At 59.6% G+C, this 57,671-nt stretch carries 51 protein-coding genes, 2 tRNA genes and 1 other RNA gene (2 of these 54 running past the window's edge); 30 read left to right on the top strand and 24 right to left on the bottom strand.

Features of this window, described 5'->3' with window-relative positions; translation table 11 throughout:
- The 4 genes in view from argB to xerC are tightly spaced (at most 54 nt apart) and all read right to left on the bottom strand, a layout consistent with a single transcriptional unit that may run on beyond the window.
- Nucleotides 1–173, bottom strand: partial view of an acetylglutamate kinase gene (argB, locus tag N3C12_09745; GenBank protein ID MCX8072719.1) — the start only. 766 nt of this gene lie to the left of the window's left edge; only the first 173 of its 939 coding nucleotides appear in the window; it begins with the start codon at nucleotides 171–173; the stop codon falls past the left edge of the window.
- A 12-nt stretch (nucleotides 174–185) separates the two neighbouring features.
- On the bottom strand, nucleotides 186–1,499 hold the full coding sequence (gene hslU, locus N3C12_09740) for an ATP-dependent protease ATPase subunit HslU (GenBank protein ID MCX8072718.1): 1,314 nt from the start codon (nucleotides 1,497–1,499) through the stop codon (nucleotides 186–188).
- 54 nt (nucleotides 1,500–1,553) lie between these two features.
- A complete protein-coding gene (hslV, locus tag N3C12_09735) occupies nucleotides 1,554–2,087 on the bottom strand; it encodes an ATP-dependent protease subunit HslV (GenBank protein MCX8072717.1) in 534 nt (177 codons plus the stop codon).
- 21 nt (nucleotides 2,088–2,108) lie between these two features.
- On the bottom strand, nucleotides 2,109–3,026 hold the full coding sequence (xerC, locus tag N3C12_09730) for a tyrosine recombinase XerC (protein MCX8072716.1): 918 nt from the start codon (nucleotides 3,024–3,026) through the stop codon (nucleotides 2,109–2,111).
- Nucleotides 3,027–4,005: 979 nt separating this feature from the next.
- Between xerC and N3C12_09725 the strand changes: the two genes are divergently transcribed.
- The 9 genes from N3C12_09725 (at nucleotide 4,006) to N3C12_09685 (ending at nucleotide 11,675) form a co-directional block, all read left to right on the top strand.
- Nucleotides 4,006–4,239, top strand: coding sequence for a hypothetical protein (locus tag N3C12_09725; protein ID MCX8072715.1), 234 nt, complete (start codon nucleotides 4,006–4,008; stop codon nucleotides 4,237–4,239).
- A 959-nt stretch (nucleotides 4,240–5,198) separates the two neighbouring features.
- The gene (locus N3C12_09720; GenBank protein MCX8072714.1) at nucleotides 5,199–5,732 is read left to right on the top strand and encodes a pyridoxamine 5'-phosphate oxidase family protein; all 534 of its coding nucleotides are present in this window, start codon (nucleotides 5,199–5,201) and stop codon (nucleotides 5,730–5,732) included.
- Between the two features lie 31 nt (nucleotides 5,733–5,763).
- Entirely contained in the window at nucleotides 5,764–6,855 is a 1,092-nt protein-coding gene (locus tag N3C12_09715; GenBank protein ID MCX8072713.1) for a phosphotransferase family protein, read from the top strand.
- Nucleotides 6,856–6,877: 22 nt separating this feature from the next.
- A complete protein-coding gene (locus N3C12_09710; GenBank protein ID MCX8072712.1) occupies nucleotides 6,878–7,576 on the top strand; it encodes a glutathione S-transferase family protein in 699 nt (232 codons plus the stop codon).
- Nucleotides 7,577–7,591: 15 nt separating this feature from the next.
- On the top strand, nucleotides 7,592–7,879 hold the full coding sequence (locus N3C12_09705) for a cupin domain-containing protein (GenBank protein MCX8072711.1): 288 nt from the start codon (nucleotides 7,592–7,594) through the stop codon (nucleotides 7,877–7,879).
- 74 nt (nucleotides 7,880–7,953) lie between these two features.
- Complete coding sequence (locus N3C12_09700; protein MCX8072710.1) at nucleotides 7,954–8,505, top strand: carboxymuconolactone decarboxylase family protein; 552 nt, start codon at nucleotides 7,954–7,956, stop codon at nucleotides 8,503–8,505.
- 5 nt (nucleotides 8,506–8,510) lie between these two features.
- The gene (locus tag N3C12_09695) at nucleotides 8,511–9,497 is read left to right on the top strand and encodes an alanine racemase (GenBank protein ID MCX8072709.1); all 987 of its coding nucleotides are present in this window, start codon (nucleotides 8,511–8,513) and stop codon (nucleotides 9,495–9,497) included.
- A 120-nt stretch (nucleotides 9,498–9,617) separates the two neighbouring features.
- Nucleotides 9,618–10,442 (top strand): enoyl-CoA hydratase-related protein, encoded by an 825-nt coding sequence (locus N3C12_09690; protein ID MCX8072708.1) that lies wholly within the window; start codon nucleotides 9,618–9,620, stop codon nucleotides 10,440–10,442.
- 27 nt (nucleotides 10,443–10,469) lie between these two features.
- A complete protein-coding gene (locus N3C12_09685) occupies nucleotides 10,470–11,675 on the top strand; it encodes a rhomboid family intramembrane serine protease (protein MCX8072707.1) in 1,206 nt (401 codons plus the stop codon).
- A 194-nt stretch (nucleotides 11,676–11,869) separates the two neighbouring features.
- Here N3C12_09685 and N3C12_09680 read toward each other — a convergent pair whose 3' ends face one another.
- Together N3C12_09680 and N3C12_09675 are read right to left on the bottom strand one after the other, a co-directional pair.
- A complete protein-coding gene (locus N3C12_09680) occupies nucleotides 11,870–13,132 on the bottom strand; it encodes an LLM class flavin-dependent oxidoreductase (protein ID MCX8072706.1) in 1,263 nt (420 codons plus the stop codon).
- A 3-nt stretch (nucleotides 13,133–13,135) separates the two neighbouring features.
- Entirely contained in the window at nucleotides 13,136–13,837 is a 702-nt protein-coding gene (locus N3C12_09675; protein MCX8072705.1) for a TetR/AcrR family transcriptional regulator, read from the bottom strand.
- 331 nt (nucleotides 13,838–14,168) lie between these two features.
- On the opposite strand from N3C12_09675, the gene N3C12_09670 reads away from it, so the two are divergent.
- Complete coding sequence (locus N3C12_09670; GenBank protein MCX8072704.1) at nucleotides 14,169–15,101, top strand: TIGR03560 family F420-dependent LLM class oxidoreductase; 933 nt, start codon at nucleotides 14,169–14,171, stop codon at nucleotides 15,099–15,101.
- A gap of 46 nt (nucleotides 15,102–15,147) precedes the next feature.
- Nucleotides 15,148–16,500, top strand: a complete 1,353-nt coding sequence (locus N3C12_09665; protein ID MCX8072703.1) for a nicotinate phosphoribosyltransferase — start codon at nucleotides 15,148–15,150, stop codon at nucleotides 16,498–16,500.
- Nucleotides 16,501–16,518: 18 nt separating this feature from the next.
- Here the strand turns inward: N3C12_09665 and N3C12_09660 are convergent, their stop codons facing one another.
- From N3C12_09660 to lon, 4 genes are all read right to left on the bottom strand, one after another.
- Nucleotides 16,519–17,493, bottom strand: a complete 975-nt coding sequence (locus N3C12_09660; GenBank protein ID MCX8072702.1) for an NADPH:quinone oxidoreductase family protein — start codon at nucleotides 17,491–17,493, stop codon at nucleotides 16,519–16,521.
- Between the two features lie 114 nt (nucleotides 17,494–17,607).
- Nucleotides 17,608–18,018 carry a c-type cytochrome gene (locus N3C12_09655; GenBank protein ID MCX8072701.1) on the bottom strand — a complete coding sequence of 137 codons (411 nt, stop codon included), beginning with the start codon at nucleotides 18,016–18,018 and terminating at the stop codon, nucleotides 17,608–17,610.
- Nucleotides 18,019–18,187: 169 nt separating this feature from the next.
- Nucleotides 18,188–19,648: a glycogen synthase GlgA gene (glgA, locus tag N3C12_09650; GenBank protein ID MCX8072700.1), complete on the bottom strand. Its 1,461-nt coding sequence runs from the start codon at nucleotides 19,646–19,648 to the stop codon at nucleotides 18,188–18,190.
- Nucleotides 19,649–19,712: 64 nt separating this feature from the next.
- The gene (lon, locus tag N3C12_09645) at nucleotides 19,713–22,127 is read right to left on the bottom strand and encodes an endopeptidase La (GenBank protein MCX8072699.1); all 2,415 of its coding nucleotides are present in this window, start codon (nucleotides 22,125–22,127) and stop codon (nucleotides 19,713–19,715) included.
- A 123-nt stretch (nucleotides 22,128–22,250) separates the two neighbouring features.
- On the opposite strand from lon, the gene N3C12_09640 reads away from it, so the two are divergent.
- From N3C12_09640 to N3C12_09605, 8 genes are all read left to right on the top strand, one after another.
- Nucleotides 22,251–22,673, top strand: a complete 423-nt coding sequence (locus N3C12_09640; GenBank protein ID MCX8072698.1) for a DUF2203 domain-containing protein — start codon at nucleotides 22,251–22,253, stop codon at nucleotides 22,671–22,673.
- A gap of 18 nt (nucleotides 22,674–22,691) precedes the next feature.
- Nucleotides 22,692–23,150 carry a DUF4149 domain-containing protein gene (locus tag N3C12_09635; GenBank protein ID MCX8072697.1) on the top strand — a complete coding sequence of 153 codons (459 nt, stop codon included), beginning with the start codon at nucleotides 22,692–22,694 and terminating at the stop codon, nucleotides 23,148–23,150.
- 9 nt (nucleotides 23,151–23,159) lie between these two features.
- A complete protein-coding gene (locus N3C12_09630) occupies nucleotides 23,160–23,945 on the top strand; it encodes an HAD family hydrolase (GenBank protein ID MCX8072696.1) in 786 nt (261 codons plus the stop codon).
- 8 nt (nucleotides 23,946–23,953) lie between these two features.
- A tRNA-Ser gene (locus tag N3C12_09625) sits at nucleotides 23,954–24,038 on the top strand.
- Nucleotides 24,039–24,477: 439 nt separating this feature from the next.
- Nucleotides 24,478–25,314, top strand: a complete 837-nt coding sequence (locus tag N3C12_09620; GenBank protein MCX8072695.1) for a glycerophosphodiester phosphodiesterase — start codon at nucleotides 24,478–24,480, stop codon at nucleotides 25,312–25,314.
- Between the two features lie 38 nt (nucleotides 25,315–25,352).
- Complete coding sequence (gene glgB / locus N3C12_09615) at nucleotides 25,353–27,266, top strand: 1,4-alpha-glucan branching protein GlgB (protein ID MCX8072694.1); 1,914 nt, start codon at nucleotides 25,353–25,355, stop codon at nucleotides 27,264–27,266.
- On the top strand, nucleotides 27,263–28,162 hold the full coding sequence (locus N3C12_09610; protein ID MCX8072693.1) for a hypothetical protein: 900 nt from the start codon (nucleotides 27,263–27,265) through the stop codon (nucleotides 28,160–28,162). Before glgB ends, N3C12_09610 begins: the two co-directional genes overlap by 4 nt.
- Nucleotides 28,159–28,959: an AAC(3) family N-acetyltransferase gene (locus tag N3C12_09605; GenBank protein ID MCX8072692.1), complete on the top strand. Its 801-nt coding sequence runs from the start codon at nucleotides 28,159–28,161 to the stop codon at nucleotides 28,957–28,959. Before N3C12_09610 ends, N3C12_09605 begins: the two co-directional genes overlap by 4 nt.
- Before the next feature lie 22 nt (nucleotides 28,960–28,981).
- Here N3C12_09605 and larA read toward each other — a convergent pair whose 3' ends face one another.
- The 6 genes from larA to N3C12_09575 form a co-directional block, all read right to left on the bottom strand.
- Nucleotides 28,982–30,292: a nickel-dependent lactate racemase gene (larA, locus tag N3C12_09600; protein MCX8072691.1), complete on the bottom strand. Its 1,311-nt coding sequence runs from the start codon at nucleotides 30,290–30,292 to the stop codon at nucleotides 28,982–28,984.
- 37 nt (nucleotides 30,293–30,329) lie between these two features.
- The gene (gene recR / locus N3C12_09595) at nucleotides 30,330–30,929 is read right to left on the bottom strand and encodes a recombination mediator RecR (GenBank protein ID MCX8072690.1); all 600 of its coding nucleotides are present in this window, start codon (nucleotides 30,927–30,929) and stop codon (nucleotides 30,330–30,332) included.
- A 37-nt stretch (nucleotides 30,930–30,966) separates the two neighbouring features.
- A complete protein-coding gene (locus tag N3C12_09590; protein MCX8072689.1) occupies nucleotides 30,967–31,293 on the bottom strand; it encodes a YbaB/EbfC family nucleoid-associated protein in 327 nt (108 codons plus the stop codon).
- Nucleotides 31,293–33,029, bottom strand: a complete 1,737-nt coding sequence (dnaX, locus tag N3C12_09585) for a DNA polymerase III subunit gamma/tau (protein MCX8072688.1) — start codon at nucleotides 33,027–33,029, stop codon at nucleotides 31,293–31,295. The genes N3C12_09590 and dnaX overlap by 1 nt, the downstream gene beginning before the upstream one ends.
- Nucleotides 33,030–33,115: 86 nt before the next feature.
- Nucleotides 33,116–33,215: signal recognition particle sRNA small type (ffs, locus tag N3C12_09580), an RNA gene on the bottom strand.
- A 132-nt stretch (nucleotides 33,216–33,347) separates the two neighbouring features.
- Nucleotides 33,348–33,433: transfer RNA gene (locus tag N3C12_09575), tRNA-Ser, on the bottom strand.
- A gap of 1,116 nt (nucleotides 33,434–34,549) precedes the next feature.
- Here N3C12_09575 and N3C12_09570 point away from each other — a divergent pair.
- The 8 genes from N3C12_09570 to N3C12_09535 all read left to right on the top strand — a co-directional run bounded on the left by N3C12_09570 (nucleotide 34,550) and on the right by N3C12_09535 (nucleotide 44,854).
- The gene (locus N3C12_09570; GenBank protein ID MCX8072687.1) at nucleotides 34,550–35,704 is read left to right on the top strand and encodes a lysophospholipase; all 1,155 of its coding nucleotides are present in this window, start codon (nucleotides 34,550–34,552) and stop codon (nucleotides 35,702–35,704) included.
- 141 nt (nucleotides 35,705–35,845) lie between these two features.
- Nucleotides 35,846–37,957: an ATP-binding domain-containing protein gene (locus N3C12_09565; GenBank protein ID MCX8072686.1), complete on the top strand. Its 2,112-nt coding sequence runs from the start codon at nucleotides 35,846–35,848 to the stop codon at nucleotides 37,955–37,957.
- Nucleotides 37,958–38,069: 112 nt separating this feature from the next.
- Nucleotides 38,070–39,326, top strand: a complete 1,257-nt coding sequence (locus N3C12_09560) for a glucose-1-phosphate adenylyltransferase (protein MCX8072685.1) — start codon at nucleotides 38,070–38,072, stop codon at nucleotides 39,324–39,326.
- A gap of 75 nt (nucleotides 39,327–39,401) precedes the next feature.
- A complete protein-coding gene (locus tag N3C12_09555; GenBank protein ID MCX8072684.1) occupies nucleotides 39,402–39,947 on the top strand; it encodes an NUDIX hydrolase in 546 nt (181 codons plus the stop codon).
- Nucleotides 39,948–39,980: 33 nt separating this feature from the next.
- Nucleotides 39,981–41,504, top strand: coding sequence for a carboxypeptidase M32 (locus N3C12_09550; protein MCX8072683.1), 1,524 nt, complete (start codon nucleotides 39,981–39,983; stop codon nucleotides 41,502–41,504).
- Nucleotides 41,505–41,587: 83 nt separating this feature from the next.
- Entirely contained in the window at nucleotides 41,588–42,967 is a 1,380-nt protein-coding gene (locus tag N3C12_09545) for a sensor histidine kinase (GenBank protein MCX8072682.1), read from the top strand.
- The gene (locus N3C12_09540) at nucleotides 42,927–43,586 is read left to right on the top strand and encodes a response regulator transcription factor (GenBank protein ID MCX8072681.1); all 660 of its coding nucleotides are present in this window, start codon (nucleotides 42,927–42,929) and stop codon (nucleotides 43,584–43,586) included. Before N3C12_09545 ends, N3C12_09540 begins: the two co-directional genes overlap by 41 nt.
- A gap of 797 nt (nucleotides 43,587–44,383) precedes the next feature.
- The gene (locus N3C12_09535; GenBank protein MCX8072680.1) at nucleotides 44,384–44,854 is read left to right on the top strand and encodes a hypothetical protein; all 471 of its coding nucleotides are present in this window, start codon (nucleotides 44,384–44,386) and stop codon (nucleotides 44,852–44,854) included.
- 51 nt (nucleotides 44,855–44,905) lie between these two features.
- Here N3C12_09535 and N3C12_09530 read toward each other — a convergent pair whose 3' ends face one another.
- Nucleotides 44,906–45,619, bottom strand: coding sequence for a serine/threonine protein phosphatase (locus N3C12_09530; GenBank protein ID MCX8072679.1), 714 nt, complete (start codon nucleotides 45,617–45,619; stop codon nucleotides 44,906–44,908).
- A gap of 14 nt (nucleotides 45,620–45,633) precedes the next feature.
- Nucleotides 45,634–46,596, bottom strand: a complete 963-nt coding sequence (meaB, locus tag N3C12_09525) for a methylmalonyl Co-A mutase-associated GTPase MeaB (protein MCX8072678.1) — start codon at nucleotides 46,594–46,596, stop codon at nucleotides 45,634–45,636.
- A 112-nt stretch (nucleotides 46,597–46,708) separates the two neighbouring features.
- Between meaB and N3C12_09520 the strand changes: the two genes are divergently transcribed.
- Nucleotides 46,709–47,104 carry a hypothetical protein gene (locus tag N3C12_09520; protein MCX8072677.1) on the top strand — a complete coding sequence of 132 codons (396 nt, stop codon included), beginning with the start codon at nucleotides 46,709–46,711 and terminating at the stop codon, nucleotides 47,102–47,104.
- A 27-nt stretch (nucleotides 47,105–47,131) separates the two neighbouring features.
- Here N3C12_09520 and N3C12_09515 read toward each other — a convergent pair whose 3' ends face one another.
- From N3C12_09515 to N3C12_09505, 3 genes are all read right to left on the bottom strand, one after another.
- Nucleotides 47,132–47,479, bottom strand: coding sequence for a hypothetical protein (locus N3C12_09515; GenBank protein ID MCX8072676.1), 348 nt, complete (start codon nucleotides 47,477–47,479; stop codon nucleotides 47,132–47,134).
- A 2-nt stretch (nucleotides 47,480–47,481) separates the two neighbouring features.
- Nucleotides 47,482–49,131: a nitrite/sulfite reductase gene (locus tag N3C12_09510; protein MCX8072675.1), complete on the bottom strand. Its 1,650-nt coding sequence runs from the start codon at nucleotides 49,129–49,131 to the stop codon at nucleotides 47,482–47,484.
- 115 nt (nucleotides 49,132–49,246) lie between these two features.
- Complete coding sequence (locus N3C12_09505) at nucleotides 49,247–49,567, bottom strand: cupin domain-containing protein (protein ID MCX8072674.1); 321 nt, start codon at nucleotides 49,565–49,567, stop codon at nucleotides 49,247–49,249.
- Nucleotides 49,568–49,707: 140 nt separating this feature from the next.
- Here N3C12_09505 and efp point away from each other — a divergent pair, with 140 nt between their 5' ends.
- Nucleotides 49,708–50,274, top strand: coding sequence for an elongation factor P (gene efp / locus N3C12_09500; protein MCX8072673.1), 567 nt, complete (start codon nucleotides 49,708–49,710; stop codon nucleotides 50,272–50,274).
- Nucleotides 50,275–50,335: 61 nt separating this feature from the next.
- Here the strand turns inward: efp and N3C12_09495 are convergent, their stop codons facing one another.
- Nucleotides 50,336–51,694 (bottom strand): MFS transporter, encoded by a 1,359-nt coding sequence (locus tag N3C12_09495; GenBank protein MCX8072672.1) that lies wholly within the window; start codon nucleotides 51,692–51,694, stop codon nucleotides 50,336–50,338.
- Between the two features lie 54 nt (nucleotides 51,695–51,748).
- Between N3C12_09495 and N3C12_09490 the strand changes: the two genes are divergently transcribed.
- A complete protein-coding gene (locus tag N3C12_09490; protein ID MCX8072671.1) occupies nucleotides 51,749–52,519 on the top strand; it encodes a hypothetical protein in 771 nt (256 codons plus the stop codon).
- Here N3C12_09490 and N3C12_09485 read toward each other — a convergent pair.
- Nucleotides 52,511–55,618: a hypothetical protein gene (locus tag N3C12_09485; protein ID MCX8072670.1), complete on the bottom strand. Its 3,108-nt coding sequence runs from the start codon at nucleotides 55,616–55,618 to the stop codon at nucleotides 52,511–52,513. The genes N3C12_09490 and N3C12_09485 overlap by 9 nt on opposite strands.
- A 5-nt stretch (nucleotides 55,619–55,623) precedes the next feature.
- Nucleotides 55,624–57,671, bottom strand: the 3' portion of a protein-coding gene (locus N3C12_09480) for a hypothetical protein (GenBank protein MCX8072669.1). 409 nt of this gene lie beyond the right edge of the window; the window shows 2,048 of its 2,457 coding nt (coding positions 410–2,457); its start codon lies beyond the right edge, outside the window; it ends in the stop codon at nucleotides 55,624–55,626.

Genomic DNA, 57,671 nt, shown 5'->3' with positions numbered 1-57,671 from the left:
AGCAGCACGATATCCTGCGCGAAGCTCTGGCGGAGGCTCTCCTCCGTCATCGCGTGCCCACCATACTTCACCACCATCGTGGAGCCCGCATAGCGGCGAATGTACGGGAGTGCCTCCAGCAAAACTTCGGCTCGCGCGACCAATTCTTTTACCGTATCCGCACGCTCAGCCATGATCACGCTCTGTCAGAGGATGTAGCGCGACAGATCCTCATTCTTCACAATCTCCCCCAGCATTTCCCGCACATAGGCGGCATCGATCACCACCTCGCGCCCGCTCATTTCCGGAGCATCGAACGACAAATTCTCCAACAAGCGCTCCACAACCGTGTGCAAGCGGCGCGCTCCGATATCTTCCGTCGAGCGATTGACCTCCGCAGCAATGGCGGCGATTTCCTCAACCGCGTCCGGGGTAAACGACAGGCGGACATTCTCCGTGGCCAGCAAGGCAACGTATTGCTTGAGCAGGGCATTTTGCGGCTCGGTGAGGATGCGCACAAAGTCCTCTTTCGTCAGCGGGTCGAGCTCGACGCGAATCGGGAAACGCCCTTGAAACTCCGGAATGAGGTCCGACGGCTTCGCGATATGAAAGGCCCCGGAGGCGATAAACAAAATGTGGTCGGTGCGCACCATTCCGTACTTGGTGCTCACCGTGCTTCCTTCGATGAGCGGTAACAAATCGCGCTGCACACCTTGGCGCGATACATCGGGCGCGCCACCGGTTTCGCGGCCAGCAATCTTGTCGATTTCGTCAATGAAAACGATGCCGGTTTCCTCTACACGGCGAATCGCCTCCTTCGTGACCCACTCCATGTCGATGAGCTTGCTCGCCTCTTCGTTTGTGAGGTAGTCGAGGGCATCGTCGATACGCATCCGCTCCTTGGTCGTCTGCTTCGGGGCCACCGAAGAAAACAGCTCCTTCAACTGAGATTCCATCCCCTCCATGCCCTGCGGCGCGAAGACTTCGACCATCGGAAAAGCGGACTTAGTGACTTCGATCTCGACCACGCGGTCGTCGAGCTGGCCGCTGCGCAGCATCTTGCGAAATTTCTCGCGCGTCGCTTGCTGTGCTTCGTCGTCGCGCGAACCGGGCAGGAGCAAATCCAGAATACGCTCTTCAGCGAGCTCCTCGGCCCGGATGCGAACCTTTTCCTCCTCTTCGTCTTTGACCATCTTCACCGCCAGGTCGGTTAAATCGCGGATGATCGATTCCACGTCCCGCCCGACATAGCCGACCTCGGTAAACTTCGAAGCTTCGACCTTAATAAACGGGGCCTGAGCGAGCTTAGCCAAGCGGCGGGAAATTTCGGTTTTGCCCACTCCCGTGGGGCCAATCATAATGATATTCTTCGGAGTGATTTCATCCCGCAGCTCTTCCGGCACCTGCAAGCGCCGCCAGCGGTTCCGCAGCGCTACCGCTACCGCCCGCTTGGCTTTGCGCTGCCCGACGATGTAGCGGTCGAGCTCAGAAACGATTTCCCGCGGCGTCATGAAACTCATGGCTTTCATTTGGTACCACGCGCTCCCCGCAGCGCAATGCCACAGAGGCAGTCTTCAAAGCTGCTCCAACACAACGTTGTCGTTCGTGTACACGCAAATGCTAGCCGCAATGCGCATGGCTTCGCGGGCGATCTCGGCAGCGTCCAGTTGGCTGTGGCGCATGAGCGCCCGCGCGGCAGCTACAGCGTAGTTACCGCCAGAGCCTATGCCAACCACGGGCTCGTCAGGCTCGATCACATCGCCGCTACCCGAGAGCATCAACAAACTCTCCCGATCGGCCACTAGGAGTAATGCTTCCAAGCGGCGCAAGAGCCTATCGGTGCGCCAGTCTTTAGCCAGCTCCACTGCGGCGCGCCGCAGATTCCCTTGGAACTGATCGAGTTGCCGCTCGAAGCGTTCGAACAAGGTGAAGGCGTCGGCTGTCGCTCCGGCAAAACCGGCAAGGATCGAGTCGCGGTATAAGCGGCGAACTTTGCGGGCCTGCGCCTTGACCACTGTGGGACCGAGACTCACTTGCCCGTCGCCGGCCATAACGGTCACGCCGCGGTGTCGGAGTGCCAGAATCGTTGTGCCGTGGAAGTGCTGCATGCGCTTCTCCTCCTGTTTCGCTTAGCCCTTTCCCGCTCGCGGGTGTGCTTTGTCGTACACTTGCATCAAGTAATCCAAGTTCACATGCGTGTAACGTTGCGTCGTCGAAAGGCTTGCATGGCCAAGGAGCTCCTGGATCGCGCGCAAATCTGCTCCGGCGTTGAGCAAGTGGGTTGCGAAGCTGTGGCGGATCGCGTGCGGGCTGACTTTGGTCAGCAGACCCGCAGCTCGCACGTAGTAATCCAGGCGCCGCGCCACCGAGCGCGTGGTAATCCGCCGGCCGGAGCGGTTGAGGAACACTGCACGTGCGTCCTTCACACCGCGACGGCAAAGCTTAGGGATGTGCTCGCGATAGCGCCACAGGGCGGCAAGCGCCTTTTGGCCAATGGGCACAAGCCGTTCCTTCGCGCCCTTGCCCCGCACGCGGAGCAGTTGGAGGTTCGAATCGAGATCCTCCCAATCCAGGCTCACGAGTTCGCTCACGCGCAAGCCGCAGGAATACAGCACTTCCAACATTGCGGCATCACGCAGGCGGATGGGCTCGTCACCCGCAACCGCGTCGAGCAACCGAAAGGCATCGTCCACGGTCAAGTGATTCGGGAGTTGTTGCTCCTTGCGCGGGGCCTGCACCGCGGCCACGGGATCGTGATCGAGCCACCGCTGCGCCCGCGCGAAGCGGAAGAACGCGCGCACCGAGGAAAGCTTGCGTGCCACCGAGCTTTTGCGGTGCTGCTCCAGAAGCGCGGCTAAAAAGCCCCGTACATGCTCGCGGGTCACCTCCCGCACCTCGACTCCCTTTCCCGCACGGGCCAGCATCCCTTGCATGAAGGTTAGAAACTGCTGCAGGTCCGCGTCGTACGCCCTGACCGTGTGCGGAGACGCATTGCGCTCGACCCTGAGTGCACGGATAAATTCTTGAACGGCACGCTCCAGTTCCACCTGCGCCACCTCCACGTCATCACCATCGTGGCAGCATGCTATCAAGTCTGCCCGCTCTCGGTAAAGCAAATTGCACGTTGCCTCGGCGTCTGAGCAAGTACGCCACCCGCCACGAACGGCCGCAGGGAGTGGCCGAGAAGACACCACCCCAAATCACGACATCCGCACCGCCTGCCGGGGGCGCCCTCTGCGATCCCGCCACGCAATTCTTCGTGCAGGAGCTGTCGGTTTCTGCTCCCACCGCGTTAACCCAGCTCGACCACGCGGCGCCGCACGGCATCTCGCTGCAGTCCAATGCCACGCAAGACCAGGCGACGGGCTGCGAATCGAGAGGTTCAAAGCGGGGGAACGGAGCTGGACGCCCAGAGGATTGCTAAAAGTCGGCGCAGCCGGTGGATGCCGCGCAGGATCATCTGTTGCAAAGGGTCAGCACGCTACCGACCGCCTTGGTGCGCGAGCAGAGCCGCCTATACGGGCCGGCGGGATGTCTTGGCTCGATCCAAACCACAGAGCCGATCCGGCCGAGGAGCTCTCGATCGAGTCGATGCAGGAGCTCCAAGATGCAGGGTGGAGGATTCTGCGCTCTTGAGTGCCTCACACGAGGCTGAGCAAGATAACCTGATCTTTGGAAGCGGGAGCGGACGTGGAGCAAGCGCCTGGCGTCTACAACGTGAAGACAACTAACAACACCGAGCTCGAAATCCGCTCCGTACCCGCCGACCGCTGGGCTCAAAAAACTGATCTTCGCATTGTATTGCGCGGAAGAGTTTTTGCATCTGCTCGGAGACTATGCCGGCTTCCGGAAATCGCCTTACCAAGATCGACAACCTCGACGGGCGTGACATAGATCCAATCAAAGTCCAGTGACTGCGCTCGAACCTGCACGTCGAGGCGCTGCGCAAAAAAGCCTGCGCGGCGCAGGAGCAAGTCATTAGCCGACAAGTGATTTCAAACTCCGCACGACACAGCGGGAGACCCGATGCATCCAAGCACGAAAGCGTTGCTTGCTGAGATTGCAGTCATGCGCGTGGTTCTCACGACGCTGGGTTTTGCCGGCTACCCTTTGTTCTTGCCTTACCAATGGCACAAACTGCTCCATGTCTTTGGATCAGTGATCTTCTTATTAGGGAACGCGATTGTTACTGGCGTATGGATGGTTCTCGCTGAACGGAACAAAAAAAGCGGACCCCGCACTTTGCCTCAAAAGCTGTGAATTAGGCAGATGTGTTCTTCACCGGTCCGGGTGTGCTGTTGCTCGTTGCCAACGGGCTTATCATGGCCATGCATAGCTGGGGCGGGCTTGTTGAACACCAGTCGGGTTTCTCTTGCCTTGGGAGCGTTCACGCTCTTGGGTTATGGTATGGATACGGTTGTTGTTGAGGTATCAAAACCAGCTCATTCAGTTACCGTCGAGCGCTGCTGCACCTAGAGAACAACTACCGGAAGCGTTCTTCCAAGTTCTGCATCGATGGTATTTCGCCGGCATCCTGGCAACCGTTTTGTCTCTCGCTTCCCTGATCATAATGGCCAAACCCCGATTCTGGTGACAGGCCCGAACGGATCGTTGCGCTTTGAAAGAAACGTTTTGGCGCCTACGACAGGCGGCAAATCACTCGCTGCCGCCGTGCTCTGGCGAGGTCCTGCAGCCGACCATACCGCTGAGCCGCAAAGCAAGAAAACGCAAGGTGGAGGAAGGAACAAACCACTTCGACAGCTATCACCTCGAGGCGGACAACTGGCGACCCTCCCGCGTGGGGCATTGGGCATCGTGGATAGAAGCCGGCTCTTGGCGAACATTCCCCGCGGCGGCACCGGAAACATGGCGTGCCCATTATCCCGCTGCCGCTGATGGTGAGTACTAGCCGGCGAGTGCGCCAGTCTCTCCGGCCGCCCACAGCCAGGTGCCCGTGTCTGGCGGCGACCGCCAGATGGAACAATCGCAATGTCTTGGGTGAGAGACGAGCATTCTCTCCGTGACACAGCAGCAGCAATAGCCGATTCGGCGACTCCGGTGTGCTGAAGGGAGCCGGCGCTGGCGGCTCCATAGGGCCCGGCAATTCACTCCCGATTTGCCCACAGCCGGCTCGGAAGCGCTGAGAACGGTGCCCCCTCGGGCAACGCGGTGAGTTGGTGCTACATGGATACATTCCGTGCAGTGAGGAGCGCGCTCGTATGGGTACACAATCGATGCAAAAGCAACCGATTCTTCGCGGAGCAACCGAGGAGGAACGCAACCCTCGCTACTGGCCCGACTCTCTTTTGGAACCGATCGATCGGCTGTTGCAGTCGAGCTTGTCGCGAGCCGGGAAAGCCTTGCGGGAAACGTTCGGTCGTGCCGAGCGACAGATGAATGCCCGCGAATTTGTGGAATTCTGGAACAATTGCCGCCTCAAGGCGATGGCCACCACTGGCGCGCACGGGGCACCGCACATCGCTCCCGTGCACGCTGAATTCGTCAATGGCATCTTGTACTCGACGATTTACGTCGACGCACAGCGCCGGCGCGATTTAGACCACAACCCGCGCGTAGCCTTGACGACGTGGGGCGCTGACGGTGCGGTGGCCATCGTGTACGGCCGGGCGGCGGTCGTTCCCGGTAGCGAACGCGAGAGCCGCCCTGGTGCGAGCGGCCAACCACGGCGCACGGTGCTCCTGCAGATTGACATCCAGCGCATTTACGCCATGAAGGGCCGCAGCACCGCTTGAATCTAAAGGCGACAACGAGGAAACACACAGCATGACGGACACAAAGCTTGTCGATCCACCCGAAACCATTCCCATCCGGCCCGACGAGGACTTCGATCACGAGCGACTTGCTGCGTATCTCCGCGGCAAATTGCCTGGCTCCGACGGCCCGCTCGAGATCGTGCAGTTCGCGGGCGGCCATGCCAATCTCACCTACCTCCTTCGCTACCCGAGTGTGGAGTACGTGCTCAGGCGACCGCCCCTCGGGCCGGTCGCCCCGGGCTCGCACGACATGGCTCGCGAGTACCGCTGCTTATCCGTGCTGTACCAAGCCTACCCGTTAGCGCCCCGCGCATTCCTCTTTTGTGACGACAGCAGCGTGATTGGGGCGCCGTTTTTTGTCATGGAGCGTCGTTACGGTACGGTGGTGCGGCGCGTGATTCCGGAGAAGTGGGGAGGCGGGAGAGATCCCGTGGCAAACCGCAAGATCAGCGAAGTTCTCATCGATGCCCTAGCCGATCTGCACGCGGTGGACCCAGCCAGCGTGGGTCTCGACAAAATCGGTAAACCCGAGGGCTTCCTTTTGCGGCAGGTGGACGGCTGGATGGCTCGCTTCGAGCGCGCCAAAACCAGCGAAGTTCCGCTCGCCGGAGAATTGCATCGCTGGCTACGCGAGCATATGCCAGCTTCGCCTCGCCCTACCCTGCTGCACAACGACTGGAGGCTCGACAACATGATGTTGGCGGATGACGATCCAGGCCGATGTGTGGCGGTTTTCGACTGGGACATGTGTACGGTCGGCGACCCGCTTTGCGACCTTGGGACGCTTCTCACAGCTTGGATCGAAGAGCGAGAGGCGCCGGCGGGCACGTTAGGAGGGCCGGTTGGAATGCCTTCGAATACGCCAGGGTTCATGACACGCGCCGAAGCTGTGGTGCGCTACGGCAAGCGGCATAATGTGGACGTGAGCAACGTGCCCTACTACTACGTGTTCGGGCTCTTCAAGATGGCGGTCGTCCTGCAACAGATTTACTACCGTTACCACGTGGGGCAGACGAAAGACGAACGGTTCCGAACCTTTGGGCAAGCTGCAGAGTTTTTGTTCCACCGCGCCCACGAGGCCGCGCAATGTGGCACGGTGTGACACCGAGCGAGGAGAGGAGACGATGCCGAACGTGACCTTGTACCAGTTTGCCATTTCGCCGTTTTGCGACAAGGTGCGGCGGGTCCTCGCTTACAAAAACGTTCCCTTCGATATCTACGAGTGGCCGTTGGCGGAGGTGCCGCGCATCCAAGAACGCAACCCCACTGGCAAACTGCCATTCATCGAGTGGGACGGAGAGGTCATCGCCGACTCCACCGACATCGCTTTGGCTGTCGAGGAGCGGGTTCCTGAGCCGCGGCTCATCCCCCAAGATCCTCGAGAACGGGCGCTCGTATTGGCGCTGGAAGATTGGGCAGACGAGTCGCTGTACTTTTACGAGATGTGCCTGCGCTTCGGCGAGGAGGACTTCGAGCACACCTTTGCCAAGCTGGCTGCCGGCATCCCCGAGGAAATGCGCTCGACGATGGCGCCGCTGATTCGCGAAAACTTCCGCCAGGTCACGTCGACCCAAGGGGTGGGTCGTAAATCCCAGGGGCAGCTTGCTCAGGACGTGGAACGCTTGTTCACAGCGATTGAGGCCTTGCAAGAGTCCACCGGATTTGTCGTTGGAAACAATCTCACCCTCGCGGACATTGCCATCGTTTGCCAAGCGGAGTGCATTGCCGATTCCCGACTCGGTGCCGCGACCTTGGCGCGCCACCCTCGATTGGCGGAATATTTCGCCCGGGTCGACAACCTTACCCGCGCGCAGCGCGTTTGAGGAGCCGGAACTCCCATGGCAACCACGAGTGTCGACATCGAGCAGGTTCGGCGTCGCTGGGCTGAGCGTGGTTTCAGTTGCGACGTGTGGATCGATGCGCCTGGCCAAGAGTGGCGCGACTTTCTGCACGCAACGGAAGAGCTCGTGATGCCCATCGAGGGACAGATCGAACTCGAGTTCGGAGGCCAGACCTTTCGCCCGCAAGTTGGCGAAGAAATCCTGATCCCCGCCCGCACGCGGCACACGGTACGGAATATCGGCCGCACCCTTGCCCGCTGGCTTTACGGATACAAGGTTCAGTAAGGCTCGCTTTACAGGCTCGTTCCGCAGAAAAGCGTGCGGCCCGGGACGACAAAAACCACACGGAGGATACTCGCATGGCGCGGCTCCCGTATCCGAAAATCGAAGAACTTCCCGAAGATGTCCGAACCACCCTGGCGCAACTTCCCGTGCAACTCAACGTCTTTCGCATGCTCGCGCACGCGACGTCCTGCTTTCGCCCGTGGCTGCGGCTAGGGACGGCGTTATTGAACGAACTCGAGCTCGCCCCCCGCTTGCGAGAGCTGGTGATTTTGACGGTCGCGCGGGAGTGCGGCTGCGCTTACGAGTGGGCGCAGCATGAGGCGCTCGCGCGAATCGTCGGTGTGCCGCAGGAACAAGTGCGTGCGATCGAGCGAGGCGAGCTGAGCCCTGCTGCATTTTCAGAAACCGAGTTGCTGGTTCTGGCAGTAACGAAGGCCCTGCTTGCAGCTCCTCGCATTGATGACGAGCTGTGGCACCGCCTCGTGGCGAACTTTTCTCCGCGGCAAATTGTGGAGCTCTGCCTGGTTGTTGGGTTTTACGCCATGCTCGCGCGTGTTCTCGAAACGACCGGCGTGGACCTCGATACCCCCTTTGCTGAGGCGCTGGAGAAAACAAACCCTTCGTGACCACGATGTATCTGCACGACGTCGCCACGCCGGCGCTGGTCATCGACGCGGCCGCCTTAGAACACAACCTGCGGACCATGGCTGAACGCCTCCCGGGCCAGCGTTTGCGGCCGCATGTGAAAGCGCACAAGTGTACGGCGCTGGCCAAGTTACAACAACGCCACGGCCATCCTGCCTTCTGCTGTGCCACGGTTCGCGAGGCGGAAGGGCTGGCTCTGGCGGGTTTAGGGGAGGATCTTTTGCTTGCGAACGAAGTGCTCGATGTGGAGCGCTTAGCGAGGCTGAGGTATTGGCCCGTTATCGTGGCGGTGGACTCGTCGGCCACCATTGCTGCTGCCGCCAAGGCAGGGATCCGCCGCGTGATTATCGATGTCAACGTCGGCCTACCGCGCTGCGGTTGTGCGCCCGAGCGTGCGGGAGCACTAGCCGAGGAGGCTCGGCGTGCGGGGTTGGAAGTCGTGGGTGTGATGGGGTACGAGGGCCACGCCGTCGGCATCGACGATCGCGCATTGCGGGAGTCGTTGTGTGCGGCGGCGATGAAGCTTCTTCTGGCTGCACACCGCGAGGTTGGCGGCGACATCGTATCCGCCGGCGGAACGGGCACCTTCGACCTGAACCAGTGGGCCACAGAAATTCAAGCAGGTTCTTATGCGTTGATGGACACGCAGTACGCAAAACTCGGCCTACCGTTTCGCCAAGCTCTGTTCGTGTGGGCGACGGTCATTTCCGTGAGCGACCACTATGCAGTGGCCGACTGCGGGCTCAAATCCCTTGGCATGGACCACGGGAATCCTGCCATCGACGATGCCCAAGTATTATTCTGCTCCGACGAGCATGTCACCTTTGTTCCCACACGTCGGGTGGCGGTAGGAGAAAAAATCAAGGTCTGGCCCGCGCACGTTGACCCAACGGTGGCTTACCACGAGCGGATGTTGGTGACTGACGGGGAGCGTGTTATCGAGTCCTGGCCTGTGGATCTGCGCGGATGGTGATTTTTGCCTCGACGGCCGCACCCCGCTTTCGCCCTGCCGACCGTACGACTCCTGCCCCTCCGAGCGGGGTGGTTGCTTGAGCTGTGTGCGCGCGCTAGCGCCGAGCGCGGGAGTAGCCAAATGCCATACGAGCAAATTCTGTATGCGGTAGAAGGACCAGTGGCGACCATCACGTTAAATCGGCCGGACAAGCTCAACGCATGGACCCTGCGCATGGGCTTCGAGGTTCGCCATGCCATGTGGCGTGCCGAGAACGACCCGAAGGTGCGGGTCATTGTCGTGACTGGCGCTGGCCGCGGCTACTGTGCGGGCGCGGACATGGACTTTTTGCGCGAAGTGCAGTCGGGTGCGGCCTCGCCGGAAACGACGCCACCCGAGCTCGCGGTAGAGTTTGATCCCAGCCTGCCGCCGTTACTGCGTGGGGAGTACACGTATCCCATGGGGCTCACCAAGCCCGTGATCGGCGCCATTAACGGAGTGGCTGCCGGGCTCGGTGCCACCTACCCGCTATTTTACGACCTGCGGGTCGCCTCCTCGGCAGCGCGCATTTCGTATTTGTTCGCGCGGAGGGGGCTCATCGCGGAACACGGCTCGGCATGGCTGCTCCCACGCATCGTGGGTCATGCACGCGCGGTCGACTTGCTGTTTACAGGCCGCTTTATCGACGCCGACGAGGCACTAGCCATTGGGTTAGTCAGTCGGGTATTTCCCCACGATGTATTCCTCACACAAGTGTTTGCCCTGGCGCACGAACTGGCCATGCAGTGCTCGCCCCGGTCGCTTCGGATTATGAAACAACAACTCTGGCAAGACCAATTTGGCGACCTCGCCACGGCAGTGTCCAAGGCTGATCGCGAGATGGTCGCGTGCTTCACGACCAATGATTTTCGCGAGGGCGTCGCTGCCTTTCTGGAACGCCGCAGCCCGAATTTCACAGGAAGCTAACGCGGCCGGACACCGGGGGCATCGGACATGATCCTACCGCTGAGCGACGCGCCCAACCCGCGCGGCATCCCCTGGATGACGTATGCCATCATCGCCGCGAATGTGGCCGTTTACATTCTCATTACGGTACCGCTGAGCGGCGTTCCGGCAAATTGGGCAGATCCGAGGTTGCAAGAATACCTCGACGTTCTGCAGCGGCAGTTCAGTCACAAGTTACCGGTGCGGCAAATCCTGCAGCATGTTTCCCAATACGACCTGTTCATCTTCGAGCACGGATTTCGTCCCGCGTCGCCCGAACTCGTCGACCTCTTTTCCTCCATGTTCCTCCATGCCGGTTTTCTCCACTTGTTCGGAAACATGCTCTTCTTGTGGATTTACGGCGACAATGTGGAGCACCGACTCGGCCGCTTGCGCTTCTTAGGCTGGTACCTGGCGACGGGAGCCGCGGCGACGTTGTTTCATGCGGTGATTTTCTCCTCATCTGAGATTCCGCTCATCGGTGCCTCGGGGGCGATTTCCGGGGTGCTCGGCTTTTACTTCCGTTGGTTCCCGTACAACCAAGTGCGGCTGTTGTTGGTGTTATTTCCGTTTTTCATGCGGGTTGTGTTTTTGCCTGCACGACTGGTGCTTGGATTCTATCTCGTGCTGGATAACATTTTGCCTTTCTTGTTCACGTTCGGTTCGGAAGGTAGCGGAGTCGCCTTTGGCGCCCACATCGGAGGTTTTTTTGCCGGTCTGCTCGGAGCCTGGTGGATCGACCGCCGGGAGCTGCAAGTGGCCACGCGAAAGGAACTTCCGCGGGTCCAAATGTCACGCGCGGATGCCCAAGCAGTGCGCGCCGCTTTACAAGCCGGTCGAATGGAGGAGGCGGCTCGCCTTTACTTGAGCCTGGATCCCAAGGCGCCCGTCAGGGGCATCGACCCCGAAGACTTGCTGGACCTTGCCGAGTGGTTGCGGATGCACGGCTCGCCTCGTTCTGCGCTTGCGGTGTATCTGCGATTGATCCGCCAGCATCCTACGGATCCGGCGGTTGCAGCCGCGCATTTGGGTGCGGGCCGTGTTCTTCTCTACGATCTCGACGAACCCGCGCTCGCCTATCAGCACTTCATGGATGCACTGCGCAGCGCTCCAAATGCGGAGTTTGCTGCTGAAGTTCGCCGCGCGCTGCGGGATGTAGCCGCGCGCCAGAAAATGGCCATCGGGCGTCCTCTTCGTAAGCAGCCCGATTTTTAAGCCTCGATCAGTGATTTACGGGATGGGGTCAGGCCTAAACAGGAGCCTAAGGCCTCGGTACAGGAGTTCGGCACCCGAACGAGATACGACGGCCCTCGCCCGTGCACGAACAGTTCGTTTCCACACTTCGTTCCGGTGCCAGCGCCGACCTACCCTACCCGTGTGCTTCCGCACGCCTGGCTTAGAGCAGCGCATCACGAAACAGCGCCCGTCACCGAATTCGCAAGTTTCTTGCCGATCGTGGCGTCGGTGACTTCCACACCGAGCTTTTGCAGCAGGACTGGGTAGGATTCGACCGGCGGTACTGGGTCGAGTTTCGCAATGGGCGGCACCTTTTCCATCGCCCGTGCGATGTAAGGCGCAAGCTCCTCCGCCTTGCGCTTGGCTCGCTGCTCATGCCGCTCTTTGAAGTCCGGCAGGACACGGGCAGCAAACAGTTCGAGCGACTCGCAAATGTGCTCGTGACGATTGCGGCCACCTTGTTGGATGAAAATCACCTGATCCACGCCCATCTCCTCGAACTTCTCGAGATTGGCACGAACTTCATCAGGATTGCCAATGCCTCCTGTCGGACCGCCCCAGGTATCGGGCGTGGAGTTCTTCTTAAAGTCCTCCCAGATGTTGAAACGCCCAGGGACGTGAGTGCCGGTGATGTAGTAATGCATGAGCGCGTACCCAAAGAATCGAAACCCTTCCATGCCGCGCGCCAAGGCGACCTCGCTGCTTTCGTGGCACATAAAGCCGGTCACCATCGCGACATTCGGGTTCACTGCCTGACCGATCGGCTCGCACTCCTGTTTGAAGGTGTTGTAGTACTCATCGACCCAGTATTTCGCCTCGCTTGGGTCCACAAAGGCAAAGGTAAGCGCACCCATTCCCAAGCGCGCTGCCAACCGAATCGTCTCCCGGTTTGAGCAAGCCAGCCAAAGCGGAGGGTGAGGTTTCTGCAGGGGCTTCGGCACCACGTTGCGGTGCGGCATGGTAAAATACTGGCCTTGGTATCCGGGGTAGGGCTCAGCCACCATCATCTTTGCCGCCTCGCGAACCGCCTCCAGCCACATGTCGCGCTTCTGCATGTAGTCGATGTTGAACCCTTCTAACTCAATGCGGGAGCTGGACTCGCCGGTGCCCCAATCCACTCGGCCGTTGCTCACGAGGTCGAGCGTTGCAATCCGCTCGGCAACTCTCGCTGGATGATTGTAGTTCGGCGGCATCAACACAATGCCGTGGCCGAGGCGAATCCGCTTGGTCCGTTGGCTACAAGCGGCGAGGAACACTTCGGGAGCCGAGGAGTGCGAGTACTCCTCGAGAAAATGGTGCTCCACTTCCCACGCGTAGTCGATCCCGAGCCGGTCTGCGAGTTCGACCTGCTCCAGCGCTTCTTGCAACAGCCGGTGTTCGTCGTCCTCGCCCCAAGGGCGCGGCAACTGGTGCTCGTAGAAGATACCAAATTGCATCGCTCAAACCTCCTCAATGTCCGATTGTGGCTCTGATTCGTAAGTGTGCGCCTGGCCGAGAAGAGCCGCCATACCCCCGAGGCAAAAGGCCACGAGGTCATCGATCCAGTCTACGCGGCGCCGTTGTCGTTCTTCCGGGGTCCAACTGGAGTACCGGAGCACCGCTCCCCAAGTGAACGTTAGGACCAACTCGGCCATGCGGCTGGCCAAAACGTGATTCTTCGACGGGATTAAATTGTTTCGCAGGTAGTCCTCGGCCAAACTCTCTATCCACGCTCGATCGTTACGCCGTAGGTAGGCGCGCACCCGCACGTCATGGCTTTCTCGCTCGCGGGCCATCATGCGCAGGAGGTCTTCGTGCTCTTCGACCATGTCCAAGACTGCAGCAAACGACTGCCAAGCGACTTCTTGCGCCGGGCGCCGCGCGGCTAACGCGTGCACTGCCCGAAGGAGTTTGCGGAACGACTCTTCGTGCTCGGCTAGGATTGCCAGGAAGAGCTCCGTCTTGTCCCGGAACTGATGGTAAAAGGAACCGACGGAAACTCCCGACGGCTCCAAAATATCGGTGCGAAGATTGGTTGCCGCCAACCCTTTCTCGGCAAAGACGCGGCGGGCTACAGCAAATAGACGCTCACGCGTGCGTGCCCTCGCCTCGGCCCGCGCTCCCGACCCTGAAGATTCTTTCTTCACCAAACGCACGCGCACGCGAATAAAGGTTCTAGAAACAAGAATCTAGAACTCCTGTTCGAACGGATGAACTAGGCTGCCGAACTGCTGCGTGCGTTGCGGTAACGGTCACGACGGTCTCGTGAGATGGGGCAGGCCCATCGGATCAGCCCCTTGTGACTTGTTACCGCGCTCGGACCGTCTGTGCCCCGATAGCTTGCCCCCACGAGTGGTGACAGGACGATGGTCCTAAGGTAGCATCGGCGAGCTACGGATCACGCAGCGAAAACGCTAGGAGCAAAGTTCACTGCACGCAAGGTTGTCGGATTGGTCCGTTTCACGTACTAGGCCTTGCTCCGGAGGAGGGAAGATGAAGCCACTTCGATTCGGCTTATTCCTGCCGCAAGTTGGCCAAACCTGGGAGGGGATTCGCGAGCGCGTCGTTACCGCCGACCGGTTGGGTTTCGACTCGGTTTGGTTTGTCGATCATATGTGGATGCGAGGCTTGCCCGACCTCGACCACTTGGAGGCGTGGACACTCATGTCTGCCGCCGCCAGCATCACCGAACGGATTCGCATTGGCACTTTGGTGCTCTGCAATTCGTACCGAAACCCTGCCTTTTTGGCGAAGATGGCAAGCTCGCTCGACCAGGTGAGCGGTGGGCGTTTTGTCCTTGGAATTGGAGCGGGATGGATGGAGGAGGAGTACCACGCTTATGGCTACCCTTTCCCGCCCGCGCGGGTGCGCATTGAGCAACTGGAAGAAGCGATCCACGTGATCAAGCGACTGTTCACCCAAGACCGTGCCACTTTCCAGGGAAAGTACTACAGCGTCGCGGAAGCGGTAAACCGGCCTAAACCGAAGCAGCAACCACACCCACCGATTCTCATTGGCGGTGCCGGAGAGAGGCGCCTCCTTCGCGTTGTGGCCGAACATGCCAATATCTGGAACTGCCCAAACAATGTTGCCGCTCAACTACCGCAAAAGCTCGCCGTTTTGCGCCGCCATTGCGAAGCCGTGGGGCGGCCATTCGAGGAGATCGAGATTTCGGAGCAGTGTGTGTTCATTACTGGCAAGACTCCGGCCGAAGTGGAAGAAAAGACCACCGCTGCACGAGCCCTGCTAGGTTCCGTTTGGGACTTAGATCGGGCCTACCGGGGTACGCCGGAGCAACTGGTGGAAATTTTCCGGCAACGAGAGCAGCAAGGAGTGACGTTTTTCATCGGGCTCTTCGGTGACCTAAATCAACGAGAAAGTTTGGAGCTGTTTGCCAAAGAAGTGATCCCAGCGTGCCGCTCGTAATGCTCGCTTCTGAAAACACCTTCGCGTACCGGCTCAAGGCCCTAACATGAAGCCGCGATCCTTAGCCCTCGCCACGGACTTGTACGAACTCACCATGGCCGCGGCCTACTTTTGCAACGATATCCGCAGCATCGCCACCTTCGAGCTCTTTGTTCGCGAACTCCCGCCCCATCGGCGCTTTTTACTCGTTGCAGGTGTTGAACAGGCACTCGAATACCTCGAAGAGCTCCAGTTCTCGGCCGAAGACATCGATTACCTTCGCCAACACCCCACGTTTCGTTCGGTTCCCGAGCCCTTTTTCGAATACCTCCGTGCGTTTCGGTTCGAGGGAGAAGTATGGGCGATGCCGGAAGGCACTGTAGCCTTTGCTCCAGAGCCACTCTTGCGGGTAACGGCACCGATAGTACAGGCCCAACTTGTCGAAACCTTCCTACTAACCACCATCAATTTCCAAACGATGATCGCCTCCAAGGCGGCGCGCGTGGTTACAGCCGCGGAGGGGCGTCCGGTGATTGAATTCGGCTCGCGCCGCGCCCACGGCAGTGAAGCAGCCATGTACGCCGCCCGAGCGGCCTACATCGGCGGCTGCATCGGCACATCTAACGTGGAGGCGGGTCTAAGATTCGGTGTACCGACGTATGGCACAATCGCCCACTCCTGGGTGATGTCCTTCGACGACGAACTCACGGCATTTCAACAGTACATGCACCTGTTCCCAGCCACGGCGACGTTGCTGATCGATACGTACGACACGGTGGAAGCGGCAAAGAAAATTGTCGCTGCCGGGCTCAAACCCCAGGCCGTTAGACTCGACAGCGGCGATCTTGAACTGTTGAGTCGTGAAGTCCGCCGCGTCCTCGATAGCGGCGGGCTCACAGCCACGCGCATCTTCGCTAGCGGTGACCTCGACGAGTATCGGATTGCGGAGATTGTTCGTCACGGGGCACCCGTGGATGCATTCGGGGTCGGGACCCGGTTATCCACCTCCGCAGATGCGCCAAGCCTGGGTGGAGTGTACAAGCTCGTTGAAGTCGTTGCCGACCATGAGAAGAAAGCCAAGGTCAAGACCAGTCCCGGAAAAGCCACTTTACCGGGGAGTAAGCAGGTGTGGAGAGTTGCAAGAGAAGATGGCGTGTACCTCGAAGATTGGATTGCTCTCGCCGATGAAGATCCGCCTACGCCCAACGCTCGTCCGCTTTTGCAGCCCGTGATGAAAGCCGGCCGTCGGCTGCAGCCGTCTACCGACACAAAGGATGCTCGAGAACGTGCTCTGCGCAGCCTGACGGAGTTGCCGTTTGAACTTCGCAGCCTCGAGCAAGGACCTGGCCTGCCCGTGCGGGTTACCCAGCGGCTTCTAGCCGAACAGCAGCGGGCAGCTGCCAAACGAACCGGACGTTGAGCCGCGGGGAGTCCCCCCTTAGGGAACCAGCACGATCTTGCCCACGGTCTTACCCTGGCGAAGAGATGCCAATGCCTCGTTCGCTCGCTCGAGCGAGATCTGCGCTGAGATTTCCGGGCGTAATAAACCGCGCTCAAACAGGCCAAAGAGCTCTTGCAGAGACTGAATCAAAGTCTCCGGCTCGTACTGTTTGTACGCCCCGAGGTTGAGCCCGATCACGGAGATGTTTTTGAGTAAGATGCGATTCGCCGCCACTGTGGGGATTCTCCCCGAGGCAAAGCCGATCACGAGCAAACGGCCGCACCACGCAATACACTTCAACGACCTGTCGAATGTGTCGCCGCCGACCGGATCGTAAATCACGTCTGCACCACGTTCATTCGTTGCCGCCTTCACACTGTCGACCCAATCGTGCGAGACAGATGAAAAGCATGCCTCCGCGCCGTGCCGCTTGGCGAGCTCGCATTTCTCTGCAGTTCCAGCAGTTCCCAACACGCGAGCACCCAAAGCGCGTCCCACTTGCACTGCAGCCAGGCCTACTCCACCTGCTGCAGCGTGGACCAGCAACGTCTCCCGTGGCCGTAACGCAGCCCGCCGCGTGAGTGCTAGATAGGCGGTTTGATACGCCACACCAAACGCGGCACCAATCTCGAAGGGCATGGAATCGGGGATGGGGACAACAAATCCCGCCGGAACACGCACCACACTGGCATACCCACCCCAATCGAGCAGCGCCATCACGCGCTGCCCCGGGTGCAGGTTTCGCACACCCTCGCCAACCGTTCGCACGATTCCGGCTACTTCGCTGCCGGGCGAAAACGGCGGGGATGGTTTCAACTGATATTTGCCCTCCACAATAAGCGTGTCGGCGAAGTTACAGCCAATCGCCTTCACGTCGATCAACACACACCCCGGCGCCACCTCGGGGTCCGGCAACTCTACTCTCTCGAGGATTACCGACTCCCCGTAGTGGCGAACAACCATCGCGTACATTGTTAAGGCCGATGCTGGCTGTAAAGGGCGCCCACAACGAAGCAGAGCACCGTGGCCCGCGCCTGGCGAACGAGAACCAGCGAACCCTGCTCCGCGCGCCCGAGCGGCGAACCGTTACTTTCCTTTGAGATCCCGAACAAGCTTGGTCAGGGCGCGGACCACTTCTGGCTTGCCTGCAAGGTCGGGATTCGCCGCCATTAACGGACTTTTCCCCACGGCCTGGCCCCCACCCACAATGACTTTCTCGATGTGCTCGTCGGTCACGGACTTTTGCCATTGATCCGAAGTTAAGTCTTGAGGCTTCGGGTTCAGAGCCATCCCTGCGGGCCCATCTCCCTTTCCGTTCGGCCCATGGCACGTGCTGCAGCGGGTTTGCCAAATCTCCTTGGCCTCCTTCATTGCTGCTTCCGACACCTGGTCCCCCGCATAAGCGGAACATTGCAACAAGAAACCCAGGGCAAAAACCAAAGTCACTGAGGTACCAACAAGGCTCGGCCTCAACATCCACACATTCTTTCTTCGCATCGCTCCCACTCCTTGTTCCTTGTTCGCACGATGTCGCCGCGTGGCGACGCGGTTCTAAGGAGGGGGCTAAGCAAAGCACGCAAGAAACCAAGACGCAACGACACCAAAACGCGCGTGCTGTCGCTTTTCTCGTCTCACCAGTGAAAGGCTCCTCGCACCCATACTTCAACTAGTGGGAAGCAAGCGGCCAAAATGGGTCTGACGTGCGCGCGTTGGCGTAAACGTTCTGGTAAGCGGCGGCCGCACGACCCCATGAAAAGTCGGCGCGCATGGCGCGCTCCACCAAAGCACGCCAGAGCGGCGGCTGCGCATACCACTGCAATGCCCGGTCGACTGCACTCACTAGGGCGGCAGAAGTAAACGGACTGAAGTGGAATCCTGTAGCGTGTTCAGGATCCACCTGGACATCGATGACCGAATCGAGGAGCCCACCCGTCGCGTGAACCACAGGAATGCTCCCGTACCTCATGGCATACATTTGCGACAACCCACAGGGCTCGAACTGCGATGGCATGAGAAAGATGTCCGTTCCACCATAAATCTGCCTCGCCAGCCGTTCATCAAACGCTAGGTTGACGCTGACGGCTCCCTTGTACCGCTGGCCGATCTCCTGCCATCGTCTCTCCAAAGTCACATCCCCCTGGCCGAGGAGAACAAGCTGTACGCCCGTTTCGAGCAACGCGGGCATCGTATCTGCAAGCAGAGCCATGCCCTTCTCTGCCACCAATCGCGAAACTACTCCAATCAGGGGTTGGTGGGGATTCACGGGCAGTCCAAGCCGCTGCTGCAGATGAGCCTTACATCCAGCTTTGCCTCTTAAATCCTTGAGGGAAAAGTTCGCGGGGAGGTTCGGATCTGTGGCCGGATCCCATTCGTCGTAGTCGACGCCGTTCAAAATCCCGGTCAGCCGCTCGGCTCGATAGCGCAAGGTGCCATCCAAACCACAGCCATACTCTGGGGTTTGGATTTCCCGAGCATATGTAGGGCTCACGGTTGTGATCCAATCGGCGAACGAGATACCGCCCTTCAAGTAGTTGATGTTGCCCCAGGCTTCGAGCGCATCGAAACTAAAAAAGCGTGGATCGAGGTTTAGGATGTACCAGTCATGCGCCCAGAAACTGCCTTGGTACGCGAGGTTGTGGATGGTGAGCACGGTTCGCACTTGCTGCGACCATGGGTAACGGGCAGCATCCGCGCGGAGGAACGCGGATGCAAGCGCTGCATGCCAATCATGGACGTGGATCACGTCCGGGATTCCGAGTGTTCCGGCCAAGTCCAACACAGCGCGGCTAAAAAAGGCAAAACGTTCCGCGTTGTCGGGATACGGTTTTCCACCTTCACCGTACAATGCGGGACGGTCGAAATACTCATCCGCTGCAATCGCATACACGGGGACCTCGTCTCCCATGGTTGTTCGGAGAACCGGCGCTCGGACAAAGCGCGACGACACTGGAGCTTGGACTTCGAAGTCCGTTCCCTCCCACCCGAACTGCGGCACCCGGGTGCAGCGGTAGCCAGGAAGGACCACGGCCACATCCACGCCGCACCGCTTTAAAAACCGTGGCAGCGCCCCCAATACGTCACCCAGACCGCCAGTGCGGGCGAAGGGCGCAACCTCGGCTGCCGCCATTAAGACGAACATCGGCCCTGAAGACCAGGATCCGCGAGCTCAGTTGCAGACCTGCACGGCGTGCTTACAGGGCCGCCGCCCGCTTCTGAGCGGCTGAGGCGGGTTCCAGGGCGACCCGCAGAACTTCATCGATGGTTTCCACGAAGATGAAATTCATCTCCTTCCGCACTGCCTCGGGGACTTCCTCCAAGTCCTTTTCGTTACGCTTCGGCAAAATCACCGTCTTGATGCCCGCGCGCCGGGCCCCGAGAACCTTCTCCTTGATCCCACCCACGGGCAACACCTTCCCGCGCAGGGTGATTTCGCCGGTCATCGCCACATCGTGGCGGACCAAGCGACCGGTCAGCAACGACGCCAGCGAAGTGGCCAGCGCAATTCCTGCAGAGGGGCCATCCTTCGGCACAGCGCCCGCCGGAACGTGGATGTGGATGTCCAAGTTTTCAAAGAAATCCGGGGCGATGCCCAAGCTCGACGCATGGGCTCGGATGTAGCTCAAGGCCGCCTGTGCCGACTCCTTCATCACCTCACCAAGCTGGCCCGTGAGGATGAGGTTCTTCTTCCCGACCATCTTGGTCGATTCGATGAAGATGATGTCGCCACCATTCGGCGTCCAAGCGAGGCCCACTGCCACGCCGGGCTCTTGCGTACGATCCGCGACTTCGGAGAAGAATCGTTCGGGCCCCAACATTTCGCGGACTTTTGCGGGATCAACGGTGACTGGCTCGGTGCGCCCTTCCGTGATCGCCCGGGCCACCTTGCGACAAATGCTGCCAATCTCGCGCTCGAGATTCCGCAGCCCTGCCTCACGCGTATAGTAGCGAATGATGTGGAGAATCCCTTCGTCGGTAAACGAGATCTGTCCTTCCTGGAGGCCGTTCTCCCGCATTTGCTTGGGAATCAGATGCCGCCGCGCGATGACGAGCTTTTCCTCTTCCGTGTACCCAGCAAGCTCGATCACCTCCATTCGATCCCGCAACGGGGCAGGAATCGGGTCGAGCAAATTCGCCGTGGTCACGAACATGACGCGCGAGAGATCGAAGGGCACGTCCAGGTAATGGTCGACAAATGAGTTGTTTTGCTCAGGGTCGAGGACTTCGAGCAGCGCAGACGCCGGATCCCCGCGAAAGTCTGCCCCGAGCTTGTCAATCTCATCGAGCATCAAGAGCGGGTTATTGGAACCGGCGTTGCGGATGCTCTGAATAATCCGCCCCGGCAGCGCACCGATATAGGTGCGCCGGTGCCCGCGAATTTCGGCTTCGTCCCGCACCCCACCTAGAGACAGGCGAACGAATTTACGGCCTAGGGCTCGGGCAATCGAACGTCCGAGCGAGGTCTTTCCCGTTCCCGGGGGTCCGACAAAGCAAAGGATTGGTCCCTTCGAGTCCTGTTTCAGCTTGCGCACCGCCAAGAACTCCAGGATGCGGTCCTTGATTTTCTCGAGGTCGTAGTGGTCCTCATCCAGCACCTGTCGTGCATGAGCGATATCTAGGTTGTCCTCGGTCGATACCGACCACGGCAAATTCACCAGCCACTCAAGGTAGGTCCGCACAACCGTGTGCTCGGCCGATTCGGGGGGAATGATCTTCAGGCGCTCGAGCTCTTGCTCGGCAGCCTTCCGGGCCTCCGGAGGTAGCTTGGCCTCCTCCATTTTTTTTCGCAGTTCCTCAATCTCAGCCGCACGCGGATCGGATTCACCCAACTCCTTTTGGATCGCCCGCATCTGCTGCCGGAGGTAGAACTCTTTCTGGTTCTTCGTGAGCTCCGACTGTACCTGCGCTTGAATCTTATGGCCAAGCTCCAGCAGCTCGATCTCGCGTTTCAGAATCATGAGCAGGCGCTCCATGCGCTGCTTCACATCGAGCGTGCTGAGAAGCTCCTGCTTTTCCTCGAGGGCAACGTTCAAGTTTGAAGCGATGAGATCCGTAACCTTCCCCGGATCGCGGATGTTATTGACGACCACCTGGAGCTCGTCCGGCAGATAGGGGATCATGGAAACGTACTTGGAAAATTGATTGACGAGCTGGGCCTGAATTGCCGCGAGTGCAGGCGATTCCGGCTTCACGTCGGAGAGCTGCCGTACACGCGCCCGGAAGTACGGAGCCGCCTGCACGAACTCCACAATTTCGATCCGCCGCAACCCCTGAACCAGAATGCGCACACTCCCGTCCGGGTACTTGAGCATCTTCAAGATGCGCCCCGCCGTCCCGCGAGAGAACAGGCCTTCGGTCGTCGGGCTTTCTTCCTCAGGATTTTTCTGGCTGACCAAGCCGATCAGGCGATCGCCGGTTAGCGCCTCTTCAATCAGTCGTAGCGAGGAAGCACGTGAAATTAGTAACGGAACGATGGCCGCGGGAAAGATGACGACACCGCGGAGCGGCAAAATTGGCAGTTCCTCGGGAATGCTGACTTCTCCAAGATCCGCTTCAAAGCCAACGTACCGTTGTTTTTTCGATTCTTCTCTTTCGTCTTCCAAAGTCATGCGCCGAAACTAATACCGCATCTGGTAGCTGACAAGCGGCGTTCCCAGAACTTGGAGCCACAGCGGACTGCTCCCTTGCGGCCCCTTGACGACACTTCGGGAGCGTGAAAACAGTGTGGGGACGTGACACCACGCCGCTTTACCGCAGCACAAGTAAACGAGCTCATTCCGACCCTCGAAGTCGTGATGCGGAAGTTGTTGCACCACGCGCACCTAGTCCACCGCGCGGCCATGGACATTGCCGGCCGACTCGGCCTAAACCCCCACGCGGTCGACGCTGCCTTGTTGCTTCGGGAAAAGCCGGAAGTCGGCGCCAGTTTACAAGCAATCGAAGAAGCCTTCCGGCAAGTGGCAAACTTAGGGGGAGAGGTCAAAGGGCTCGACCTCGGGCTCGTTGACTTTCCCGCTGAGTTGGACGGGCAAGAGGTTTTGCTCTGCTGGCAGTTCGGAGAGCGTGAGGTGGGGTACTACCACCTACCGGATGAGGGATTCGCCGGCCGCAAACCGCTTCCGGAAGCAGGCGCGGGGGTGCGCGTCCTTCACTAAGCGCTTCGGAAGTACCCTATGCTGAGAATCCTCTCCGGCCTTTACCTGCTCGCATTAGCCATTTGGGTGGGAACACTGATTTTCCACTCTTTCGTGGTCGCACCAGCGGTTTTTCGAACACTGCCACAGGCGACGGCCGGAGAGGTCGTGTCGCGCATTTTCCCCACGTATTATGCGATTGGCTACGTGTGCGGAGCTTTGACCTTCATACTCCCGTGGTTGGTCGGTGGTAAAGAAGCGGGGTGGCGATGGGCAAGTATGATCGCTGGAGGAATGCTTGCATGCACCTTGCTCGCCGGAACTGTGATTCACCCGCGGGCCTCAGCCCTGAGAGGCAAACTGATCTCGGCACCGGCCGAGTCTCCTGAGCGCGCCCAATTTCGCCAACTCCACCGCTCGGCAGTCATCCTGAACCTGTTGGTCTTGTCAGGCGGGCTGGTACTTGTGGGGATCGTGTCGCGTCAGCTCCGCTGGTAGCAAGGCGCAGTGACCCAGGCTGTCTTGTTCGATCTCTTCGGCACCCTCGTTCACTTCTCGGCTGAGGTGACTTCGCTGGAGGCCGGACAAGAACGGTGGCGAAGGGCCATGCGATGGCTTGCAGAAGCGGTGGCCGAGCAGTTGCCGGGTTGCCCCTTCGAGTCCTTCCTAGAAGCGCTGTCGGCCACGACTCGAGAAATTGTTGGTTCGCGGGCGCCGGACTACTGGGAAGTGCCCTCGGTGGAGCGCTTCCGAAGGGCACTTCGTCGGCTTGGTGTGGAGGGGCCTCGGCAACAAGTGATCGCACACGAACTTGCCGAGACTCACATGGCTCATCTGGTGAGCGGTACAGCGGTCGACCCCTGCGCGTCGGCTGTCCTCTCGGAGCTACGACGCCGAGGCTATCGGCTCGGTCTTGTTTCCAATTTCGATCATGCTCCGGCAGCGTACCGAACCCTAGAACGGCACGGCCTGCGGTCGGCGTTTGACGCCGTCGTGATTTCCGCGGCGTTCGGACGTCGGAAGCCGCACCCGTCTATCTTCCTCTCCGCTCTCCAAAGCCTCGGTGCGAAGGCCGAGGACTCGTGGTTTGTGGGCGATACCTACGAAGAGGATATCGTCGGAGCTCTCGCCGCTGGGATTCGCGCCCTCTGGTTACACCCGGAACCGGATCCATCGACGCGGGCGCGAGAAGGCAGCGACGCCTCATCTCCCACGGTGAGGACGGTGAGTGGGTTGCAGGCCGTGCCTGCGTGCATCGAGGCGGAGCAGACGCTAGCTACGACTCCACGTTGATCGTCGATGGAGGGGTGGGTGAGCGGTTGAAACCACCGGTCTTGAAAACCGGCAACCCGAAAGGGTTCGAGGGTTCGAATCCCTCCCCCTCCGCATTCACCTGACCAAACCGGCCACATGGAAATTGGAACCGCCGTTGCGGGCAAGGAAGACGGTTCCTCGCCCGCACGACTTCCCGCAGCTCCGTGAGCTAACGCTTATGGCGGCGCATGTGCTTTCCAGCGTGCTCCAAATGCTTTTTGCAGGCTTCCGACAACTCCGAGTCGTGGGACTTCAGGCACGCCCGGTAACGGCCCTTGCCCGGCTTCACATTTTGGCAAAACTTCTCGATGTCACTCGCGCAAGGGCCCTTCCCTACTGCCCACGCATGAGGCGCTACGACGAGCAGCCCCAGTCCCAATGCCGCACCTACCAGAAAACGGTTCACCATTGCTCCATCCTCCTTTTTGCTATCGTGTTCCGCTACCGCGCTCTCAAGCTTCGTGCCACACTGCCAACATCCCGTGGGATTCCACGCGCGCATACTGCCGACGTGCCGAACGCAACAAAATTCAGATACACACTGGATGGAGGTCCAAACACGCCAGCGGGCGACGGGGCCTCAAACCCTGGGGAGCTACCGAAAATCATTGGTCATCGCGGTTGTCGTGCTCCCGGAACGTTTGAAAACACGGCACGTGCCGTTTCCCGCGCACTTGCAGAAGGGGCCGACATCGTCGAGGTCGACGTCGTCAAGACCAAGGATGGACACTTCGTCGCCCTCCATTGGCCCGACATTCACTTCCTCGGCTTGCCCCCTTGGAAGTACCGGTTGCGCGAGCTGCCACGCGTAGACCCCATATCGGCAATTCTCGAGGCGGTCGGACGGCGAGCTGCATTGTATCTCGACGTCAAACAGCCGCTCGAACGAGGTGAGTTTCTCGAACTTGCTGAGTTAGTCGATCGTTTCCAACTCCCCGAAGTGATTGTCGGCTCCTTCCACCGCCGCGTGTTGGTCGCTTGCACGATCCATCGGCCCACTTGGATTGCAAACTACGACTGTTTGCCGTTCCACCGGGCGATCCAGGAGGCCAAGGATCTCGGTGCGCAATGGATCAATCCGATTGCGTTCGGAATCCGCAAATCGTTTGTGGATGAAGCGGTAGCCGCCGGGCTGAAATTCGTTCCGGCAGGAAACGAGGACGATAAGCGCCAGCTTCGCTACGCCAAGTGGGGAGCCTACGCTTTATCCACGTTCCGTCCCGCACGGCTCCGAGCACTTCTTAGGGGCTTGCTAGGCAGCGCTGCTGAGCACCCCGCGACGTGCCACAGATTCGGGCCCAGCGAAGCTACCAGGGAAGTCCCTTGCGGGGATGACCCGCCGGGCTAAACAGGCGCGCTCGTCCTCCGTGAAACTGGAGCAAGCTCATGGCGACTGCGGGGAGTCTCCTCACAGAATTCGATCTCCACTTGCTCGCCGAAGGTCGGCACGAGCGAAGCTGGGAAAAACTCGGAGCGCACATCACCGAGTTTGGTGGCCAACCTGGAGTGTACTTCGCGGTAGTGGCCCCAAATGCGCGGCGCGTTTCCGTGATCGGGGACTTCAATGCTTGGGACCCCAACGTTCATCCGATGCGATTCCGCCCGGAGGCCGGGATCTGGGAACTCTTCGTCCCCGGGGTACAACAAGGGGCCCTGTACAAGTACTGGGTTGAGGCCAAGGTAAACTCTTACAAGGCGGCCAAGGCCGACCCATACGCCTTTTACGCTGAGTTGCGTCCTGGAACAGCCTCGCGCGTATGGCATCTCGGCAACTACTCATGGGGCGATCAGGACTGGCTTGAGCGTCGGGCAAACACCGACTGGTTACGCTCCCCGGTGGCGATTTACGAAGTTCATTTAGGCTCGTGGAAACGAGTACCAGACGAGGGAAACCGTTGGCTCAGCTACCGGGAATTGGCGGAACAGCTCGTCGAGTACATTTTGGGAATGGGCTACACGCACGTAGAGTTCCTCCCGGTGACCGAGCATCCGCTCGATGCCTCCTGGGGATACCAAACCACTGGCTATTTTGCTCCGACGAGCCGCTACGGTACACCGCAAGACTTCATGTACCTGGTGGACGCTCTCCACCAAAACGGTATTGGAGTCATCGTAGACTGGGTACCCGGGCACTTCCCCCGCGACGAACACGGTCTTGCCTACTTCGACGGGACACACCTTTACGAACACGCCGACCCCAGACTCGGAGCCCACCCAGACTGGGGCACATTGATTTTTAACTACGGGCGTTGGGAGGTGCGGAACTTCCTCCTAAGCAGCGCCTTGTTTTGGTTCGAGGTGTATCACTTGGATGGACTGCGGTTCGACGCCGTCGCCAGCATGTTGTATCTCGACTACTCGCGGCGTCACGGTGAGTGGATCCCCAACCGATATGGTGGCCGCGAGAATCTCGAAGCAGTTGAGTTTTTGCGTCACTGCAATGAGCGGATCTACGCGCTGAACCCCGGAGCGACAACCATCGCGGAGGAATCGACATCGTGGCCGATGGTGTCACGCCCGACGTATCTCGGCGGCCTGGGCTTCGGGTTCAAGTGGGATCTCGGCTGGATGAACGACACGTTGCGCTACATTGCCAGAGACCCGATTTACCGCAAGTATCATCACAGCGACCTCACGTTCCGGATGTTGTACGCGTTCACGGAAAACTTCGTCTTGCCCCTGTCACACGACGAAGTCGTGCATGGCAAGGGATCGGTGCTCGGCCGAATGCCTGGAGATGAATGGCAGAAGTTCGCCAACTTGCGGCTCTTATTGACTTACCAATACACGCAGCCAGGAAAGAAGCTGCTTTTCATGGGAACCGACATTGGCCAATGGCGGGAGTGGGATTACGCGGGCAGCGTCGATTGGCACCTACTGCGCTACGATTTCCACCGAGGGGTGCAGCGCCTAGTACGGGACCTCAATCGCCTCTACCGCCAGCTCCCCGCGTTGTATGAGCTGGATTGTGCGCCGGAGGGCTTCCGTTGGGTAGATTGCCAAGACAGTGAACAGAGTACCCTGAGCTACCTGCGGCGCAGCAACCAAGACGAGTGGGCGCTTGTCGTTTGCAATTTCACGCCTGTTCCCCGCAACGAATTCCGCATCGGCGTGCCTTGCGGTGGCTTCTGGCGGGAGCTGTTGAACAGCGACTCGACCTACTACGGAGGAAGCAACGTCGGCAACAATGGAGGCGTGATTGCCCGCGCTGAACCTTCGCACGGGCTGCCGTATTCCGTCTGCTTGACTTTGCCCCCGCTTGCGGCGGTGATACTGGTGCCGGAAGGACAGCAGCGATGATCTTCATACACAACCACAGCACGTTGCCGCCGGAAACGGCTTCCTCGCTTGCCGATGTCATCCGCGCTCAAGAGGAAGCTGGCTGTACGATCGTGACCGATGGCTTTTACTCTGCGCGGGACCCGGTGTGGCTGGCCATTGAGTGTGTGGGTGGCGTCGAGCCCGGCACACCTGCGGACTACTTTGGCGCCAGTTTCAGCGTTCCAACGCCGGTGGTCCGAGACCATCTCCATTACCAAGCCGCTGCGGCCGTGGAACGGTGGCGTGCCGCGCAGTCGGAAACCGAACGCCCGGTGAAAGCAGTTCTGCCCGGCCCCCTCACGCTTGCACTTCTCAGCGATTATGCCCGAAGCCCCTACCACGACCGAGAATCGCTCGCAGAGGCCTGGGCAACTGCTCTTCTACCCGAGTTCACCGCGCTCGTCGCTGCGGGGGCGAAGTGGATTCAACTCGACGAGCCGGCCATCTTGCGGATGCCTGACGCGGTCCGCTTGTTGCGAGACTTACTGCAACCATTTTGGGACAGCCGGGAACACGCAACCCTGCTCGTCTCCACCTGGGGCGCCGAGACGGAGGAAATGTATGCCCAACTCCACTCCCTACCGACCGACATTATCGGTGTCGACGTTGTCATGAGCCCAAACCTCTTGGATCTAATTCCTGAAGTTGGTGCCAGCCAACAATTATACTTGGGCGTGATTAGCCCGGTAGCCAAAAACCGGTGCGACGACCTCAGCGTGAAGATTGAGCGAATCCTACACAATTACGAATTCCCTGATCTTCACCTCGGGCCCGCAGCGGGGCTGCAATCCCTCGAACCCCGAGCGGCAATTGATGCTCTGCGCGAGATTTACGCCCTCGGACGTCGCCTGTCGCCACCTCACCCAACTCCATGACTCGCGAGGAACTGCGCCGTTATCTCCATATGCTCAACCTGGCGGGGGAGAACGTCATTGTTCACGCCCGGCTGGACAAACTCGGTTTTCAAGAAGCGAACGCTGGAGCCCTCGTCGGTGAGCTGATCATCGAAGCCGTCGGCACAGGCACCGTCCTGATACCGGCGTTTACTCCGCACACGATCGTGCCTCCGATTCATTACGACCGCCGTGAGGACAGCCTTCCCCCGGTGCCGTTCTCACTCGACCTGCCAGTCGACGAGCCGGTGGCCGAGGCGCTGCGGCACTTCTCCGGTGTGCTGCGCAGCCCACATCCTACACACTCGTTTCTCGCTGTCGGTCCACTTTCGCGCGAACTTCTTTCCACCCATCGCGACAACAACCCCTTGGGTCCGATCAAAAAGCTGAATTTGTATCGCGGATCGGTGGTCCTCCTCGGCTCGAACCTCACGGACGTGGTCGCCCTTCAACTGGCTTTAGAGCCGAGGATCTCTCCCTCGGTTCGGCGACGCACGGCCCTGCGAATTAACGCAGGAGCCCACGTCGAGCGGGTGGTGATCGACAACTTCCCAGGCTGCAGCCGCGGATTCGACAAGCTCGAGGCGCTGCTTAGCCTCGAGAAGATTCAGTGCGTTCCTTTGAGCCACGCTTCGTTGCGAAAGATCCCTCTACGCTACCTGCTACAACTCGCGCACTCGGTTCTAGAGCACGATCCATTCGCCCTTCTCTGCGACGATTCCTCGTGCACCGATTGTAGGTCGGCAAGGATCCATCTATCTCAAGCTTACCCCCACTAACCCGCCGAGGCGTCGCAACCCCTCACAGGTGCGCTTCAGCCCCAGCGCCGCTCAGCGCAAGTTTCCGGCCCCTTACAGTCGCCAGGGTGTACGGCCCATCGGGAATGACCAGCAGGTGCTTGCCACCTACGTGTCTCAAAGCTGCATCGATTGCGGCCTCAGGGGTCGGAGCCCATTGGACGGCAAAACCCTCCCGGAACTGCAACACTGGCTTTGGGGCCGCGATCCAGACCGACGCCTTTCGCAGCACCTGGCACAAATGTTGGACCATCCACTGATCGAAGGTGAAAAAGTCGGGCTGCCAAACCCGATGCATGAATTCGCCGGGCGACTGTACAGACTGGAGCAGACCAACAAACTCCTCGCTCCCGGCGCCTTCTGCCAGTTCGGCAACCAGCACGATCGCCCCACCTGGGCGCACGACGTTGAGCGCCGCCACTAGCCCTTTGATTGACTGGTACAAGGTTTGATCGAGTGGGTATCCGCCTGCGGACACCAGAACGACGTCCGCCGGTTCCGCCACCGCAACCAAGGTTTGCTCTTCCACCGCCCGCACGCCGCGAGCATGCGCAGCCACCACGTCACCAGCAAACACGCCAGTCACGCACCGGTTGCGGTCGATGGTGACGTCACAGAGGAAGTCCGCTCCCGTGAGCTTCACGACTTCCAACATTTCTTCGTGAAACGGGTTTCCCTCAATGATCCCTGGGCCCACCCACCCTTCGAGCATTTTCGGCCCGTGCACCGCCCGGATCGTGCGAACCCCGGCAATCCCAGGACACACCGCCTTTCGGCCCCCAGAGTAGCCTGCCATCAGGTGTGGTTCGATTAAGCCCGTCAAAATACGCAGGTCAGCGTTTAAATACCCGCGGTCGATCCAAATCTCTGTTCCACGTTTCGTCGACCCTACAAAGGCGTGCTCGTCTTGGTTCCGGGCGACGTGATTCCGCACCCGGTAGGAGCGCAGCACATCTTCGCCGAGCATTTCTACCAGTTCATCCGCCGTGTTCGGCCGGTGCAAACCAGTCGCCACGAGGATTTCCACTTCGCCTGGACCAAGACCCGCGCGATTCAACGTGTCCAGAATCGGCGGCAGCACCGTGCGGTAGGGTATTGGCCGAGTTTTATCAGAAATAACCACAACTGCTCGCTTCCGACCGTGGGCAAGCTGCGCTAACGGGGGTGTTCCGATCGGCTGCTCCAAGGCATGAAGCACCGCCCCCGTGGGGTCGGCCACCCGGGGGCGTCGTTGCCCTTGGGTAACTGTCACATCCAGCCCTACCGGCAATTCGACGTCGATTCCCCTGCGGCCAAAGTCAAGGCGAACGTTCATGGCTTAAACCGCCGAAGCAACCAGCCCGTTCCGTCGGTTAAAGCTCTCGCCGCCCCTCGATCGCCTTACTCAGGGTAACCCCGTCGGCGTATTCGACGTCTGCACCCATCGGCAGGCCGTGAGCAATTCGGCTCACGCGGACACCCAACGGCTTAATCAGCTTTGCCAGGTACAGTGCCGTTGCTTCACCTTCGGCGGTAGGGTTGCAGGCCAAAATCACTTCACGAACCACACCATGCTGCAGTCGCGCGATCAGCTCTCGCACCCGCAGTTGCTCCGGACCAATGCCGTCGAGAGGTGAGAGTGCGCCATGCAGCACATGGTATCTCCCCCTAAACCCGCCCGACCGTTCCACAGCAACGACATCTGCCGGACGCTCGACCACACAAAGGAGTGAGGTGTCGCGCCCCGGATCTCGACAAAGGTGGCAAGGATCCTCGCTGGTGAAGCCCAGGCACTGGGAACACAGTCGGGTTGATCGGCGCAGATCCAAGAGTGCGTACGCCAACCGCTCTACCTCGTCAGCTTCCACGCGTAACAGGTGGAACGTGAGCCGCATCGCCGTCTTCTCACCGACGCCCGGGAGTTTGGTCAGTGCTCGAATTGCTTCTTCCAAGGGTGGAGGTAGTGCTGCCATACTTGCGGGGAAACGTTTGAGCGACGCTGAATCGCTCTTAAAAAGAGAGACCCGGGATCTTCAATCCACCAGTAACCTTGCGCATCTCGTCGGCAACCGCCTGCTGTGCCTTACGAACTGCTTGATTCACGGCAGCTTTAACCAGATCTTCCAACATTTCGATGTCTCCAGAGCTGACCACCTGTGGATCGATCCGGACCTGCGTGACCTCCAATTTTCCGTTCATCTGCACCGTAAGCATGCCGCCACCGGCGGATGCCTCGACGACGAGATTCGCAACTTCTTCCTGTACCTTCGCCAGCCGCTGCTGCAGTTCCTGCGCTTGCGAAAACAAATCACCGATGCTGCCAATCCCCTTAACCATCACGACTGACCCTTCTCTTGTCCCGCTTTCCGTGGCCTGACTTCCCGCACTTCGGCACCTAGAATTTCCATGGTTCGGCGCACCGTCGGGTATTCGAGGACCTGGCGGCGCAAGTCAATGCGGGTATCCCCTGCATTCTTTTTGCCGTTCACCTCCGCGGACGACCTCGTTTCCACCTGCACCGTGAAGCGGCGGCCGAAGAACTCCGACGCCAATGCGTTGAGCTCCTCCTTACGGCTGCCATGGGTTAAGTATTGATGGTGGATTCCACCCGGCACGACAATGCGCACCGAATCAGACCCGAAGTCAACTTGGAGCGCCGACTCCAAGTGTGCCGCAATGAAGCGCTTCCGTTTCTCGACAAAACGGAGGAACGCTGCCCAACTCTCCTCGCCATTCGCTGCTGCTGGCGAATCTTCGCTCCCAGCACGAGCGGACGTGGGAGGCTCAGGCCGCACTCGATCCGCTTGCCCCTGTGCCGCACCCTTCGGCGGTACAGCAACATTTTCGGATGCAACAGCAATGGGTGCCGACGAGCGAGAGGAACGCGCCGCGGTGGGCTCCAACTGGCCCTGATACGTTCCACTGCTCGCCGGACCTTGACTAAGCCGGAGCAATTGCTCGCTCAGGCTCGCTAAAGTCGTGAGCGGCTCGGTCATAGCGAGGCGTAATAGGTAAACCTCCAGGCAAAGCTTCGGCACCGGGTTCCGACCAAGTTCCCCTTCAGCATGTAGAAGCGTCCGGAAAATTCTCTCCACGTCCAGAAACGACGCCGTTTGCGCTTGGGTGCGCACATGATCCAGCTCCTCCGCTGGCATTTCTTCCTGCAACAGGTCCGCAGCACCGGCCTGCACGACGGCGACGTTCCGAAAGTGTTCTACACAGTCCCGCACGAAGCGGCGGAGGTCGTACCCCCGGGTGTGCACCTGCTCCACCACTTCGAGCACCTTGCGTGCGTCCCTCTCCAGGAGCGCTGCGGCAAGCTCCACGACAAACGAACGGTCAGCCAAGCCGAGAACGTCGAGAATTTCTTCATCCGCAATGATGGAGCCACCGAATGCAATCACTTGGTCCAGGAGGGACTGTGCATCTCGCATGCTGCCTTCGCTTTCACGCGCGAGCAGGAACAGGGCCTTCTCCGAAAGCTGCAGACCTTCGCGTGCCGCGATTTCAGCCAAGTGCCGAACCACGAGCCGCAACGGCAGCCGCTTGAAGTCGTATCGCTGGCAGCGAGACTGAATTGTGGCCGGAACCTTGTGGGGATCCGTCGTGGCAAAAATAAACTTTACGTGCGCCGGCGGCTCTTCGAGTGTCTTCAACAGGGCGTTGAAGGCACTGGTGGACAGCATATGCACCTCGTCGACGATGTAAATCTTAAAGCGGCACTTCGCTGGGTGATAGCGAACGTTTTCAATGATTGCGCGAACGTCGTCGACTCCGGTGTTAGAGGCACCGTCCACCTCCACGACATCAAGGGAGCTGCCATTTGCAATTTCCTGGCAGTGCACACAGGCGTTACACGGCTCGGGGGCTGGGCCATGCTCACAGTTGAGAGCCTTCGCCAACACCCGTGCTGCTGTGGTTTTGCCCACACCGCGCACGCCGGTAAACAAGAACGCGTGCGCGACGCGACCAGCACGAATCGCGTTCTGGAGCGTGCGGGTCACGTGTTCTTGCCCAACGATTTCTGCAAACGTTTGCGGGCGCCAACGCCGCGCCAGGACAAGGTAACTCACGCGCAATACCTACGTGCTCGCTGACCAGAGAAGCCTGGCTCCACCGGCCTGTGCCTAGTGCTCAGGCCCACATGACGGGCAGGGATGATAGCTAGGTTTCCCCACGGCACAGAGACGAAACCGATACCGCTGCTTCCTTCCGGACCTGACGGGGTTCTCGATCCGCCTCTTGCGTGGGACCTAGCTATCACCTCTACCCATCTCCGCGAGTGGTGAGCCGCTGTATCGCACAAGCAGAAGCGTGAGGGAAGATGTCCCGAAAGCTCGCTGCCGTCGCGGATCTCCAGTTCGCAGGGCCGATTCCACCTCCCAAATAAGCGGAGAGGGTGGGATTCGAACCCACGGTACCTTTTGGGTACACACGCTCTCCAGGCGTGCCGTTTCGTCCACTCACGCACCTCTCCAAAGCTTCCCCGTGATTAATGGCTCCCCATCAGGGATGCAACCATCTCCGAATCTCGGCCGTGCACAAATCCGTGCCGAATCGCACAACATCGTCGAAGTTTTCACGCTGTAGGGCCCTCGAGCGGTCGCATTTTGCCGTCGTAATTCTTTCCCCGCGTGTTGGCGCGAGACTTGCGGTTTGTTCCACGCACTATGGACGACGGGCGAGCGGGACAGATCGTGTGGGATTTGGATCCAGGAAGCGGTTGGGCCCGCGGTGGGGCACCAATCCGCGTCCTCCGAAAGCGTCGGCGCGGACGTCCTCCCGGAATTTCCCCGGAGCGTCAGGAGGTCCTCGCCCAACTCGTGCGAGAGGGGCTCTCCCTAGCACAAATCGCTGAACGACTCGGCGTTTCCCGGCAGTGCATTCATGTCCAGCTCCGTAAGTGCCCCGAACTCGAGGCCTTACGGCGTCGGATCCGAGCCATCGCGGCCAACCTTCGCGCTGCTCAGCGCCAAGAACGAGAAGGATGGTCAGCGCTGATCGCCCGACGACGGGGTGGCAAGAAAGTGGTCAAGTTTCTAGTCGAGGCGCGGAAGCGGGGTTGGGACGTGGTTGTTCGGCCTCGACGACGACCCCTGGTCAATGGTGTGCCTGTCGCTTTCCACCAACCGCTCCGGGCTCGCCCCGCAAGCAACGGCCCCGAATCGCACACCCGGTACTACCACGTGAGAATCACGCGTCTGGATTGGCTCCATGTTGTGTGCCTGCCAACAGGTGGGTACTTAGTTTTCCCTCCTGGCTCTTTCCGCAAACCGGGTTCTGTGTACATCCCGACGTCTCAGCTCACCTCTCACATTGTCTGGCCAGAGTGGCCGCAGCCAAACCTGCTAGGGCAAACGGCTGCCTGAAAGGCGTGCAGCGGACGGGCGACCGAGCCCTCGCTCACCACCCCCAGCGCCCGTCCACATGCCCGGCTCAGCCCAGCTCTGCCCACCTTAGCCAAACAGTAGATCCAGCTCTCGCGGATGGGCCGAGACTTTGTCTTCGATCGCCTCGGTAAGGCGGAGGCTTGCCATCGTCCGGATCACAAGGCCTGCTATCCTTCCAACCTGTCATACGGTAATGGGCCTCTATGCAGCGACTTATTGATGCCTGGTTTGCACGAGACCGTGAGGCGCAGCCTCGATTGTACTGGGCGCGCACTAAAGACGGCTGGAGATTGGCTCTGCACCGCTACGAACCAACGGGCAAAACGCACCGGACACCGGTTGTTCTCTGTCACGGAATGTCTTCCAACCGATGGGATATGGATGGTCCTGGGTCGCTGTCACTGGCTCGCTACTTACTGGGCAAGGGGTACGACGTCTGGGTTGTGGAGCTTCGTGGTGCCGGTCGTTCAATGAAGCCGAACTGGTGGAACGGCAAGCACTACCGTTGGTCGTTTGAGGACTACGTTTACCACGACGCTCCCGCTCTCCTCCGAGTGGTGCTCCGGGAAACTCGTGCTTCCCGCGTGCACTGGGTTGGACACTCGATGGGCGGCATGATTGCTTACGCACTGCTGATGACCCCGATGGCAGAGAAAATCGCGAGCGCGGTCACGCTCGGGTCACCAGCTATGAGCCAGGTCGGCCATCCGATCTTAGACGTCGGGCTGCCTTACCGAGGGTTGCTGCGCTATTTCCCAGACCGCGTGCCTATAGGAACTTTGGCGCGTGTCGCTGCGCCGCTCGCTCCAGTGTTAGCGCGGTTGCTCGCGCGTCAGATCCATGAGCTCGGCTGGCATGAAGGGAATGCGACCGTCTCGCTCTTTAGGAAGCTCATGCTTACCGCGGTCGACGATATTCCCGCATCGTTGCTGCGCGAGTTTGCTCGCTGGTACGAGTTGCGTGCCATGACCGACCGTTACGGGATGTTCGATTTCGCGGAGCACCTCGAGCGTATTACCACTCCAATCCTCATCATCGCGGGAAGCCGAGACGGTCTCACGCCGGTCGAAGACCTGCGCCTCGTCTACGAGCGCATCGCGTCGAAGGACAAAACCTTCTTGGTCATCGGCAAGAAAACCGGTGCGTCGAACGATTACGCACACGCCGATTTGATCCTCGGCCTTCACGCCCCCATCGACGTGTACCCGAAGATTTTCGACTGGCTCGAAAAGCACCGCCAGGCTCGCCGAGGGCATGGGCAGGTTCGCGAAGAAGCGAAGCCTAAAACAGTGGTGAAATCCTCGTTGTCCCGCAAAGTGGTCCCCCTAAAACCCCGGAGGGCGCGCCCACTCCGTTGAGCTCACGAACCTGCGCCGTGCGCCCGCATGAGCTGTGCGTCTGCCACAGTTCGAACCGGAAACCTCCTCTCCTCACCCCCAAGTAACACCGATGGCCGTCTTGTAGCGGTGGCAGCGGAACCGATAGGATAGCTAGTTACTGTGCCCGCAGCGATCGTTCAGGAAGAACTCGACATCTTGGAGCGAGTGAATCGGGTCCTCGCAGAACCGCAATCCGATGGCCCGTCGGAAGCGGCTTTGGTTGCCGAACTCGAGCGACTCCGTGAAATGTTGCAGGAGGGAGAAAAGGCAGAGGACCATGCTGCGCTCTTGCAGCAGTGGGATCGACAGAATGCGTTGCTCCAGCAAATTCGCGCGTCTCGCTCCGCACCCCAGATCGATCCCTCTTCTCCCTACTTCGGCCACATGCGGCTTCGCGAAAACGGCACGGAGCGGGACATCCTGCTGGGAAAGGCCACCAAGCTCCACAAGGATGTGCGTATTGTAGACTGGCGGCACGCTCCGATCTCGAAGATTTTCTACCGCTACCAACAGGGAGACGAGTACGAAGAGGAAATCGCCGGACGCAACGTCGTCGGCACAGTGGTCGTGCGGCGCACGGTGACCATCCGCGACCGCGCGCTCCAACGCGTCGAGGCTCCCGAGGGCATTTTCGTCCGGGAGAACCCTGGCAGCGACCGCTGGCGCAAGATTACGCGCTCGCGGCCGCGCCTTGCTGGTGGCCAGGTCTCGGCACTGCGCGCGTACGGGGCGGAGGAACAAACTTCACGCCGGCTCGGCACCGATTCTCGCGGGCTCGTGATGCGAGCCGACAAGCATTTGCCCGATATTGCCGGCCTCATCGATTCTAAACAGTTTGAGCTGATCACTCGGTCGTCCACCGGATTTCTCGTGATTCGGGGCACTGCGGGCTCAGGAAAAACCACCGTGGCTTTGCACCGCATCGCGTACTTGGCGTACGAGGATAAGACGATTGACTCGCCCAAAACCCTGGTCGTGGTCTTTTCCAAAGGATTGCGTGACTATGTGAGCCACGTTCTACCGGCCTTAGGGGTCCACCATGTGCAAGTGCACACGTTCGCAGACTGGGCCGCGGAACAGGTGCGACGCCTTTTCCCCAAGCTGCCGCGAAAAACACGTGAGCTCACTCCGGCAGTGGTCCAGCGCCTGAAACTACACCCAGCCCTGTTAGTCGCCGTAGAGCGTCACCTGGCACGCGAGCAGGCAAGCAACATCCCTGAGCAAGTGCTGGACGATTGGGCAAGTATCCTTAGCCACGGTCCGCTGTTGAAACAGGTGTTCGACGAATTCGCACCTCTCGCTTTCACCGAAGCCGAGCTTCAGGCAGCCGTGGATTGGTGCAGGGAACGGTGCCGCGAGGTGATCGCTTGGGCTGAACGTGAGTTCTCCTCCGACGCGGAACTGGATCCAGAAGACTACCCACTGCTTCTGTTCCTCTGGCAGAAGCGTCTAGGGCCGCTCCCCGGCCCAGGCGGGCATCCACTGCTTTATCGCCACCTTGTGATCGACGAGGTGCAGGACTTTGCGCCGCTGGAGGTTCGCGTTCTCCTTGCCTGCCTCGACGAGCACCAGAGTGTAACGCTCGCCGGCGACACGCAGCAACATATACTCCTCGAGGGCGGTTTTACCTCATGGGCTCAACTGTTTCGTGATCTGGGACTCGAGGGTGTGGAGGTGAACACTCTGGAGATCAGCTACCGCTGCTCACGAGAAATTGCGTTCTTTGCCAATGAAGTCCTAGGACCGGTGCGGGAGGAGATCTCTCCCCCGCAAACGACGCGAACAGGTCCACCGGTAGAATTCTTTCGGTTCACGGACCACGGCGCCTGCGTGAACTTTCTCGCTGAGGTACTTCGAGAGCTCGCCTACCGCGAGCCCCTTGCATCCGTGGCGCTGCTGACCCCAGACCCTCAAGTCAGCACTCTCTACTACGAGGGTCTTAAAACCTGTGAAGTGCCGCGGGTCCACCGTGTAGAACAAGAGAATTTCTCTTTCGCTCCCGGCGTCGAGGTCACGGAAGTGGACCAGGTAAAAGGACTCGAGTTCGATTACGTTATCTTGGTCGAAGTCAATTCCACCTTTTATCCCGACACGCCAGCTGCGCGTCGCCTCCTTCACGTAGGAGCCACAAGGGCAATCCATCAACTTTGGCTGACGAGCGTGGCCACTCCGAGCCCAATCCTGCGCCCATTGCTCGACCGCCAGGGTGCCCTGGCGGAGGCTTCGCGCTGAACCTCAAAGCCGGTCGCCTCCGGCTCAGCACGAACAGCACCGAAGGCGTACAAGCAAGGCCGGGAGGCGACCCGGTAGACGGGTTCGACGACTTGCGGTAGTCTCGCGCGACGTGAAGGAAGTGATCGCCGTCGTTCTCGGAGGTGGTCGCGGAACGCGACTCTATCCACTCACGCAATGGCGGAGTAAACCGGCTGTTCCTTTGGCGGGAAAGTATCGCCTCGTGGACGTTCCCATCAGCAACTGCATTAACTCGGGGCTCAGGCAGATCTTCGTGCTCTCCCAATTTCAGTCGGCATCGCTCAACCGCCACGTCTCGCGCACCTACCGGTTCGATCCTTTCACCGCCGGATTTGTTGAAATCCTTGCCGCGGAACAAACCGAACTCAGCATGGACTGGTACCAGGGTACGGCTGATGCCGTGCGCAAACAACTTCATCGCTTTTTACGGCATGGCGTCGAGCACATTCTCATTCTTTCCGGCGATCAACTCTATGTGATGGACTTTCAGTCGGTGCTGGAGCAGCATACGCGCACCGGTGCCGATATCACGATTGCAGCCACCCCCGTCACCGAACGAGACGCCACCGAATTCGGGATCCTGCAAGCCGACCGCACGGGCCGCATCGTGGACTTCGTCGAGAAGCCGCGCGATACGCACGTGTTGCAACGCTTGGCTGTGGCGGAAGAAGAGCTTCGCCAACGAGGGATGCCCACTGACCGCCGGTACTTAGCCTCCATGGGTATTTACCTGTTCAAGCCTCGCGTGTTGGTCGAGTGCCTCGAAGACCAACGACGGGTCGACTTCGGAAAGGAGGTCATCCCGTTTGCCATCCAAAATTACTTTGTGCGCGCGTTTTTCTTCCCTGGCTACTGGGAAGACATTGGGACGATCCGCACGTTTTACTCCGCCAATCTCGAGTTGGCATCGGAACATCCCCCCATCAACTTGTTTGACGAGGAACGCCCCATTTACACCCGCCCACGCTTTCTCCCGGGATCGAAGATCGAGGCATGCGAGTTACGCCAGAGTATTGTTTGCGAGGGCAGCCGCATCGACGCAGCCAAGCTTGACCAATGCGTCATCGGGATTCGAAGCATCATCCGCCGGGGAGCCGAGCTGCGCCGAGTTGTGATGATGGGTGCAGACTACTACGAAGATGGTCCCGTCGGTCAAGTTCCTCTCGGTGTCGGGGAACACTGTGTCATCGAAAACGCGATCATCGATAAAAATGCTCGGATCGGCGCTGGAACCCGGATCGTGAACGAGGCGCGACTCCAACATTTCGACGGTGCGAACTTCTTTATTCGGGACGGGATCGTGATTGTTCCGAAAAACGCCGTCGTACCCGCGGGCTCGGTTATTTGACGCTAGCGCCGGCGGGTTGCCCAGCAGGCTTGCATGCGTCTCGAGTGAGGCGCATAAGACGGTGTTTCACTAGCCATGAGCGATCCGAAGACATGCGTCTTTCGCGGCAAGGTCGTCCATCTCTTTCTCGAAGAGGCACATTTACCGAACGGCAACACGGTGACCTTAGAGGTGATCCATCACCCTGGAGCTGCCGCTGTCGTGCCGCTTCACCGAAACGGGGACGTTACTCTCATACGACAATACCGCCATGCTGCTGGTGGATTCATTTGGGAGGTCCCGGCAGGCAAGCTCGATGGTGAAGACCCGGCTGTCTGTGCACTAAGAGAACTAGAGGAAGAAGCCGGCCTGAGAGCAGCGAAGCTTACCCTCCTCGGCTGGATTTTCACAACTCCCGGGTTCACAGATGAGAAAATCTTTCTCTATCTGGCCGAAGACCTTGCGCCCGCCGAGCAGCGGTTAGAACACGACGAGGTCATCACCTGCACACGTGTCCCTTTGCGTGAGGCCGTCGCCATGATTGTGCGCGGAGAAATTGTTGACGCGAAATCAGCCGTTGCCCTGTTCCTTGCCGAGGAGCACCTAAGTCGACGCGCAGCATCGAACTCCACAGGCGCTTGAGTGTATTGACTGATTCCGTATCCGCAAATCCCGATGAAAAATGGCCTGCACCCGAAGGAAGCATATTCTCAGCTCGTGACCCTACTTCGCGAGCTCGCGCGGTTAGAGGAGAGCCTCAAACTGCTCGAATGGGATCAAGCCACCTACATGCCCTCGGGAGCCGAGGAGGAACGCGCGGAACAAATGGCCGCACTCGCCGAAATCATTCACGAGAAACGAACCGATCCCAGATTCTTAGAGCTCGTGGACGAACTCGCTACGAGGACCCATGACCTGGAACCAGGGGAATCGGTCGACGTGCGGGAAACCAAGTGGCGCTTGGACCGGCTCCGGAAAGTTCCCCGGGAACTGCAGGCTGCCCGGGCTAACGCACAAGCGCGCGCACGAGCAGCCTGGGGCAAAGCCAAAGAGCAGAGCCGCTTCGAGATCCTCGCGCCTCACCTCGCAGAGGTCCTCAAGCTCGAAAGAGAGTATGCCCAGGTTCTCTCTAACGAAGCTCCCTACCAAGCGTTGCTCGAGGAGTACGAACCCGGCGTATCCGAGCACCTTCTCCAACGACTGTTCGAGGAATTGCGGCAGCCGCTGCTGCGCCTGGCTGCAGCCCTCGCGGAACTGCAGAAGAGAAAGCGTCGACGTCCGTCGGTTCTCCGCGGCTCCTTCCCCATACCCGCGCAGCGAATGTTCAATCGCTTTATCGCGGAACAGTTGGGTTTCGATTTTCGCCGAGGGCGCATGGACGAATCGGCTCATCCGTTCTCCATTTCCATCGGACGGGATTACCGGATCACCACAAGGTACGACGAAGGTGACTTGCGGGTTGGGCTGTTTTCAACGCTTCACGAACTCGGTCACGCGCTGTACGAGCAAGGGCTCGACCCGCAAGCGCATGGGCTCCCGCGGGGTAGTGCGTGCTCCTTAGGCGTCCATGAATCGCAATCTCGCCTGTGGGAGAACTTTGTCGGTCGGTCCGAGGCCTTTTGGCGCTTTCTACTGCCCCACGGGTCGAGGCTCGTCCCAGGGCTCAAGGGGGCTACGCTGGATGCCGTCCTAGTGGATGTCAATGAAGCCGGGCCAACACCTGTGCGGACTGAGGCCGACGAGCTTACCTACAACCTTCACGTGCTCTTGCGCTGGGAATTGGAACGGGCGCTAATTGCCGGTGAGCTAGAGGTGAACGATCTCCCGGGAGCTTGGAATCAAGGGATGAAAAATCTTTTGGGAATTGTTCCGAGTTCTGATCGAGAGGGCGTGCTGCAGGACATCCATTGGCCAAGCGGGGCGTTCGGCTACTTCCCCACGTACACGCTGGGCAATATCTACGCCGCCCAAATTATGGAGGCTGCCGAAGAGCGGGTCGGGCCGCTATCCCCTCAAATTGAACGTGGTGTGTTTTCGGCACTTAAGGAGTGGCTGCAACACGAGATCTACTGTCGCGGGCAAGAATTCCACTCACCAGAACTCGTGGAGCAGGTCACGGGACAACCCCCAACAGTGCAACCCCTGCTGAAACACCTGCATCATCGATTTTCTTGGTGGTGTAGCCACGGTGTTTCTTAAATGACGGAAAGAAAAGGGCCAAATCGCTTTCTCTTCTGGCGCATTCAGAGTATCTTGGACCAGTAGCACAAGGGTCGTCACGGGTGAGGTCACGGGCCGTGGTTACATCGGCGGCAACGCCTGAAACGCGCAACGGAGCGTGGGTTCTGTGCACAGAGCGGGTGCACGACCGCGCCTACCATATGCTGGGCGCGCGCACCATCGAAGGTCTTATTGTTTTGGGCATCCTCGAGTTCTTCTATGCCGATGCCATCCAGCAGTTAGTTCTAAGTCGGTTTTTGTTCGCCGTATACTTCCTCGTGAACTTGATCCTGGTTATCCCCCAGCGAAAACGAGCCATGACGCCGGCGCTGGCTTGGCTGGATCTGATCGGAAACCTGGCCCCGATGGCAGCAGCCGCGCATTGGTCTGGGGGAATCTATAGCCCAATCCTCCCGGTCTTCGTGCTCAAGATCGGAAACTACGGCCTTATCTATAGCGTGCAGACCGGAAAGCGGGCCTTTTTCACCACCGTAGCCCTGCTGGCAGCATTTTCCGTCACGAGTTACGCCGGCCTCGGGCCAAGCTCCGCGATTCACTTAGTTCCGGAGAGAACGCGGCAACAACTTACCTTCTTCTTTGGCGTGTTCTTGTTCTTGATCGGATGCTACGGGGCACTCAGATTTTTCCGCGAGCTATCAGACCGTGAGCGCAGGCTGGCGGCTGCTTTGGAGGAACAACGCTCCCTGTATGGCCAACTCCTGAAAGACCGTGACCGGCTTCGCCAGTTGTCTCAACGCTTGGTCGAGATTAGCGAGGACACCATGCAGGCCGTCTCGCGCGAGTTGCATGACGACTTTGGGCAGGCGCTGACCGCTGCTCGATTGGACTTGGGGCGGATCGAGAGACAACTTCCCGCCGCTTCGGACCTCCGGCAGCAAGTTCGCGAAGTCCGGCAACAGCTAGCTGCAATGTTGGAGAACGTACGGAACCTTTCGCAAGTCCTTCGTCCCGCGGCGCTTGATGACCTCGGTCTGATGGCGGCGCTCGAGTCGTATGCCGAGCGTTTTGCGGAGCGCAGTGGAGTCCACATCGACTTGCATTTGCCCGCTCAAGAGCCGGCACTCGGGCGGGAAGCGGAGCTTACCCTGTATCGAACTTTGCAGGAGGCACTCACCAACGTCGCTCGCCATGCCCGGGCGACCCACGTTACGATTGCTCTCGATGAGGAGGAGGGCCGTGTCCGGCTACGCATCCGGGACAACGGTAAGGGATTCGTGACCGAAGGGGAGGACAGATCGAGGCCTGGCCTTGGTCTAGGGATTGCCGGCATGCGGGAACGAGCCGAACTTTATGGGGGTCGCTTACTGATAACGTCGCAGCCAGGACAAGGAACAGAAGTGTTGCTCGAACTGCCAATCGGCTCCAAGGGGGAGGGAATTCGTGGCAAAGGAGCCAAAACACATTACCGTGCTACTGGTTGAAGATCATACCGTCGTGCGGAAGGGGATCCGTCGCCTGCTGGAGGATGATCCGCGCGTACGGGTGGTAGGCGAGGCCAACAATGGCAGAGATGCCCTGACTTTAGCCCAGCGTATCAAACCGGATGTCGCAGTGGTCGACGTTGGGCTTCCTGGTCTCAATGGAATCGAGCTCACTCACCAGTTACGGAGTGCCTCGCCGGCCACAGCCGTGCTGATTTTGTCGATGTACGGGGACCCAGCCTACGTTCGCCGCGCTTTGCAAGCCGGGGCGAAGGCCTACCTACTCAAGGATGACGAAGACCAGGACCTCTTGAAAGCGGTGCTCGCTGTCTATGGTGGCGGTTCCTATTTTAGCCCGACGGTCTCCAAAGTCGTTTTAGACGGCTTTCTAGCCGCACCAGGGGACGAAATAGACGACGAGCTTTCGCTGCTGTCTGATCGAGAGCGAGAAGTCCTCCAACTCGTGGCCGAGGGAAAGAGCAGCAAGGAAATTGCGCAGCTCTTGCATCTAAGCGTCAGCACCGTCGAGAGCCACCGCAAGCACATCATGGAGAAGCTCGATTTGCACAACACGGCAGCGGTTGTTCGCTTTGCGATTCGCAAGGGGCTGGTTCAGTAATCGGTCTGGGTTGATTTACGGAGCTTCAGCGAGGCCGGAGCTGTACTCAGCGGAAAACCTCGCGCCTGTCGAGGAGAATCTGCCTCTTGCTTCGTGCCAATCGGTGAAAAACACTTTTGAGAGAAACAATGTCACGTCCGTCCCCACTCAGTCGACCGATTCGCGTCCTCCTCGCAGATGACCATCTCCTAATGCGTAAGCAGATCCGGCGGCTGCTGGAATCAGCGGCAACCTTCGAGGTGGTCGCTGAAGTGTCCGATGGGCCGACCGCGGTTGCGGAAGCAGAGCGCCTCTGCCCGGACGTTGTCATCTTGGATTCTGCCTTACCATGCCTCGGCGGGGTGCACGCGGCGAGGGCCATCCGAAGCACCTGTCCCAAGCCGGTTTTGATTATCCTGTCACTTTGCGACGATGCCGCGTATGCACAGCGCGCATTGCTATCCGGAGCGAATGTATTCCTCTCCAAAAATTCGATCGATGAGTCCCTCCTCCCGGCCATCTCTCATATGGTCCGAGAGTCACACAGTGTGGTCGCCTCTTGGGAACGCTCACGGTCGCACCAGGCTTCCTCGTCCCTGTGGCAAAACTCTTCAAGGCAAAGAGGGCAAGCCTCGCGTTCGCGACGGAAGGAGATTGTCGACCGCCCCTGGGCAAGTTGGCTGTGGGCCGGTTGGCAGTCACTGAAACAGGCCTTCAAGCACTGAGCACCGGTCACCAATTTCGGTCAACAAAATCCCTACTTTCCCCAATTTCTCCGACTGCCTTCTCACTTCATACTACTCCTTGCGGAGGGAGATATGCCGAGGCGAAGGGGGATCGGTTTGGACTTTCTCGATGCTCTACCCAGCGACGGGGAGCGGCGCCTAATGCTTGCTGTTCTTGTCGATGCGGTGCGCCTGACCAGGTCGTTACAGGCCGAAGAAGCGCGCGCGGGGCAGCTTTCGCTTCTAAAGCGGCGGCAGTTGCTTCGGGAGTATGCCTGGTTTCAATCGGCTGAGCGGGACCGCCCGTTTGCCTTCCAAGTCATCTGCGAAGCGTTGGGATTAGATGCGGACTACGTTCGCCGATGCGTTTTCCGGCAACCCGATGCCCTGCTGCCCATGCCAGTTCGTCGTTACGCGGCGCGGGTGGAGGAAAGCTGGCTGCGGCAAAGGAAACACGGGGGACAAATCGTGCTGCTCAAACGGCGGCGGCGCACCAGCGCAAGGAGATTTACCGTGGCCTCGGACCCAGTTGCCAATTCTGACCTGAAAGCGGCGATTGGCTGAGCAAACTCGACCGCAGGTGCTATCCCAGCCGACTGCGGGGCAGAGGGCAGCTCAACTACCGTTCAGCCAATCACGTGGGGGCTCCCAGGCCGTTACGCACCGCTGCTCACGGCGAACTTGGATGAAGGACAGGTCCGGAATCGTGAGGCACGTCAGGGCATTCCCGTAAACGAGCCCCGTGTCTATACCGATTTTATATGGCCAATGCAGAAACGGCCGTCGCATTGGCGTGTGGCCAAAGACCACCGTCACTCCGAAGGAGTGGCGAGCCTGGATCCATTCGTGACGGATCCAGAGCAAATCTTCCTCGTCTTGCGACTCTAAGGGTCGCCGCGGGTCAAGCCCGGCATGGACAAAGAGGAAGGTACCCCACTGGAACTTGAGCACAAGCTTCCTAAAGAACGCACGGTGCTCTTCCGGGAGGGCTGCCCAAAGTCTCTCGCCCCGGAGCCCCGCGAGTCCGTAGCTCTCGAGCGTCGTTTCGCCCCCGTTGTAGAGGAACGCATCTCCGAAGTGTCCCTGTTGGCCCATGAAGTCCAAGAACATGTCCTCATGATTGCCCTTGAGGAACACGCAGCGGCAACCAGACTGCTCAAGCAGTAAGAGCCGCTCCACGACCCCTTTCGGATCCGGACCGCGGTCGATGTAGTCCCCCAAGCACACGACTGTATCTTCGTCACGCGGGGCGAGCGCACCGAGCAGAACGTCCAACTCGTCCGGGCACCCGTGAATGTCACCAATTACGAAAACCCGGCCCTGCGCCATTTGCTTTCGTCGCTTTACCCGCCAAGTGCTTCAACCAGGACATTTCGCTTTTGAACAACTTCTAGGGCTGCTCGGTAAGGATCCAATGTCCCTTCGCGAAGAGCGTCGAACACCTCCGTAAACACGCCGCGCTCAGCGGCGGCGGCAAGACGACGGCCAATCTCCTCCCGAAGAGCCCTCAAGAACTCCTCCTGCCGCAGGGCTGCATTCGAGCGAGCCTTTACTCCAGAGTGTTCCCGCCATGCGCAGTGCTCGGCCACTTTCTGAAAAAGCTCGTCGACCCCTTCCCCAGTTACGGCCCGCGTGAGCAACACGGGCACGGCCCAACCGTTCGTTGGACGCAGTTGGAGCATCGCTTCCAACTCTGTCTTGATGCGCTGCGCCCCTTCGCGGTCTGCCTTGTTCACCACGAAGATGTCGGCAATTTCCAACAACCCCGCCTTCATCGTCTGGATCGTGTCCCCCGCCTCCGGCACGAGAACCACCACTGTCGTATCGGCAATCCGCATCACATCGAGCTCAGTCTGCCCTACCCCAACAGTTTCGATCAAAATGAAATTCTTTCCGAAAGCATCGAGGAGCTCAACAATCTGTCGGGTTGTGCTGGCCAACCCGCCGTGGCTTCCGCGCGTACTCATGCTGCGAATGAAAACAGATTCGTCCAAGTAGTGGGCCTGCATCCGGATCCGATCACCGAGCACAGCACCTCCAGAAAAGGGGCTCGAAGGGTCGACGGCAACGATGCCCACGGAATACCCGTGTCTTCGCAGCACCCCGGTAAAGCGATCCACAAGCGTGGATTTTCCGGCTCCTGGGGGCCCCGTGAAGCCAACCACGTGAGCCTGACCGCAGCGCCCCTGGATACGACTTAAAATTTCATTCGTCGCCGGGTGACCATTCTCGACCAAGGTCATCAAGCGTGCGAGCGCCCGGCGGTCCCCGCTAAGCATTTGGTCAACGAGCTTGTCGACATTCATTGGTTGATGGACTTTTGTACTCTACTGGCACCCTTCGGGCAACGAAACAGGCCGGCATACCGATCTGGCCGCCCGCTTGCGACGGCCGACGCTGCGCTGCTAGGCGCTGCACGTGTTTTTGCTGCGCAGTACCACGTTTTGGGTAGGTGTTGCCCTCCTGCTCTTGGGCGCCGGCAACTGGGTGATTGGCCAGAACAAGGTTGCCGACCACCGGCGCTTGCTGCGCACTGCGGAAAGCCAAGTGCTGATCACGCCGCCAGAGGGTTTCGAGCAGCTCACTGCCCGCACCAACCTGTCCTTGTTGAAGCCGTTCCGAGTGTCCGCGGGTCGCATGAGTGCTTTAGAGCAGAAGTTACAATTTTACCGTGTCGTCGAATCGGGCGGACGCATTCTCTGTGCGATCGGCGCACTGTCGGCCCTCGCCGGGTTCCTTCATGCCCGCAGGCTCGCCGGACGTCACACACAAGTGCCTGCTGGCAGTGCGAGCATAAGCGCCACCGCGCACTAAGGGCAGGGCCCCGCGCTTGCACCGCGGCTAACCAAGCCTCCTAGGTGGGTTGTCCGTTCTTTTCCTGTCGTCCCCTTCGAAGAAGGGCTCCTCCGGGGTCCCGTCGTGCTCTGAGTCACGAAAGACCTTGATCACGGAGACTCGAAGTCCTTTTGAAGTCCAACCCATGTCGAAACCGACTTCCATCCCGAGCTCCAGGTCTTCAAATTTTTCCGCTCCGATCACCCGAACGAGCGGCCACTCAAAGGGTATGCGTCGGCCGCTCGCTACAGCCTCAACCACCCCTGCACGGTAACCAGGGCGCAATTTAACAATACGCCCGCGGTAGAACTTCCCCCGCAGAGCTGAAGACTCGCGCTGTTCTTCGTCCACCATCGTCAGCGTACATCCGGCGCGGCCGAACGCGCGGCTTCGTTAATCCTCTCAATACCTACGCGCACAACGAAGTCCGCAAAGGCCTCGCTGGGTTGTTTCTCTCGGCGGTAAAGCTCGGCGATAGCCCGTACCACATTGGGTACCTCTGGCGCAGGGAATCGGCCGGACACGCGTTTTCCCACCGCGGCGCCCTCTTCTCCGAGCCGCGCTCCGACCAAAAGGGAATAGTACGGTCGGTGCATGCCGTCAGCTTCCTGCAAAGACATACCGGTCAAGCCTATGTCCCCTACATGATGTTGGCCACAGGCATTGGGGCAACCGCTGATGCGGATCCGAAAGACGCCCAGTTCCTCGATCAGCGAACCAGCCTTCGCCAACTCCTGGCGAAGAACTTCTGCCATGCCCATCGAGCGGCTAACGGCCAGGCTGCAGTAATCGGCACCCGGGCACGAGACCACGTCCGTAATGTGGAGCGCATCGGGAGCGCCGAGGTCCATGTCAACCAAAGCACGCCATACTTCCTCTACTCGATCTCCCGGGATCCAGGGGAGAAACAGGTTCTGGTCATTGGAGGCCCGCAACTCTCCCGCCCCATGCTCTCTCGCCAAAGTTGCGAGCTTCCTCATTTGCTCGCTTGTCAAGTCTCCCAGGGGAAGCTGGACGGTGAGACCGAAATAACCCGACTGCTTCTGCGCGAACACGTTGGTGCGCATCCAGCGAGCAAATTCACCGTTTGCAGGCACCGGTAACTCTGCCGGGCGGTGACGGGGCCGATGCTCCGGGTACAGAGCCAACAACTCCGCCAATTCAGCACGGAGTTGCTCGCCACATTCACGCTGGACCTGAGCATAAGTCCCTTCAATTTCGCGGCGGAAGTTTTCCACGCCAAGCCGCTGCACGACGTACTTCATCCGCGCTTTCTTTCGGTTCTTGCGCTCCCCCAGCCGGTGTTGCACACGCACGATCGCCTCGGCGATCGCCAGCATGTCTTCCGCCGGGATGAATTCGGCAACCCGCTTGGCGAGAAAAGGCTGTGCCCCGAGGCCACCACCGGCAAGTACCGAAAAACCACGCTTGCCGTCCTGCAGGCGAGGGTAAAAGGCAATGTCGTTCACAGGGCCTTGCACACAGTCATAGGCGCAACTGGAGAAGGAAATCTTGAACTTCCGGGGCAGGGTTATGTTCAATGGGTGGAACAAAAAATACTCGTTGAGAGCAAAAACGTACGGAATCACGTCAAAAGGCTCATCCTTCAGCAGACCCGAGTGGAAGCACCCTGTGATGTTCCGGACGCTGTCTGAGCAGGCCCCGCGCGTACTGATGCCAACTTCGTGCAATCGGCGGTACATGGGCATGACGTGTTCCAGGGCAACCCAGTGAAGCTGAATGTCTTGCCGCGTGGTCACATGCATGACTCCGCGAGCGTAATCTTCGGCGATATCCGCAATTGCTTCCGCTTGCTGCACACTGAGCACACCCGCGGGCAACTTGATTCGTTGCATGTGGCTCGTGTGATCGAGCTGATAGTACAACCCGTAACTGAGCCGGATTGGCCGGAACTCGTCGTCGCTCAGCTCGCCACGTTGATACCGCTCAATCCGAGAAGCATGCGCCTCTAAAGCTTGCACCCGAAGTTGGTCTCTCGAACTCATCTCAAGCTTCTCCTTTTTTAAGCCGAATTCGGAGCCTAATCGTCGCCCTTACAAGTCAACATTTCCCAAATGCCGAAAGAGAATCAAGCGGTGGACCCGCCTACTGTCAGCTTTCCTATGGTTTTGGGGCCATGAATACCAGAACAACCAAGCGCCCGTCACCGGCGTTCCGCACCGCGTGCCCAGCTCCGGCGGGCGCAAATACGGCGCTTCCTCTTGCGACCAAGCGCTCCTCCTCTCCCACCTGAAATACCCCAGACCCCTCGACGACGTAGTAAACCTTGTCCGAGCCGTCATGCACGTGCATCTTCTGGGACTGCCCAGGCTCAAAACCGTAGACGTCGCAAAACATCCGCGGGCTGTCGAACAAATTGGTTTTGCACATCTTATCTGGAAGGAACGCAGCTGCTTTCTTCACATCGACAAAGTACTCCATCGCTCCCTCGTCGCTCCTCCTTTGGATCGCAGGTTGCCTACCCGTCTTGTTGGTTGCGACGGCGTTCACTCCATGCTAGCGACCAGATCCAGCCGGTTCATCTGAGCCGGCAACTTTTTTTGATCGCGGAGCTTTTTCGTATGCCTTTGATCCCAGCAACCCAACTACGAGCCGGAATGATCATCAAACACCAAAACGACCTGTACCGGGTCTCTAATGTGGTACACGTTACCCCTGGGAACTGGCGTGGCATGGTGCAGACTCGGATGAGGAACCTGCGCTCCGGCGTTCAGATCGAAAACCGCTTCCGATCGGAGGACCGGGTCGAACGTGTCACGTTAGAGCAGCACGAGATGGAATTCCTGTACGAGTCCGACGGTCTCTATCATTTCATGAACACGGAAACCTTTGAGCAAATAGCGCTGGACGCCGAGGCGCTGGGCGATGCGGTGCAGTTCATTACGCCGAATTTGCGGGTCCAGGTCGAGTTCTATGAGGGCCAGCCGATCGGAGTGACCCTGCCGAAAACCGTGGACCTCCGTGTCACGGAAACCGAGCCCGCCCTCAAAGGAGCCACGGTGACGAACGTCCTGAAACCAGCCGTGGTGGAAACAGGGGCAACCGTCCAAGTGCCCGGCTTTATCTCGGTGGGAGACGTCATCCGCGTAGATACCGAGACCGGAGAATACGTCTCCCGCGCGAAGTAAGCGCAGAGCGGCGTTCGTGTTTTCGTGTTTGAGCGCCGTACCCAACAAGGCGAGGCGCTCCTCAACGTTCGGGCGACACGTCCTCGAGCTCGCGATTTGCCGTTTCCGGTAAGTACAGCCACACGATCACCGGCGCGATCGGAAGCGCCAAAACCAAGGTACTGATCGCCGCCGTGTGGGAGCCAAAGTAGCTGTACAAGTAGCCCTCTACCCAAAGGCCAATAGCTCCTCCGATCGTCGTAACGACTTGTCTCACGCCTGAGGCGGTTGAGCGGTACGAGGTGGGGAACAACTCGGCGCCCAACGCTGCAAAAAGCGGCGAGACGATCTGCAGGGACAACAGCATGACGCCAAAGGCTAGAGGGACCCACGGTCCACTGAGGTTGTAAAAGCTCAGCAGGCCCACCACATTGCTGAGCAGGGCCACGAGGAGGATCCGTTTGCGTCCGAACCGATCTCCTAACCATCCGGCAACTAAATTGCCGACCGGTGCCGCGATCCCCACAGTGAGGAAAAGCAAGGTCACTTGAGCGGGCGCATACCCGTGTGTCTCCTGCAGCGTTTTCGAAACGAAAATCAGCGCTGCATCCAATGTGAAAGCCACGGGCAACAATGCCGCGCAAAGCGCCACAAGCCGTCCGGGATACATGCGCACGAGATGTTTGACCGGTAGGAATCCTTGCCGCCACGCACTTTCCGCGCGCACCTGTTCCCGGTGTGTCAAAAAGCGTCGCGTTTCACGGAGGGAGCGGCGGAACCACGCCAGTAACAAGAGGGGCAGGGCTCCTAACGCATACAGCGCCCGCCATCCGTAAGGGAGGACCTCGACCAACGCGAAGACCACCGAAGCGAGACCATGGCCGAAGGCACCGAAAGCCGACAGAACACCAATACCCCACCCTCGGTACCGCGCGCGCACCTCCTCCGCGATCACCACAACCGCCAGCATTCCTTCCGCGACGATGAACATTCGGGCAACGAACTGGAAACCGGTAAATTGAGTCGCATTCGCCGCAAACGCGGTGATAAAGGTAGCCAAGGTGAAACCTAAAATCGTCAACAGCAAGAGGCGGCGGCGACCAAATGCGTCGGCCAGCCAGGTGAAGAGCAACGCCGGCAGCACTCCCAGGCGAATCGCTGCGGTCACGCCCCCGACTTCGTCTTCAGCGATTCCCAAACCCTCCTGAATCTGTGGAAGCGCCAATCCCAGGATGGCAATGTCGTAACTGTCGACAAAGTTTGCTGTTCCCAAAACCGCCACCACCCGCCACTCGTAGGCTGTGAGGCGGCGCCTGCCCTCTCGCAAAATGCGCCAGGGGGCGAGGAGAGCCGAGACGAAGACGGAACGAGAAATTCGATTACCATTCACGCTCAACAAATACCTCCCATCCTGCACCCACTTGAAACCCTGTGCTGCCATCTGTCACGCGCACATGTGTTGAGTTTACCGCTGCCCAGACTTACACGAGATCGCGTGACCGCGCTGCTGCGCCTCTTAGTCGTGCTCGTGATCCTCGCTCAACTCCCTCGCTCCGTCGCCCATGCTCACGGTGGGCGGCTCCCGTTTCTTTTTTGGGGTAATTTCCCTCGCTTCGCGATTCCGTGCCAAAAAGCCATTGGCCGAGCGGCAGCACTGTGCGCAGCCCGCTCAGCGCAAGCACGCTTCCGCTGCACGATCGGACAGGACACCTCCTGTTCGGCCACCGATCTTGAAAGCCAGCGCGAGGCGATTTTGCGGGTCGCCCTGAACCTCATCGACAGGTTCTGCTCGGACCGTGCCGCGGTGCAGCTCGGATTTCTCGGCACCATCGAAGCCCAATCCGATATCGCCAACATGTGCACAACGGTGAATCGGGACCTCAGCTTCGTTTTCGAGCCGACCGACGAGCCCTCACCCACTGGCGACTGCACACGGTCTGTGAGTGGTGCCGTGGTACGACTATTGCGCAGTGGCACAATGATCTGGGAGGAGTTATTCAACCGCGTGGCACTCAAGGGCGGGGGAGCCAAAGGGCGCACACTGATCACTCGAGCGCGGGCTCGGATTTCTCTCCAGCAACAGAAGCTTGCAAACGTGATTCGTCGTCACTGCACGGACGAATCCGTCACCGCCATCTACGGGACCACGACGAGCGAACTCCTGAACCGGGCTGCACGGCTCACGGAATGTGTGGCCGGAGCTGCGTACGTGCAGGACGCCATCCATTGCGACACCGCCCAGAGTGGGGGGTCGCTGTCACCATGAGTGAATCCACGTCACAAAGTCTGCCACTCGGCGCACTCGGTTGTTGAAGGTATCGGCGATCCACAAGGAACCATCTGGCGCCAATCCCGCACCCACCGGTCGGCTCAAGGAAGCGCTACGCGCGTCGCGACCATCGCCCCCGAAGCCAACCGACCGCCCCCCTACCACAGTGCGAATAGTACCACTCTGATCGATCCAGCGAATCGCACTGTTTCCCGTGTCCACGATCAGTAACCCGCCGTCAGGCAACACGAGGAGGTCATAAGGACTGTCGAGGCGTGCCTGCAGCGCCGGGCCGCCGTCCCCACTGTATCCGCGGGCACCCAACCCAGCCACAGTTGAAATCGTCCCATTCCTGTCGACGCGACGAACGACGTGATTCCGGACTTCCACGAAGTACAGATTCCCTTCCCGGTCCTCGCGCACCCGCGCAGGGCCGTTCAGCCGCGCTTGCGTAGCAGGGCCTCCGTCTCCCGCGTACCCGGCCACACCACTGCCGGCCACCGTGTGGATCACACCTGCTGCGTCCACATATCGAATGACATGTGCGTCGATGTCCGCGATGTAAAATCCCCCGCGCTGTGAAGGGCAAACACCAAAGGGCGTGGTCAACTTGGCGCTCAAAGCAGCTTGGCCATCGCCATCGTTCCCGACCTCCTCCTGACCAGCGACGCGATATACGCGCCCGTCTTGATTAACGCGGAAAACGGCCGGTACGTGGTTTCCCGCAATGAGCCACCGACCTTCGTTGTCCAGCTGCACCTCGCTAGCGTGGTGAAGTGGCGTTTCGACCGCCGGCGTGCCATCCACAGGAAACGCCTCGATTCCCGTGCCCATTACGGTCGTGACCGTTCCATCTGCTTCGAGCCGGCGAAGGCGCAAGTTGTTCGCGTCGACCACCAGCGGCCTTCCCTGCGCGTCAAACGCAACACTCCAGGGGAAATAGAGCGACGTTTCGAGGGCCGGCTTCCCATCGCCGTCGAACAACGCCTTACCCGTGCCCATCGTGGTACAAATGACTCCGGCGGTGTCGCAATTCTCCGTCATCCCTGGGCTCGGCGTTGGCGAGGGAGATGAACTCGGTGTCGGGGAGGGCTCGGCCGGCGGCGTGAAGTCGCTCCGCGCCCCCTCGAGAATCCAGCGGCGCAGAATCTCCATCTCGTCGGCTGACAGCGGCTCGCGCCCGAGAGGCATGCGCTGCCCAAAGCGCGGAGTCGGGCCCAGCTTCTCGAGCAGGAGACTCGCATCGGGGTTACCCGGCACGATTTCACATCCGTTTAGCGAGCGCGCCCACACACCCGGCCCGAACATGCCCGCGTAAGTCCGCAAGTCATAACCAGACGACGGGAACGGCCCGCCATGGCACGCTGGGCTCTGACACCCTCGATTTTGCAAAATCGGAAGAATGTCCTGGGAAAAGCTGACGGTGGCATCGGGTGGCGGCGGATCTTCCGGGGCAGGACACGGTGAGATGTCCAGCACGTCCGACCCAATCGTTCGTGAGCCACTGTAGGCCACCATGCCAGCGCTCAAAGCGACGCTGAGATCCCCGCCAACTGCCCAAAGGCCACCCTCAGGATCGATCCAAACAGCATGGAAATCTCGCGATGTGTTAAGCTTCGTGTCGACGATGTCCCAACCCGTTGGCGATCGCAAGGAGAGAGAGGCACCAACCCCAACCGCTGCTGCTAGCGAGCCGCGCACAAAGACCCCGTTCATTTGCGGTGTCCCCGGCATTGCGCGGTCAACAAACATCTGCCCTTCGAACTCGAGCAGTACCCCCTCGGCAAAGCCGCCCGAAGCGACAACTAGATTCCCGTTCCCGTGCACCGTGAACAGCGGTCTCCGGGAATTGGCCTGCACCCGAGTCCACTGCTCCCCATCGAAGTGCAGAACCGTACCGCTCTGCCCCACAGCGTACACATCGTCTGCACTTCGGCCCCACACTTTGTAGAGCGTGGGAACACCGGTCGGCAGCACTCCAGAAAGGTCGACAGCCGACCACACGACACCGTCAAAGTGCCACAGAACCCCACCACCGGTTTCGTCGTTGGGATCCCCGCCCACAACGAAGATGTTCGCCGCACTCGTGCCCCAAACACCAAAGAGCGTCGCGCTCGCTGGCGTCACCAGCCGCGTAAACTGCTTTGCATTCAAGTCGTACCGCAGGACTAGGCCCCCTTCACCAACGAGATAGTAAGCGCCGTCAATCGGCTCGACACTAATCCACCACAAGTCTCCCTGCGCCCCCGTGTTCAGTCGGCGCCATCGCTGCCCATCATAATGCAAGACGTACGGCCCAAAGGAGTCGTTCGGAGGATCAGCACCGACGACATAAACATCTTCCACCGAACTTCCGGTAATTGAGGTCAACGCCGCTGGGAGACTACGGATGACAAACGACATCGTGCCTTTCGGAGGGCCAGCCTCCGTGCACATGAAATCCCGCGTTGAACATGCAGGTCGAACGTGGCATCCGATGCAGGTCTCTTTGCCGTCCGCCACGATCGTGCCATCGCGCAAAACGCGTTGCCAATGCCAGTTGCTCCCTGTGGGTTCGAAGCCGTCCAGCTCCTTGCGCATCGCGCTCCAACGCACGAGCGAGTCGGCACGGCAATCGGGCCGGTTGTACTCTTCCTTCACCACAACAGTGCCGACCGGCAACGAAGGTGCATTCTCGCGGTACAGTTGCGCCCCAGCTGCATCGGTGAGCACGCGGATATAGTAGCCCTCGTGCTCTGTGCTGAGCCGGCAGTCCCGAACCTCGATAAACGTTTGCGCGTAGTTCGGGGGGATGATGCTCTCGAGCGGGCAACCCGACAACGCGTTGTTCACCGCGCCGATGATCTCATCCACAGTAACCGTGGCATCACCATCACGATCCATCGAAGCGCAGCGCGCAGGGTCGGCCGCTCCGAGAGCAATGTTCACGCCCGTGAGGATTTCTTCGATCGTCACACTGCCATCGCGGTTGCAATCCCCCACACAGGCCCAACTGCCCCGGGCCACGAAGACAATGGCTACAACGAACAAAACAGCCAGCGGCACCCGGGACAGTTGAGCCCGAGTGCCACGCACCTTCAGCTTCTGGCGCCCCATGAACATCAGCGCTTGATTTTGCGGATCCGCCCGTTGAACGTATCGCTCACGTACAGGTCACCGTTTTCGTCGAATGCAATACCGAAGGGCCGATTGAACTGTGCAGCCAAGGCGGGGCCACCATCACCGCTGTACCCCCGGGTGCCATTGCCAGCCACGGTTTGTATAACTCCGGTCGCGAGGTCGATCATGCGGACGACGTGGTTGTTCGTGTCCGCCACATACAAGTTCCCGTCGGGGCCAATCTCGATATCCTGCGGGTAATTCAGTTGCGCGGCAGTCGCGATGCCACCATCACCGCTATAGCCAGGGACACCCGTACCCGCGATGGTTGTCACGACGCCGCACTTAAAGTCACTGCTGCAAAATTGGATGCGGCGGATCCGGTGGTTTAGGGTGTCGGCAAAATAGAGCGACCCGAATTGGTCAATCGTGATGCCACCTGAAGGTTCCGGGTTAGGCCCAGTTGGGAAGCTCACCAACGCCTCGCTGAGAAGTCCATCAGCGAAACCGCTCGTCCCATTGCCGAGCACCGTGTCGATGATTCCGTTCTCGCGCTCGTCCCTGAAGCGGTAAATTACTCGAATCCTCTGGTTCCGCTGGTCGATAAAGAAGTAGTTTCCTTGTGAGTCGAACACTCCGTGGGGCGGTTGGTTCAAACGAGCGTCTTTCGCCGGCCCGCCATCTCCAGCGAATCCTGCATCACGGCCGGAAAGGACCCGAACGCGCCCTGTAACATGATCCACCACGCGCAGCTTGTGGTTATGCCAAGCGTGGAAGAGCAAATCGCCGTTAGGGAACATCTCCACATCCGTCGGGTGATTCAAGGCCACCGTCCGCGGATCAGCGCCTTCGGCGGTGAGATCGCTGAGGTCATCTGGGCCGTCCCCAACGAAATCTGAACCAACCACGGTTCGGACGGTGTCGTCGGGCAAAATCTCACGCACCAAATGATTGTTCCAATCGAGAAATACCTTGCGGCCGTTAGGCAGGAACGCGATGTCGAAGGGCCAGTACAGCGTCGCTGCTAACCGGTGCGTGCCGTCGGGGGAAAGGCCCATTCCGCCATTCCCAGCGTAAGTGCAAATCGAGCCAACGTCGTTTGAGCACGGCAAGATGACCGGCGTGGGCGTGGGAGTCGGTGGCGGCGCCAATGCGTCCGCCACGTCGCCGATCACGCGGAATCTGTGATTGTGGGTGTCCGCCACGAACACATGCCCATTGGAAGCCACCTCGACGCCGTACGGACGATCCAGCTGCGCATTCGCTGCTGGCCCGCCATCCCCGGCAAAACCCTGCACGCCACTACCGGCCACGGTTTCAATGATGCCGTCCGGCCTGATTCGCCGGATCACGGAATTCATCGTGTCCGCGATGTAGACGGACCCGTCGCGACCTACGGCCACATCGCTTGGAGTATTGAGCTGGGCTTGAGTGGCCGGTCCTCCGTCGCCCGAATACCCCGGCTCTCCCGTACCGGCGATCGTGTGGATGATCCCATTAACGTCGATCAAACGGATCACGTGATTCCCTGTGTCCGCTATGTAAATTTGATCCGACGCGTCGATGGCGACGCGACCCGCGGGCGGCGCAGCCTGGCCCTTGGGCGCTCTGAGCTGCGCAAAAATTGCCGGCCCCCCATCACCGCCGTAGCCCGGAGTCGATGTGCCACAAATGGTGCGAATGATCCCCTCCGGGTCGATCAACCGAATACGGTAGTTCGCCTGGTCCGATACGACGATGTTCCCTTTGCTGTCACACGCCACCGAGCTCGGTAAATCCAGCATCGCACTGTTGGCGGGCCCTCCGTCACCACCAAACGCACGCGCCCCGGTGCCAGCAACATTCTCTACGCGCCCAGTGCTAAAATCCAACCGCTTGACGAGTGAATTGTGCCAAGCCGCAATCAACATCCGACCCTGGTGGTCAAAGGCTACATTCGTGGGATGGTTGAACTGCACGTAAAGAGCGTCGCCATCTTCAGCGTCACCCAGCTCACCGCTCCCAGCAACCGTCTCCACCACTCCATTGCGGATGCGCCGGATGCGGTGAT

The sequence above is a fragment of the Candidatus Binatia bacterium genome (assembly GCA_026415395.1).
In the GTDB taxonomy this organism is placed as follows: Bacteria; Desulfobacterota; Binatia; order HRBIN30; family HRBIN30; genus HRBIN30.
This window is presented reverse-complemented; position numbering and strand designations above follow the sequence as displayed.

Bases quoted from the DNA above. Each gene is read 5' to 3' on its own strand.
- hslU (MCX8072718.1), bottom strand. From the start codon at position 1,499: ATGAGTTTCATGACGCCGCGGGAAATCGTTTCTGAGCTCGACCGCTAC.
- hslV (MCX8072717.1), bottom strand. From the start codon at position 2,087: ATGCAGCACTTCCACGGCACAACGATTCTGGCACTCCGACACCGCGGC.
- N3C12_09725 (MCX8072715.1), top strand. From the start codon at position 4,006: ATGCATCCAAGCACGAAAGCGTTGCTTGCTGAGATTGCAGTCATGCGC.
- N3C12_09720 (MCX8072714.1), top strand. From the start codon at position 5,199: ATGGGTACACAATCGATGCAAAAGCAACCGATTCTTCGCGGAGCAACC.
- N3C12_09715 (MCX8072713.1), top strand. From the start codon at position 5,764: ATGACGGACACAAAGCTTGTCGATCCACCCGAAACCATTCCCATCCGG.
- N3C12_09710 (MCX8072712.1), top strand. From the start codon at position 6,878: ATGCCGAACGTGACCTTGTACCAGTTTGCCATTTCGCCGTTTTGCGAC.
- N3C12_09705 (MCX8072711.1), top strand. From the start codon at position 7,592: ATGGCAACCACGAGTGTCGACATCGAGCAGGTTCGGCGTCGCTGGGCT.
- N3C12_09700 (MCX8072710.1), top strand. From the start codon at position 7,954: ATGGCGCGGCTCCCGTATCCGAAAATCGAAGAACTTCCCGAAGATGTC.
- N3C12_09695 (MCX8072709.1), top strand. From the start codon at position 8,511: ATGTATCTGCACGACGTCGCCACGCCGGCGCTGGTCATCGACGCGGCC.
- N3C12_09690 (MCX8072708.1), top strand. From the start codon at position 9,618: ATGCCATACGAGCAAATTCTGTATGCGGTAGAAGGACCAGTGGCGACC.
- N3C12_09685 (MCX8072707.1), top strand. From the start codon at position 10,470: ATGATCCTACCGCTGAGCGACGCGCCCAACCCGCGCGGCATCCCCTGG.
- N3C12_09680 (MCX8072706.1), bottom strand. From the start codon at position 13,132: ATGCAATTTGGTATCTTCTACGAGCACCAGTTGCCGCGCCCTTGGGGC.
- N3C12_09670 (MCX8072704.1), top strand. From the start codon at position 14,169: ATGAAGCCACTTCGATTCGGCTTATTCCTGCCGCAAGTTGGCCAAACC.
- N3C12_09665 (MCX8072703.1), top strand. From the start codon at position 15,148: ATGAAGCCGCGATCCTTAGCCCTCGCCACGGACTTGTACGAACTCACC.
- N3C12_09660 (MCX8072702.1), bottom strand. From the start codon at position 17,493: ATGTACGCGATGGTTGTTCGCCACTACGGGGAGTCGGTAATCCTCGAG.
- N3C12_09655 (MCX8072701.1), bottom strand. From the start codon at position 18,018: ATGCGAAGAAAGAATGTGTGGATGTTGAGGCCGAGCCTTGTTGGTACC.
- glgA (MCX8072700.1), bottom strand. From the start codon at position 19,648: ATGGCGGCAGCCGAGGTTGCGCCCTTCGCCCGCACTGGCGGTCTGGGT.
- lon (MCX8072699.1), bottom strand. From the start codon at position 22,127: ATGACTTTGGAAGACGAAAGAGAAGAATCGAAAAAACAACGGTACGTT.
- N3C12_09635 (MCX8072697.1), top strand. From the start codon at position 22,692: ATGCTGAGAATCCTCTCCGGCCTTTACCTGCTCGCATTAGCCATTTGG.
- glgB (MCX8072694.1), top strand. From the start codon at position 25,353: ATGGCGACTGCGGGGAGTCTCCTCACAGAATTCGATCTCCACTTGCTC.
- N3C12_09610 (MCX8072693.1), top strand. From the start codon at position 27,263: ATGATCTTCATACACAACCACAGCACGTTGCCGCCGGAAACGGCTTCC.
- N3C12_09605 (MCX8072692.1), top strand. From the start codon at position 28,159: ATGACTCGCGAGGAACTGCGCCGTTATCTCCATATGCTCAACCTGGCG.
- larA (MCX8072691.1), bottom strand. From the start codon at position 30,292: ATGAACGTTCGCCTTGACTTTGGCCGCAGGGGAATCGACGTCGAATTG.
- recR (MCX8072690.1), bottom strand. From the start codon at position 30,929: ATGGCAGCACTACCTCCACCCTTGGAAGAAGCAATTCGAGCACTGACC.
- N3C12_09590 (MCX8072689.1), bottom strand. From the start codon at position 31,293: ATGGTTAAGGGGATTGGCAGCATCGGTGATTTGTTTTCGCAAGCGCAG.
- N3C12_09570 (MCX8072687.1), top strand. From the start codon at position 34,550: ATGCAGCGACTTATTGATGCCTGGTTTGCACGAGACCGTGAGGCGCAG.
- N3C12_09555 (MCX8072684.1), top strand. From the start codon at position 39,402: ATGAGCGATCCGAAGACATGCGTCTTTCGCGGCAAGGTCGTCCATCTC.
- N3C12_09550 (MCX8072683.1), top strand. From the start codon at position 39,981: ATGAAAAATGGCCTGCACCCGAAGGAAGCATATTCTCAGCTCGTGACC.
- N3C12_09535 (MCX8072680.1), top strand. From the start codon at position 44,384: ATGCCGAGGCGAAGGGGGATCGGTTTGGACTTTCTCGATGCTCTACCC.
- N3C12_09530 (MCX8072679.1), bottom strand. From the start codon at position 45,619: ATGGCGCAGGGCCGGGTTTTCGTAATTGGTGACATTCACGGGTGCCCG.
- meaB (MCX8072678.1), bottom strand. From the start codon at position 46,596: ATGAATGTCGACAAGCTCGTTGACCAAATGCTTAGCGGGGACCGCCGG.
- N3C12_09515 (MCX8072676.1), bottom strand. From the start codon at position 47,479: ATGGTGGACGAAGAACAGCGCGAGTCTTCAGCTCTGCGGGGGAAGTTC.
- N3C12_09510 (MCX8072675.1), bottom strand. From the start codon at position 49,131: ATGAGTTCGAGAGACCAACTTCGGGTGCAAGCTTTAGAGGCGCATGCT.
- N3C12_09505 (MCX8072674.1), bottom strand. From the start codon at position 49,567: ATGGAGTACTTTGTCGATGTGAAGAAAGCAGCTGCGTTCCTTCCAGAT.
- efp (MCX8072673.1), top strand. From the start codon at position 49,708: ATGCCTTTGATCCCAGCAACCCAACTACGAGCCGGAATGATCATCAAA.
- N3C12_09495 (MCX8072672.1), bottom strand. From the start codon at position 51,694: ATGGCAGCACAGGGTTTCAAGTGGGTGCAGGATGGGAGGTATTTGTTG.
- N3C12_09485 (MCX8072670.1), bottom strand. From the start codon at position 55,618: ATGGGGCGCCAGAAGCTGAAGGTGCGTGGCACTCGGGCTCAACTGTCC.